The following is a 57,671-nucleotide window of genomic DNA, read 5'->3' as shown; positions in this document are numbered from 1 at the left end:
CGATTCCGGATCCGGAGAAGAGTTCTCCGGTGATCTGTCCCTGCAGGGAGATGTAGTTATGGAGCATAGAACGGAGCAGTTTCACTTCTATGCAACGCCGGAAGAGGCAAAGCTGATCCGCGATAGAGAACAGAAAACAGGCATCTTAAATGAGAGCGCATATCTTCGCAAAATGGCATTGAATGGTTATCTCATTCAGATGGATCTAAGTGATGTCAAGGAGGCGGTCAGACTCCTTGGCATTACTTCTGCCAACATGAATCAGTATGCCAAAAAGGCAAATGAGACCGGCAGTATCTATAAAGAAGATATAGAAGATATGAAGCTTCGTCAGGATGAACTCTGGCAGGTGATGAAGGACATATTACAGCGATTATCCACGATATAGGAAAGAGGTGAAAACGTATGGCGGCTACCAGGTTAATTACCATGCATCAGAATAAAGGTAAAAGCGTGGCAAGATCTCTTAGCGACAGAACCGACTATGCCAAGAACGGTGAGAAGACAGAAAACGGTCAGTTTATCAGCTCCTATGCCTGCCAGGCAAAGACGGTGGATGAAGAATTCATGCTGTCAAAAAGAGAATATGAGCAACTTACCGGCAGACATCCAAAGGGAGATATCATTGCCTATCAGATCCGGCAGTCTTTTAAACCGGGAGAGATCACACCGGAAGAAGCAAATAAAGTCGGATATGAAACTGCCATGCGTTTTACCAAAGGAAAGCATGCCTTTATCGTAGCGACTCATACGGATCGGGCGCATATCCATAATCATATAATCTTTAATTCAACAAGCCTGGACTGTACCCATAAGTTTCGGGACTTCTTCTTTGTCGGAATAGCATTGCAGCGATTATCTGACATTATCTGTCTGGAACATGGACTATCTGTTATCGAAAGAAGAAAACCAAGTGAACGGGAGAAGCGAACAACTTATCCGAAGAAAAAAGCCTTTCGTGATGAGATCAGGGAAGTGATTCAGCAGATCTTTGCGGAATACAACGTAAAGGATTTTGATGAATTCCTCCGGCTATTGGAAGAGCAGGGCTACGAGATCAAGCGTGGAAAATATATTTCGATCAGAGGAAAAGAGCAGAAGCGATTCATCCGGCTTCGGTCTCTTGGCAGTGGATATACGGAAGAGGAGCTTAAGAGAATCCTTGCAGGAGAGATGGAACGTGCTTTGGATGATGAACCAAAGGAAGAGATAAGAACTTCGAAAACTTTCCGGAGAAAAGAAGATCATGCGTTTGATCTTCTTATTGATATCCAAAAGAAGCTGGCAGCAGGCAAAGGGAAATATTATATCCGCTTTGCGAAGAACTTTAATACCAAGCAGGTAGCAAAGGCTGTTTTATTTTTGAAGCAGCATAACATCCGAAGCTATGATGTCCTTACTGAAAGAGTAGAAAAGGCTGTAGCCAACTTTAATGCATTGTCTGCTTCCATCAAGGAGAAAGAGAAGCGTCTGGCTGAAATACAGGTTCTTAAAACGCATATCATAAACTATATGAAGACCAAAGATGTGTATGCCGATTATCGTAAATGTGGATACAGCAAAAAGTTCCTGGAAGAGCACCGACAGGAGATCATTCTTCATAAGGCGGCAAAGGAAGCCTTCGATGATCTTGGGGTAAAGAAGCTCCCGAAGGTAAAAGAACTGAATGCGGAGTATGCTGAAATCCTTACAGAAAAGAAAAAGCTCTATGGTGAATATCGTGAGGTCAAGAAAGAAATGCAGGAGATCCAAAGAGCAAAATATGATATCGACCAGTTCTTAAAAGACGATGAAGAGCAGAAGAAGGAACGAATCAGAAAACATAATATCAGTCGATAGGTCTATCAGGGAATCTACAGTTTTTATCAGCTGCAGGTTCCCTTCTTTTTTTATTTCTGAAGATATATCCAAAGATGAAGTTAGCGATTCGGAAGAATTGCGTAGCCAGCCGAAAGGCTGTTCAAGGGGATTGGGGATGTGCCTCCAACGAGCGGATAATAGCTTTTTGTACAAAAAAGCACTGCTCGCGAATTTGCGAAGATGCGCCCTAACACCATCGAAGATGGTGACGTGCGGGTGGGAAATCAGCTGATAAAAACGAAAAAATAGCTTAGGAGTCCATATAATGGGACAGCATTTTTGATAGGATTACATTGGTTAATAATTAAGAAAACTATATATAAAAGAAGCTGTGACATTGTCACATTTAATAAGTAAGTTGTTTGTAGTTCAGATTAATAATCTTGAGTTTTTCAAGAAAATCTTGAGTGAATTCGTACAGAGTGCTAAAATAAAATGATGTACGCGTTCTAAAATATTCCGTCATGAAAGGTTAATATGCGATTATGGCAATGAACTACGACAAATTATGGAAACTGCTTATTGATAAAAAAATGAACAGAACGGATCTACATGAGCAAGCGCAAGTGTCTACAAATGCCATAGCTACTATGGGAAAAGGTGGAGATGTATCGACAAAGGTTCTCGATAAGATCTGCAAGACACTGAATTGTCAGATTCATGACATTGTTGATTACGTTCCGGATAAAGACGACGTATAGGAAAACTAATTGCAAGGAGCATTTTTGTGTGGTGCAAGAATTGTAATATAGAAACAAATGAAGAAAACTGTCCTATCTGCGGTGAGAAAACGGTTGAAGATTATCCAAACGAAGTATATTGGTGCGATGATTGTAGAGTTCCAGTTATGCAGGTAGTGAATCAGGCAGACAAAGGAATCTGTCCTAGATGTGGCAAGCCGATGAAATATCTTGCCGCTGATATTCGACCTGTCTTCCCGGAAGAGAGGCTACTAATTGAAATATTACTGGGTAAGAAACCTCATCAATGGATAGATGAATCTGTATGGGCTTCCAACAACAGATATTATATAAATGGCAAGTCTGTAGCTTTGCCAAGTAAGCTGTTTAAAGAAGCAAATGCAGATGAGTATATTGATCAGCTTGAAAAAAATAAGGAAGATAATTCTTATGAGGCGTTTGATCGCTATATAGAGGCTTTTGTTGAGGCAAACAGGACCAGACTGGACTATCTGATTGATGAGTCACACACCTTTGTCAAGAAAACAGCGGCAAAGTTTCCAGAGGAGAATATAGTCCTATCGTTCTCGGGTGGAAAGGACTCCACCGTAACTGCAGATTTGGCGATAAAGGCATTGAGTGATCCATCACTGGTGCACATTTTTGGAAATACAACACTTGAGTTTCCGCTCACTATAGAGTATGCCAAGCGCTATAGAAAGAATCATCCACAGTCTATTTTTAAGACTGCTGAGAATCGTGAGCAGGTGTTCAAGGATGTGTGTGTGGATATAGGGCCGCCAGCCAGAATGATGAGATGGTGCTGCTCTATGTTTAAGACAGGCCCGATTACCAGAGTAATAAATTCCTTATATAGAGATCAGCGAATCCTGACATTCTATGGAATCAGGAAATCGGAGTCTGTAAGTAGAAGTAAGTATAACAGAGTCGAGGATGATGCTGAGTCAGTAAAGATTCAGCAGCAGACAGTAGCATCTCCAATATTCTTTTGGAAGGATATGGACATTTGGCTGTATATCTTGGCTGAAAAGATTGATTTCAACGATGCTTACCGCTTAGGCTATGACAGAGTTGGATGCTGGTGCTGCCCTAACAACAACCAGAGGGCACAGTTTCTCTCAAGGATATATATGCCTGAGCAGTCAAAGGCTTGGAGGGACTTTCTCATAGACTTTGCACGAAAGATAGGAAAGCCGGATGCAGAAGAGTATGTGGACTCTGGTGCATGGAAGGCAAGACAAGGTGGTAATGGTCTTGCTGCAGCAGGTGATGTGAAAATTCGCTTCACCAACTGCACAACTGAAGATCATGCAAAGATTTATCGCCTGGTACGTCCGATGGATGATGAGTTCTTAAATATGCTCACACCATTTGGAAGGGTGGCTCCTGAGCTTGGTCAGAAGCTACTGCATGAGGTGCTGGTACTCGATATAAGGACGAATGTTCCTATTCTGTCAGTACAGCCTTTTGAACAGGGCGGATATGAGTTTGCTGTTAAAGTCAGAACTATGAATGTTAAGGATCATGATGATTTACAGCATATGGTTGGATACCAAGTTAGGAAATTTAATGCGTGTAGAAAATGCTTGAAATGTGAATCTCTTTGCAAAGCAGGGGCGATTTCGATTTCAGCAGACAGATATTATATTGATCCGGAAAAATGCGTCCATTGCAAAATGTGCGTGACCGCAAAATATCTTAGAGGCGGCTGTATGATGGACAAATACTTACGGACAAAAGATTAGGAGGAACAGAGGGATGGCTACGAAGTTTCGAGCCCATGAAACATTCTTTATTAGAAAGGGATGGCTCAGCAAAGGCATGCGATATGTATCGCATAAGCCAGATGTCTTTACTGACAAAGATGATAATCCGATGGATGTTCTTGGAATCGGTGCCAATATGGTCAAATCCATTAGATATTGGCTTCAGGCAGTAGGTCTGACGAAAGAACCAAAGACTGGTAAGAAGTATCAGTCCCTGACTCCTTTCGGAGAAATTGTATATGAGAAGGATCCGTATACAGAAGAGTTAGGAACACTTTATCTTCTCCACTATAAGCTCGTTACTGATGAAGAGATGGCTCCATCTTGGTATTACTTCTTCAATAAATTTGCAATGAAAGAATTCAGCAAGGATGATTTCGTTGCTCAGATACAGAATGAATTGAAGATGGATGGTACAGCGGTAGCTATCAGATCATTGACCGATGACTTTACCTGCGTTGTTAATACATATGTGCCAAGGTATAAGTCCGATCCAAATAAGATTTCTCCAGAGAATAATATTAATTGTCCATTTGGAGAGCTTGGGCTTATTGATATTCTAAGCAAAGAACGAGGAAATTATACATATAAGAAATCCATACCAATGGCAAGGAGTTTTAATCCTTGGGTGATTATGGCTGTAATCGCAGATCAGGCCAAAGGCAGGGAAGAGATTAGCTTAAATGAGCTTCTTTCTGCGGAGAAGAATATTGGTAAGGTGTTTAACTTAGATTCAATCTGTATGCTTTCTTTGCTTCATGAAGTGGAGAAGCTTGGAGAGATTAAGATTATCCGTACAGCAGGATTGGATGTTGTCCGGGTATTACATAAACGTAGCTTTATTGACTGCGTTAACAAATATTATGCCGATATAGAGGGAACAAATTCATGAGCAAAATGATTTCTGTTGCGTCAGGATTCCAGTATTCAGTAAACATTGGATACGACCTAAACAATGATGACAAATTAAAGAATTTCATACCGACAAAATCGGCATTGACGTTGTTAAAGGACATACTTAGCAGTACAGCTCCTGATGCAACGGAAAGAGCGCGAGTTCTTGTAGGAGCATATGGAAAAGGTAAGTCTCACATTATACTTACTATTCTTTCGATGCTCATGCAGAGAGATCAATCTCTATTTACACATTTGATGCCGAAAATTAATGAGGATCCAGAGCTGAAGCAGCTGGTTGATAATTACTATTCAGATAAGAAAAATAGGATCCTACCGGTTATTATTAATGGAACAAGTGGAAGCTTACCACAGGCTTTTCTGCTTGCATTGCAGAGAACGCTTGATGAGAATGGCTTGGATATCATGCCAGAGACCAATTACAGGGCTGCTATCAATGCCATACAGAAGTGGAAAGCTGATTATCCGAAGACCTACGACAAATTCAAGAAAGAAATAAGTCTTCCGGTAGATGCATTTATTTCTGAACTAAACGATTACAATGCTGCAATCTACAGCGAGTTTGAAGAGGTTTATCCTAAACTGACATCAGGAAGTATCTTCAATCCGTTCGTGGGATTTGATGTTGTAGAGTTGTATGAGAGCGTTGTAAAGAGTCTCAAGCAGCGTGGATATCTGGGAATATATGTTGTCTATGATGAGTTCAGCAAGTTCCTGGAGTCTAACATTACAGCGGCATCTGTAAGTGATACAAAGATGCTGCAGGATTTCGCTGAGAAATGTAATCGAAGTGGTGAGAATGAGTTGCATCTGTTGCTTATCTCACACAAGGAGATATCCAACTATATTGACCAGTTACCAAAGGCAAAGGTTGATGGTTGGCGTGGCGTTTCTGAAAGATTTCGTCACATTCATATGAACAATAACTTTGCTCAGACATATGAGATTATATCTACTGTTATCATTAAGGACATAGATAAATGGAAAGATTTCCAGAATGATAATAAGGTTCAATTTGACCAGTTGAAGTCAAGATATGCTGAGCATGCAATATTCAGCGACACAGATCAGAAGGAATTGATGACAACAATATATGAATGCTATCCGTTACATCCGGTTTCAACATTCATTCTTCCAAGACTTTCTGAACGTGTAGCACAGAATGAACGTACATTATTTACCTTCCTGTCTGCCGATGGAACATCGACTCTACCGGCATTCTTAAGAGGATTAAAGGATAAGGACTTCAGAGTAATTACTCCTGATCTTATTTTTGATTACTTTGATCCGGTTCTGCAGAAGGAGCCTTTTGCGGGAGAACTTCATAAGAACTATGTTTTGACAAAGACTATTCTTGATAAGATTGAAGATCAGATTCTTGAAAGCAAGATAGTAAAGACAATTTCTTTGATCTATCTGCTTGGCCAGTTTGATAAGCTAAAGCCTATTAAGGAAGAGATTGTCGGAATCTACAGCATGGAATACAAGCCTGCTGAGATTGAAGCTGCAATCGATCATCTTATCAAGGATGAGTATGTGATTTATCTGAAGCGTAGTAATGACTATCTGAAATTAAAGCAGACATCCGGCGTGGATGTAGAGCAGAAAATATCAGATACGATTGCAGCTTTGTCACCTTCATTCTCACTGAAGAGAGCATTGAATGCCTCAAATATTGATAACTACCTTTATCCATCAAGATATAATGATGAGAGGGAGATGATTCGCTACTTTGAGTTTGAGTTCATAGAAGAGCAGGAACTTGAAGGTCATGTTGACTGGGCGAAAAAAGCTGAGGATATCAATGCAGATGGTGTTGTATACGCTATTGTCTGTGAGGATCCAGGGTCTATCAAGGGCATAAAGAATAAAATCTTACAGACCAGCCAGGGATGCGATAGATTTATTTTTATTATGCCAAAGAAAGCTACTGCAATTAGAGACATCCTGCAGGAGTTTGAAGCTGTAAGTGCACTGAGAGATAAGGCGAAGGAGGATACAGTTCTTTTTGAGGAGTATGAAGTAATATATGAGGATTTAAGAGATGTAATCAGTGAATTTATCAGTGGTTACACTCATCCTGAAGATTACAAGTCTGCATATATTTACAACGGCGAAGAGAAGAGCGTATTACGTAAGGCTGCCTTGACAGGGCTTGCATCGGATATTTGCTTTAATATTTTCTCTGAGACACCTGTTATTAACAATGAGGCAATCAATAAGGATGAGATTACCTCAATAGCAAATAATAGCAGAAACAAGATTCTTTCTGGACTTCTCAGGAATGTGTTGGAGCCAAATCTTGGGCTTACCGGAACCGGTCAGGAAGTGTCTATTATGAGAAGCACACTTGTAAGAAAAGAGGTTCTTCTCGATGATCAGGAGGGTACCAGAATCAATCTGGCTCCATCGGATAAGCTGATGAAGGGTGTGCTTGATGCAATTGTTTCCTTCGTCATGGATGCCAAAAAGAAGGGTACAGCATCTTTTGATCAACTGTACAATGTGCTTACGTCTCCGGAATATCATATAGGTATTAGGAGTGGAGTCATTCCAATCTATATTGCAGCTGTTTTTCACGAATTTAGTGAGGACATTATTCTACAGAATGATTTAGGACAGTTGCCATTATCTGCTGATACCTTACAGATGATTAACGCATGTCCTGAGGATTACACACTGGTATTCCTTGAATGGAATCCTGAAAAGCAGGAATTTGTAAGCAAGCTTTCTGAGATATTCAGTAATTATGTAATTGAGGCAGAAAAGAATCTTAGTGCTTATGATTTTGCAGCGTCTGCAATGAAGCGCTGGTATCTGTCGCTGCCAAGATATGCTAAGGAATCCAAAGGAATTGGAGATAAGGAATCAAGCAAGAGATACCTTAAGATGGTTAAACTGCTTAAGCAGAATCTTAACGGTCATGAACTGTTGTTTGAGAAACTTCCTGAAGCCTTTGGATATAGAGATTTCAATGAAGGCCTTGCAGAGAATATTGAGAATGCTAAAAACTATTATGATGGCAAAATAGCTGAGCTCAAGGTTGAGCTGATAAAGCAGACCAAAGAGATCTTCTCAATCGCTGCAAATAGGGCTAAGTTGAAGAGGACATCCTTATCATCTGTAATTAAGGATTGGTGCGAAACACTGGATCCGCATGTATTTGAACAGCTTTTTGAAAATGGAACTAACAAGTGCCTGGGACTTTTCAAGGAAGTTACAAATGATGAAGAGACATTTGTTGCCAGATTAGCAAAGGCTGCAACGGATCTAAGAGTTGAAGACTGGGATGATGATACTGTAGAACGTTTCAAAGAGAATCTTGCAATGTACAAAAAGACTGCTGAAGAATTCCAAAGCAGTGAGTCTGAAAGTGAAGACAGTGCAGCAAGTACTTATGAAATCAGATTCCGCAGTAATGACGGTTCATCAGAAGTAAAACGATTTGACAGAGTTGAAACAAGTAAGAGAGGAAAGCTTTTGTATAATTCTATTCTGTCTGAGATAGATTCCATGGGATATTCTATTTCAGAGCAGGAGAAGAGGCAGATCCTCATGGATATATTAAAGAAGATGTGCTAAGGGGAGGTGTTACAAGTGGCATATTTTGACAATGCTGCAACTACATACCCAAAGCCGGATTGCGTCTATGACTTCATGGATAGCTTTTATCGTTCCAGCGGAGCAAACGCTGGACGTGGAAACTATAAGCTTGCGCAGAGCGCAGGAGCCTTAATTGGAGATACACGAAAGAAGATCCAAGAGCTCCTGCACTGCCAGGCAAAGCAGGTTGTCTTTGAACCAACGGCAACAATAGCTTTGAATATTATTATTCAGGGCATTATTGAAAAAGGAGCTGTTAATATTTATATCAGCCCCTTTGAGCATAATGCAGTTACCAGAACACTTCATCATTTTGAAGAGCAGGGGAAAATCAAGGTCACACAGTTGACTGTTTCAAAGGATATGGTGTATGACCTGGAAAAAATCAGATATCAGTTTGATACTGTTAAACCTGATTTTGTTATAGTTAGTCATGCAAGCAATGTGTTTGGACTTATCGCGCCAGTAGAGGATATTTTTGCGCTGGCTAAGAAGTACGAAGCCATAACCCTTGTGGATATGGCACAGACTGCTGGGTTGGTAGATTTGAACGTAGGCCTTACTACTATAGATTTTGCTGTATTTGCAGGACATAAAACATTGTATGGCCCAACTGGAATATCTGGATTTGTGATGAATCCATCGGTGAAATTTCCCGCAGTAATATTTGGCGGTACTGGATATGAATCTGCAAATCAGGACATGCCAGAAGATCTACCTCAGAAATATGAGATGGGGACTCTGAACATTGCTGGTATAGCAGGATTAAATGCAGCCCTTGGATGGTCAGCACAGGTTACTATCGATGCCATAAGAGAAAAAGAGGCTGAAAATAGAAAGAAGCTGATAGACCTTTTAGGCAGATACTCCTATATTAAAATCATTGGGAATTATGACTCATGTAATTATGTAGGAATAGTTTCTTGCACCATAGAGGGAATAAGCAGCGACAGTGCAGGACCTGTGTTTGACAGGTGTGGAATCGCTGTCAGAACAGGGCTACAGTGTGCACCGCTGGCACATCAGTTCATGGGAACATTCCCAGCGGGGACTATCAGATTCAGTGTTAATTATTTTACAACAGATAAAGATTTTGCAGAGTTAGAAGAAGCTTTGGATTATATAGATTCAGAGCTGTAGGAGGATTGTTGTGAGCTTAAAGGACAAGATAATAAAAAGCGAATACCGGTCCTTGATTGATAATGTGGTGCAGGATTTTTATATTCCGCTGCTTCATGAGTCAACATCATATAAGCGTGCTGTGGGATTCTTTTCGTCTTCAGCCCTTGTCGAGATATCAAAGGGAATAGCTGATATGGCTAAAGGTGGCGGAAAGATTGAAATAGTTGCCTCACCGTATTTGTCTGATGACGATATTCAGGCTATCAAGGAAGGATATGAGAACAGGCAGAAGATAATAGAGGGAGCACTCATACGTCAGTTGTCTGATGAGCATGAGGATTACTATTCTATGGAACGCTTGAATCTTCTGGCACATCTTATATCAGACGGAATCCTTGATATTCGCATTGCCTATACTGATAAGGACAATGAAATTGGAATGTACCATGAGAAGATGGGAATTCTTGAAGATAAAGACGGAAATCGTGTTGCCTTTTCTGGATCCATGAATGAGTCTATGACAGCGATGTCCATCAATTATGAGACTATAGATGTGTTCTGTGATTGGAACGAGGCTGAAGCTGATAGAGTTAAGTTAAAGGAAAATGCCTTTTATTCCATGTGGAATAATGTTGAGCCAAGCTTAAAGGTTTTGGAATTTCCAAATATTTCCGATGTACTTATAGAGAAATACAGGAGAAAGGATCCCAATTTTGATATTGATCATGAGCAGTTCAAAAGAAGAATCCTTGCTTATGGAAGTATGTTGCAAGGGATGAGCGATTCTTCTGGAGCTCAGGTAGGAGCAAGAATACCGGCAGATGTTGAGTTGCATGAATATCAGAAGGAAGCTATTGCTGCCTGGGTAGGTGAAAACTATCGAGGAATTTTTGATATGGCAACGGGTACAGGAAAAACCTATACCGGTCTTGGTGCCATTTCAAAACTTTCAGAAGATCTTAATGATGAGCTTGCTGTAATTATTGTTGCTCCATATAAGCATCTGGTAGAGCAGTGGGTTGAGGATATTGTCAAATTCAACATGAAGCCTATTATCGCTTATGGTGATCCAGCCCACAAGGATTGGAGAAAGAAATTCTCTAAGGCAATAACAGATCAGAAAATCAGAAAAGATAAAAGATTCCTCTGTGTGGTGACAACGAATGTTACGTTTGCAAGTCCTGACTTTCAGGAGAGAATAGATAAAATCAAGAGTCCGATTTTGCTGGTGGTTGACGAGGCTCATAATTTTGGAGCAAGAAGCTATGCCAAGCATTTGGATGACAGGTTTGCTTACAGGCTGGCATTATCAGCAACACTCGAAAGACATAGAGATGACGAGGGCACAGCACTTTTATATAGCTTCTTTGGAAAGAAATGTATTGAATATCCTCTGGAAAGAGCTATTGATGAAGATAAACTGACTCCTTATAAATACTATCCGGTTCTTGTTTACCTGAGTGAGCTTGAGCTGGAATCCTATGAACAGCTTTCTTATGAGATGTCCAAGTGCATGATAAAGGACAAGCATGGAAAGTATAAATTAAACAAGCGAGGAGAAATCCTTGCACTAAAGAGATCCAGGGTTGTTGCAGGAGCGATGCAAAAACTGGAGGCTCTGAAGCGAGAAATCACTCCTTACAAAGATGATAATAATATTCTGGTGTACTGTGGAGCTACGAGGGTGATAGACGATAGCGATACATCATCAGATGACGAAAGTGATATCAGGCAGATAGAAGCAGTTACCAAGATTCTTGGAAATGAACTAAATATGAGCGTAGCGCGTTTTACCTCAGAAGAAAATATGGAAGAGCGTGCGTTGATTAAAGAGCATTTCCAGGACGGTGGCAAGCTGCAGGCTATTGTAGCGATAAAGTGTCTGGATGAAGGTGTTAATATACCAGGCATACGAACTGCCTTTATACTGGCAAGTACAACGAATCCTAAGGAATACATACAGCGTAGAGGTAGAGTGCTCCGTAAAGCGGATAATAAGCCATTTGCGGAAATATATGATTTTGTTACTCTTCCTAGACCGCTTGACTCAGTGTCAGGGTTGACGATTGAGCAAGCGAATAGGGATAAGACATTGGTGAAAAATGAGCTTGCCCGGATTAAGGAATTTGGTAGGCTGGCATTAAATTCGATGCTGGCAAACAACCTGATCTGGGACATCCAGGAGGCTTATCATCTTAACGATACAGATCTTGAAAAGGAGGGTGAAGATTTTGAGTGATAACGGCGAAATCCAGGTTGATAGCAAGGCCATAGAGCGCCTAAAGCGATCAATCATCATTAAGGAAAACATGAATCTGAAAACGAGAACAATGAATGATTCTCAGATGGTGGCATGGATTAAGAAGAAAATTGAGGAGGAAGTGCAATGTTACTTAAATCAATAAAACTTGAGAACTTCCGCCAGTTTCGCAATGAGTCCATTGATTTTGCCCAGGGAGAAGGCGGCAAAAATGTAACCATCATCATTGGTGAAAACGGAACAGGTAAAACTACGTTTGCTCAGGCATTTTTTTGGTGCCTGTATGGAGAAACAGAGTTCTCTGACAAGATTATTCTGAATAAAATGGTAGCCACAGAAATGACTCCTGGCTCTGAAGAGAAGGTTCGTGTAACCTTGGCTCTTAGACATGGTGAAGTTGACTATACCCTCATAAGAGAGCAGGCATATCACAAGGACTATTCAAACAATGTAAAAGGTGATAATACCGTATTCGATATTGCAATTAAGGATGCCAGCGGTAATACTTCTTACGTTAAAAAGTCCCAGTGCGAGGCTGAGGTTAAGAGTATTCTGCCTAAGGAACTTTCCAGATACTTCTTCTTCGACGGAGAGCGTATTGAGAAGATGAGTAAGGATATTTCTACAGGTAAAAAGGCAACTGACTTTGCTGAGGCAGTAAAAGGTCTTCTGGGGCTCAATGCGATGATAAGTGCTATTGGTCACTTTAATCCGAGAAGCAGTCTTAGCGTTATTGGCAGCTATGAGAAGAGCTTCGACTCAAAGAGCAACACTAAGATTCAGGAATACACTGCAAAAATAGATAAGTGCAATGCAAGATTGGCAGAGATTGATGCAGCCTTAGAGGAACTTGATGTACAGAAAGCGGCAGCGGAAACCAGAAAATCTGAAAAAGTTATAGAGCTGAAGCAGTATTCCGAGGGTGAAAAGCTGCAGAAAGAAAAGGAAGATTTACAGAAGCAGATTGATAATACTACTCGTATGAGAGCCACAGTCTATAAGACGATGTGCAAGGATTTCAATGCTTCAATGAGTCCATTCTTTTCACTTTCTTTGATTAAGAGAGCATTGGAAGTTCTGTCAAGACACGATTATTCTGGTAAGGACATTCCGTTTATCCGTGATAAGACGATTGAGTACCTGTTAAGACAGAAGATCTGCCTTTGTGGTACCCATCTGGATGAAGGATCCGTGCCTTATGAGAAAGTGAAGTCATTGCTGGATGTTATTCCTCCAAAGTCGCTCAGTACATATGTGACAGATTTCAAGAAGGAATCAAAACGTAGAGCGGGAGCACTTCAGGATTTGGTTGAACAGATGCAGGAGAATCTTGCGACTGCCAGCCAGCAGAGTGATGATATTATGGATAAGACTGATGAACTCCACAAGATTGAGGCAAAGCTTAGTGGTGAAGATGTCAGTGAAAAGGTTCGTGCCATAAATAATGAGATTCAGATTTGCGTTAAAACTATCAATAAGTGTAATAACGATAGAGACAAGCTGAATATAGAACGTGGCGGTCTTGAGAAGGAGCGCGAGCGTGCGGATACAGAGAGACAGAATCTGACTTTGCTTGATGAAAAGAACAGAAAGACTCAGATGTATCTGACTTATGCCAGAAAGATTTATGAGGAGCTGGAAAATGTGTATCGTACAAGCGAAGAAGAGATCCGTAACCGCTTGCAGGATACGATTAATGATATTTTCAAGCAGATTTATGAAGGTGGCTTATCATTAACAATAGATTCAAAATATCATATTACCGTTCAGGCCAATGATTATGAGGGTGATGTAGAGACTTCAACAGCACAGAGCATTTCAGTTATCTTTGCTTTCATTACTGGTATTATCAAAATGGCTAGAGATAATCGTAATGCAAGTGATGATGATGCAAAGTTGCTGTCATCTGAACCATATCCATTGGTAATGGATGCACCGTTGTCTGCGTTTGATAAGAGAAGAATTAAGACAGTTTGTGAGGCTCTTCCAGAGACTGCTGAACAGGTTATTATCTTTATCAAAGATACGGATGGTGAATTAGCCGAAGATTACATGGGTAATAGGATCGGCAGAAGGCATCAGTTTGACAAGAAAAATGAGTTTGAGACTAATTTGGTATAAGGAGGGGCGCTATGTTTGATAAACAATATAGGTTTAAAGGTAGGCATGCTCTTCGAGTGGATCAGCTCACAGGAGTGTTCGACGAATTAAGCAAAGCAAAACTAATAGACCGTAATGTCGATGTCTATGCGAATGCACCGCTTATTGGATTTTTATATGGAAGAACTGCTGACATTGATGATCTTAAAAATCCAGAGACTGGCCAGATATATAATCAGAATGTCATGGGTGATCGTGTAATGTACTCTAGTGAGGAATTAACGTACAATTTCTGGCTAATTATGCTTCTTGATGCTAATTATGAGCCTGATGAAGAAAAGCGAATTGATAAGGCTTTTAGGCATTTTGGTCAAGATCCTGCTGATGAAGAACGTTTTGATAGTTACGTAAGAGGCGGAATAGATGTTCTTTATGAAAAGCTGATAGAAGGGGATAGTACTCCTGAGGCATTCGCAAATAGACTTTATGAGTTTATCGATGAGTTTAATGATCGATTCAATAGCGAAATCAGCAGTGATGATATCCTGGAGTTATGTGTTAATAAGTCATAAGTAAGAGTGAAATGAGTTAATGAGTAATAACGATATAGACAGGGTCTTTATAGAATTAAAGGCTCTATCACAGAAAAAAGGTTATTTGCTCTTTGATGATTTAGAGAAAGGGTCTGATGGCTTATCGCTTAATGAAGTGGATTGGCTGACAAACCGCCTGTTAACATCTGGAGTGGAAATCTTTGATGATGTGCCGGATACAATTAAAAAAGGACCTGGCTTAAAAAAGGCTAAGATACACGGGAATCCTTCTGGAACGCTTTTGTTTTTGAAATACAAGACATTAAAAGCTACTGGAAGAATGGTCTTGCCTAAAGGTTTTATTGTGTATAAGGGTTCAGAGTACAATGAGGTTGTCACTTCCTCTTGCACAATTTCAATAGGTAACAAGCGCCGTGATCTAATGCAATCTGGCAAAATGAAAAATGGGATTTTGACTGAAGATGTCCAGTTTGGGAGCCCTTCGACCGCTGCAAAAGTATTGATAGGAAATTCGGTAAATGGAAATATTGTATGGGTAGATTCTAGTGGATATACCTTGAAACAACTCCTTGCCGAAAAATGGGAAGAGAACTAATGGAGAGTAAGAATGGTATTGAAAGTGCTCTTGCAAATTTAATACAGCTATCATCTGAAAAGGGATTCTTGGTATTTGATGATATTTATGATGAGGCTGATAAATGGGCTCTATCTATCCGAGATGTAGACTATCTTTCAAGCTCCATTGCTACCCGTGGAATCCTTGTATATGATGAGGCACCGGTTACTAATACAGCCGGTTCAGCCGAGGATGATTACGATGATTATGCGCAAAGAGACTATGAGGCTGTATTCAATAGAGTTATTGAGCTTGATCCGGATTTAGAGGATTTTATCAACGCTGTTCGGGCTGTCGTTCCACCTCAGGCGCGTGAGATGGATCAGCTGAAATATCAGGTTCATGAGGGGAATTTATACGCTCGCGACCGAGTGATACAGATGCATTTAAGATTTGCGGTGCGTATTGCTTTGCAGAGAGCCGAAGCATACGATTGTGAAATTGCTGACACATTGCAGGAGGCATGCATCGGGTTGATAACAGCAGTTGACAGATATGATCCTGATTCGAGTGGCGCTTTTGGGTCATATGCGTCATTGTGGATTATGCAAAATATAGAACGTTCGCAGGCAACTCAAAGACCAACAGTATATTATCCTGTCCATAAAAAGGAAGGTTATTTTACAATGTATCCGATCCTGAAAGAAGAGAGTTACTTGGATTCAGATATATGGACTAATCCTGAAGTGAGAAGAGTGATTCAAGAACGGCTTGGTTGCGATACTGCTCAAGCTGAGGATATAATTAGGCAGTCAATGCCAATTGAATCACTTGATTACATCTATGAAGTGCTTCTCAAAAACATCGATGAAAATGAAATACAGGACGATGCTTTTGAGAACATAGCAGAAATCGAAGCACAACAGGATATCTTTCGAAATATCAATGCGGATGTATTCTATTGGAAAAATGATGCTTGTGAGGTGATTGAACGTCGTGCATTGAGAGAAATTCTTGAAAGGCTAATGGGAGAATTAAAAAATCGTGAGCAGGAGGTTCTTAAAGCAAGATACGGTTTTGAAGATGGTGTTGAAAAAACGCTAGAAGAGGTAGGACAGATGTTTGGCGTTACTCGCGAGAGGATACGTCAGATAGAATCAAAAGCTTTAAGAAAGCTTTCGAACCCAGCAAGGATACGCAAATTGAAGGATTTTCTGTAGCTTTACTATAATATAAAAATTCTAGTATTATATTTGGCTAAATATTACTACAATTGTATTTTCAAAATGTTCGTTATCGAAAAAATGTAAATTTAATTTGAAAGGGTTTATTTATGGAAACATATTTCTGACATGTAAGAGGCAATTCTGTAAATTATGGATCGTTTTTTCATCGAAATGATAAGATAACATAAGAAACAAACAAAAATTGTAAACAATCGTAAGTCCCTGTCCAAACATTTGGATAGGGACTTTATTAAAATATAATCAAAAGAAGGGAAAACGTTTAAATTTGTTGAATTGTCGAACATTAATAACTATTTAGTGGTAGTATTGTAACTATTTGTTGAAAGTGCTATATTGGAGGTCGGGAGTAAAGCAATACGCTTCTATTAGAAAGGAGTGGCGTATGAGACACAAATCTACGGAGCTCATGAGCAATATTAAGGCATTTGTAGAGGGATACTACAGGAATTACCGCCACTCACCATCTACAACAGAGATTGCAGATGCGGTCGGTATTGCACGAGGGACTGCATATAAGTACCTGGTTGCTATGAATGAGAATGGCATGATCAGGTATGATGGCCAGCAGATTTCTACAGAGCAGACCGAGAAAGTTCAGACAGAATTTACCAGCGTGGCATTACTGGGAAATGTTTCCTGCGGTGTACCTTCGCTTGAGGAAGAGTGCGCAGAAGAATATGTGTCATTGCCGGTATCGATGTTTGGCAATGGAACTTTTTTCTTATTAAGAGCAAATGGAAATTCTATGATTGAGGCTGGAATTGCTCCGGGGGATTTGGTACTTATCAGAAAACAGTCGGAAGCCAGAAATGGGGAGATTGTTGTGGCTCTGGTGGGAAATGAGAACACGCTAAAGCGTTTCTATGTGGATAAAGAGAATAATCGTATCAGGCTTCATCCTGAGAATAAGACCATGAAGGATATCATTGTTCCGGAATGTGAGATTCAGGGGGTTGCTGTTAAGGTTATTAAGAATCTGATCTAATATGTGTGCTAAGCAGGTATGAAGATCAGCGAATAGTCATTGCAGTTGATGATGGCAGTGTTGACTACACATGCGAAAAGTCATTGTCTAGAATTTTACTCATCATATCGGTTTCTTTCCCTTTTCCGAATGAGAGATGTCAAGCTTGTGCGATAAGGAGGCGTGATGTTGATGAGTTTGATGGGAGAAAAAACTGGGGAGTGCGTGGTCTGTTGCAACAGATGTGGTGGATTTCTTATGGAGTCAGCAATTACAACTTCATATATGGTCTGCCCGGAATGTGGCAACAGAGTTGTAGTTTGTGTAAAGAATGGCAGGGTATCCGTGTTTGATGATACCAGATCGGAAGAAGAACTTGCGGAGAAAAGACATGCGCGTTTAACCGGATATGCCGCCAAATTTAAAAAACTGATAAAGTAAATAGCTTTTAAAACTGAATAGGAATGAGGTTATCAGGGAGATTGCTGAATTGGTCGCTGTAATCGAAAGGCGTTAAAGGATTTACAAATGAGTGACGTCTGATAGCCAAGAGTTTGCGAAGAGAGTCGTATTTACCACGGACAGGTGCAGCCACGAGAGCATAGGACGCCTGTTCAGATTAAAAGGGCCTGCAAAACAGAAGCTTACCGAAGGATATGTTCATGCATATCAGTAGGTTTAATAGCATTTGTTTTGCGGAGCTCTTTTTCTTTTGCATTTTTATGAGTAAGACGATTGTAATCGTCTACGAATTATTGCTCATTCAGCATCCCTAATCGGTTTGCTTCTGTTTTGGAAGGCACCGGAAAGGGTGCGGAAGATGAAGAAGGGAAACAGAAACAATGGAGTTATCGATGTAACGACAGTCGGGGGAAGAATTAAAAAACTCAGGACAGATTTAGGAATGAGTCAGGAGGAACTTGGCTTTGCTCTTCACATGGAAGGCAAGAGTGTGATCTATGGATATGAGTCCAACAGAAGGGGAATCAGTGGAGATATCCTTGTGGATCTTGCCAGAATTCTGCATTCTACACCGGAATATATTATGAATGGAGAATCACCGGCAGAGGAAGATCCCTACATATCTGCTGTCGTTGCAATAATGAGAGAAATGAAAAGTGATGCTGACAGAAAGGTTGCATTGGAGCATGTTAAGCTTGTAAAACTTTTAGCGGATAATGATAGATGAATATATATGTGGCGTCTGGTCTTTGTGCCAGGCGCTTTTTTTTATCTGTCAGTCGCCAGAACGCACACCGTAAGTGGACGCATCGCAGACGACTCCGCATAGACAAAGCATTAACATTATATCTGTAAGGAAGTTACATAAGCGGCGCCGCTTTCGTGACATGACTGCAAATTTGAAAAGGAGGCAGGAAATGCATACGAAAGCAAAGGTAACTACAAGCTATGGTAAGTGTTCACCTATAGAGAGAGCAAACTTGATCTATATGAATTATGCCACGTTTGAAGTGATCATCGAGTGTTTTAAAGAGGATCTGATCAATGACATTCAGTCGGAGCAGCGGTATATAAAACGATCCGGTCATGGGGAGCTTGGAGTAAGAGTGCAGGGCTCAGGGATGTATTCGGATCCGACGGAATCTCAGGCAAGCAGTTTTATTATGCTGGACAAACTGATTTCAGATGAAACTCTTTCAGAAGATGAGCTGGGTGATCTACTGGATTGTGAGGAACTGCTCTACCGATACAGAACACTTTATCTTATGAAAAAAGATTATCATCGGTTCAACATGCAGTTGCAAAAGCTGGAACCTTCAGACAGGGAAATCATGATTCCGTTTTTGAACAGGGAAAAGGATTATATACAGCTTTCAGATGAGCAGGGAATAACGATTGCATCAATGAGAACACGTGTTTACAGGATACGTAAAGATATGATTGAGGAACTGGCTCACAATCTTGTATCGGTATTCGGGAAGGAGGAGCCATGAAAGTTACAGAGGTTCCTCAGATAAAGCTGACAGATAAAGAAAAAGAGTTTGTGATAACGGTTGCTGCATTTGGGTGGTTACAGGATTTAGGAAAAGAGGGATATCTAACCAATGAAGAATTACATGATCTTGCAGACAAATATGGTATCCCGGTTGTGATTTCAGAGAGGTGATATATAATGAAATTGTATTATAAGAGTCGAATTGCCCCTGGAAAGTGGGGTGCATGAGATGAAAAGGCGAGCAGCAATATATGCACGTGTATCGACAGAACATGAAGCACAGATCTCAGCGCTTGAAAACCAGGTGCAATACTACGACGAATTATTACAGAGACATCCGGAGCTGACTCTTGTGGATCGCTATATTGATGAGGGTATCACGGGTACTTCGATTCAAAAGCGTAGTTCATTTTTGAGAATGCTGAAGGATGCAAAGAACGGAAGATTTGATCTGATCATAACAAGAGAGGTCTCTAGGTTTGCGCGAAATACAGTTGATACATTACAACAGACCAGAGTCCTTAAGTCTTACGGAGTGGAGGTGTGGTTCACAGAAGACAATATCTGGACAATGAATGATGAAGATGGTGAATTAAGACTATCTATTATGGCAACTCTTGCACAGAATGAAAGTAAGAAAATTTCCCAACGTGTTAAGGCTGGTCAGATGATATCCTTTATGAATGGCGTTCCTTATGGAAACGGGAATATCTTAGGATATGACAGAGTGGATGGACAACTGGTTGTGAATCCGGATCAGGCTGCAACGGTTAAGAGGATTTTTGAACTTTATTTGAGTGGATATGGAGTCCGGAAGATTCAGGATCAGCTGGAAGCTGAAGGCCGGGTATCATCAACTGGTCTTACAAGGTGGCATGCTTCTAATATCAATCGTATTCTTCACAATTCATTTTATTGTGGCAGAATCGAATACCGGAAGCAGTATGTCCCGGATTATCTGACACAGAAGAAGATCAATAATCATGGTGATATTGACCGGGTATATACCCAAGGTACACATGAGGCGATTATTTCTGTAGAAGATTTTGAAAAAGCCCAGGAACTCAGAAAAACCAGAGTAACTACTACGAGCAAGGGAAAGCCTGTAGGGTCGAGAAATTCAGCATGTGTTTGGGGACGTAAAGTGATGTGTCATTGTGGACACAAGATGCATCGTTGTCTAAACCATATTAATAAGAATGGAACACACAATGTCTCCTATCAATGTAACAAGCAGATTCATACCGGTACGCCAAGAACCAGACTGAAAAAGGGATTATCTATTGAAGGAATATGTGATAATAATTCTTTTGCAGAATGGAAGCTGGATGTGCAGAAGGAGTTCATCTTTAAGGATATGGTCAAAGATAAGAAAGCAATCTGTGCTAAGGCGTTGGAAATGCTCGGGAATCTGGAGAAGAAGGAGAAGCCGGAACCATTTACGGTTACAAAGTTGGACAGAAATGAAAAGGAGCTTGAAAAGCTTAATAAGAAAATGTCGGCTCTTGTAGATCTGTATATGGAGGGAGATGTCACCAGAGATATTTATCATGAGAAGAAGGATAAGTTAGAAGATCAGATCAGAAAACTGGAGAAACAGAATATCGAATTAAAAAAACAAATGGTAAACCAGGATGTTCAGGACATTAATACCATTAAGCGAACTAAGATCGAGGAACTTTTGAAAATGCGTGCAGTGAACGAAAATTCAAAAGTTCCGGATTCTATAGTAGATGTCTTTGTTGAGAAGATCATTTATTATCGAGGACAGTATACATGGTACGTAAACTTTGATTCCTTAAAAAAGGAAGAAAATGGCCTAAACATCGAGGATTCGCCTGAAATGAAAGCGTATCGTGATGTTAAAAAAAAAGCAACTGTTGTTTGTCTCAACACAGGCAGCTATCGCCGAGTCACGTCAGTAAAAGATGCAAGCTGTTTTTTGGGAACTTTTGAAATCTCCAAAGATTTCATGAGACAAAGTATGAGGATTTATCATCCGGAAAATACTTTCCATTACCCAGAAAAGCTTGAAATAAAGCTATTCCTAGTATAGGGTGTCTGCAAAGACACCCTATCTTTTTTTACTTAAGAATAATTTCAACCAAGCTGTAATGAGAGCTAGACACAAGAAATTGTTGATTGCATTCGACAAAAATTTTGTCAGAAGTTCGGGAAATCCGAACAGTGAAAATTAACCATTTTGGAAAAAGTTCGGAATATCCGAACTTAGAAGGAGGTTCAAAAATGTCGGAATTTACAGCTAAAAAGCTTAAAGAAGCGCGTGTTAGGGCAGGTTTTACTCAGGATGAAGCTGCAAAGCTCATGAACTTGAAGAAGACGACCATGAGCGAAATGGAAGCTGGGAAGAGAAGTATATCTGCTGATGAGCTTGCACAGTTCTCTCGTATCTATGAAGTTGATGTAAGGGAATTATTGTTCCTGGAGTTTACAGAAGCCGGAGAAGAGCAGAGGCTTGCAGCTAAGTACAGTTCTTTCTTTAAATTACTTGAGAAATTATCTGATCGTGATATTGAAGATGTTTATTGGGTAATAAAGCGTAAGGTTGAAGGATTGCTTTAAAAACTAAATAAGACTCAGGATGCCCGCATTGCAGATTACACCTGCTTTGCGGGTATTTCTTATATATTGACATATACGCAATGACTACATATAATGAAGATAAGAATACACGCATTGACTACATTGGTGTAGGAGGTAGTGCCATGGATAAGGAAATATATAGCATTGAAGGTATAGATATTGAAGTGGAAAAAACTGATAAAACAGACGCTGATGCTGTACGCCGGAAGATGGCATATGCGTTTAAGATGATTAGAGCACAGTCTGGAATGAATAGAAAGGATTTTTCTGCCTGGCTTGGTATTCCATATAGAACTATGCAGGAATGGGAACTTGGCCGTAGGGCAATGCCGGAATATGTACTTCGTTTGATTGCTTATAAGGTTCAGATGGAGAAGGAAAGGGGGAACCTATAATGACAGTATTGTATGGTATTGGAACAGTTTTAAGAGTTATCCTTAGAATAGCATTATTACCTGTACAAGCAGTTCTTACATTGCTGATGCTTGCAATTGGTTTTATCGGTGGCCTGGCAAATCTTGTATGCTGGTTGCTGGGTGTTTTCTTTGTGATTGGTGGTATTTGTTCATTTATTAATGGATCTGCTTCTCTTGGATGGCAAGGACTTATTGTAGGTATCCTTGTTGCAGTGGTTCCTCAGGCATTAACTCTATGGGGAGCAGAAGGGATTGGTTGCTTAAAGGAATTATTAGCAAGAATATAAAGCTATAGTGTGTTAAGTGTTCTATTGAAATTCTTTCCGGACTTGGTAAGATGTATGCCAGTGGCGGAGAATTCACCGAAAATATTGATAAGATGGGCGGGGAAGGAACTGCTGAATTTCTCACTGTGCGATACAGATCTACTACGGATGATGCGGTTATGCACTGAACATTCCTGTATTCTGGAAAGTTATGGATTAATGAATATGCCCACGGAATTGCCACATGGTTGTTTGTATCGGCTATGTGGCTTTTTTATATCATAAAATAGTTGACAAATACAACTAATGATTTTATCATTTAAATCTATAGGAGGGCATTCGATGGATAAGGTAAAACTATTTCGAGAAAGTACCAGAGAATTAGAACGTAATCTTGATAAGCTAAACAGTTCTGATTGCTGTCAATGTAACGTCAATACATCTCAATGCTTTCTGGTTGTAGAGATAGGCAGACAACCTGGAATATGTGTAAAGGAACTTGCTGAACTTCTTAAGATGGATAAAAGTGCTGTAAGCAGATCTGTAGAAGAGCTTGTTCAAAAAGGATATGTTTTGCGAGAACCTTCAACAAGGGATCGCAGGTGCGTAGTGCTTAATCTGACTGATGAAGGAATGGCAAGATTCAATACAATAGAAAAAGATATGAATTTGAAGTTTGAGAGAGTTTTTTCTATGATTCCAAAGGAAAAACAGAGTCAGGTTTTAGAGGCATTAAATATCTATAATGATGCGATAAAAAAATCGGAGGTGGAATGCTGTGATTAGAGAAATGAGAGATGAAGACTGGGGGACAGTAGCAGAGATTTACAAGCAGGGATTAGAAGAGGGAACATCAACTTTTAATACAGAGTGTCCTAGTTTTACTGAGTGGAATGAAGGCCACATAAAGAATTGCAGGTTTGTTTTTGAGGAAGAAGGAAAGGTTGTAGGCTGGATAGCGTTAAGTCCCTCTTCAAGTAGGTGCGCATATAAAGGCTGCGTTGAAATGAGTGTATATGTTGATAGAAACTATAGAGGTCATGGGATAGGAACAGCTTTGGTAAATACGATTATCCGAGAGGCTGAGCAATGTGGATATTGGAGCATATATTCTGCAATATTTTCAATTAATAAAGCAAGTATAGCCTTACACAAAAAATGTGGTTTCAGGGAAATTGGCTATAGGGAAAGAATAGCTAAAGATCGATTTGGAAAATGGCAGAACACAACTCTTATGGAGTACAGAGCTTCATAATTAGTTTATAGGAGAAGCTACTTATGACTATTGAAGAAAAAGCAAACAGGATTATTGAAGATATACGTAATGAAAAAGGCGTAAATCCTATCAAGATGTTTAAGATAATGGCAAAAAAAGATTACATAAGCATACATGGGCCAGAACATCATATATTAGACGGGGCATGTCTCTTGATGTCTTATTATAATGCTGGTGGCAAAATAGATATAGACTCCGCTTTAAAGAAACTTCTTAATGAAGGACTCCGGATGCCGGGAGCAATGTGTGGACTCTGGGGAATATGCGGAGCGATAACTTCTATAGGTGCAGCTCTTTCTATTATTGATGGTACAGGGCCTCTTTCTGAAGATGGCACCTGGGGAGATCACATGGCATTTACATCAAGCGCCATAGGAGAACTTGGCCGGATAAATGGCCCAAGATGTTGTAAAAGAGATGCTATGATTGCGTTCAAACACGGAATAGAGTACGTAAGACAGCACTACGGCGTACAGATTGAATATGAGAAGCAACACTGTGAGTTCTCACCTCAGAATCAGCAGTGCATCAAAGAAAGATGCCCGTTCTTTGGATAATGGAAAGCTTTTGGTTTCGGATGATTTAGAAATTATGGAACTTTGAATTTCAGGATAATGAAATAAGCAAATCGGGATTAGTGGAGTAGAACATGGATAAAAAAAAGGCTTTGTCTGGCGCCATAACATTTATAACCCTGATGGGAATCGTAAGTCTGTTTTCGGACATGACTCATGAAGGCGCAAGAAGCATATTGGGCGAATATCTGAACCTCGCAGGGGCATCCGCTGCAACCATCGGATTTGTGTCCGGTATAGGAGAATTGTGCGGGTATTCACTAAGGCTCATATCCGGATTTATAGCAGATAAAACGAAGAAATACTGGACATTTGTTATCACAGGCTATGTAATACAGGCTCTGGCGATTCCTGCACTGGCACTCGTACCTGAACATGGCTGGATTTGGGCCTGCGGTCTTGTGATCCTGGAGCGTATCGGAAAAGCGATAAAAAAGCCTGCCAAAAACACATTGGTAAGCTTTGCGGCAAGCGAGATCGGAACCGGAAAAGGCTTTGCCTATCAGGAGTTTCTGGATCAGCTTGGCGCGTTTCTCGGACCTGTACTGCTTTTTGTAACAGCTCTTGTAAAAGGTACAGACGACCTTTTTACAACGTATAGGATCTCTTTTGCGATACTGCTTGTTCCTGCAATGATCACCATAGCTCTTGTTTTGGCAGCAAAGATAAGATACCCTGATCCGGAGATCTTTGAAAAGCAGGAAGATAAACCGGCAAGCTTTGAATTCAGGAAGTCATTTGTTCTGTTCATGGCGGCCATCTGCTTTTTTGCTTTTGGCTTTGCAGACTTCACCCTGATCACACTTCATTCGGCTAATACCGGAGCATTTAATGAATCCATGCTCAGTCTGCTATATGCTGGGGCAATGGCTGTGGATGCCTTTGCTGCACTATTCTTTGGCTGGCTTTATGATAAGGTCGGGCTGAAGGCTCTGATTATTTCCACACTATGCAGCACATTCTTCTCATGTTTTGTTTTTATGACTGGAAATGCCTGGTTGATCGGAGCTGGGATAATTCTGTGGGGGATTGGAATGGGGGCGCAGGAAAGTATTATGAAAGCAGCTGTCAGCGGAATCGTCCCGCGTTCCATGCGAAGCACCGGTTTCGGAATATTTGAGACAGGATTTGGTATTGCGTGGTTTCTGGGCAGTTGGCTTCTCGGTGCCCTGTATGATTTGAATCCTGTGTATCTTGTCACTGTGTCTGTGGTATCACAGTTTCTGGCGATTGCATTTTATGCTTTATGCCTCCGGTGCAATAAGACAGAGTGCTAACAATTCAAGTTTTTCGAGATGAATGATAGAACATAAAATTGGAAGTTATGATATGTGTGCTTGACAAAAAATACTCCTATATCGTAGTATAAAACTACGATATAGGAGTATTAAATTATGAAGACAAATGGTGGATTTCTTGTTACAAAAATAAAACAGCTGGGTGATCGTATATTTGAAAGGATACTGGCAGAAAAAAACATTGATGCATTTAACGGAGCTCAGGGAAGGATTCTGTATGTCTTATGGCAGGAAGATGGCGTTCCTATTAAAATTATTTCCGAGAAAAGCGGACTTGCAATTACTTCACTTACGACCATGCTTGAGCGGATGGAAAAAAACGGACTGATAAGCCGCAAAACTGATGAAGCTGATAAGAGAAAAACTCTTCTGTTCCTCACAGATAAAGCCAAAGAACTTAAAGAAGCTTATGACTCCGTATCCAATGAGATGGGGAATATCTATTATCGTGATTTTACGGATAAAGAGATTCTTCAGTTTGAAGAGTATCTTAACCGCATCAGGGTAAACCTTGAGGAATGGAGTGACAAATGAGTATTTGTATTAAAGATCAGATTCAGAACATGAATCTTGTTATAGGGTGTACTGTTGGATGTCCGTACTGCTATGCCAGAAACAATACGAGGCGTTATCACATCATAGATGATTTTGAAAAGCCACAGTTTTTTCAAGGAAAGCTTCGTATGATGGAAAAGAAAAAGCCGCAGAATTTTCTGCTGACCGGTATGAGCGATCTCTCGGGCTGGCATGAGGAATGGAGAGAGGAAGTCTTTAAAAAGATAGCAGAGAATCCTCAGCACCAGTTTCTTTTTCTTACCAAACGACCGGATCTTCTGTCTTTTGAAACAGATCTTGATAATGCATGGTTTGGCGTTACAGTTACTAGAAAGTCTGAGTTATGGCGTATTGATGCACTGCGGAGCAACGTGAAGGCAAAAAAATATCATGTTACCTTTGAGCCTTTGTTCGATAATCCGGGTAAGGTTGATCTTACAGGCATTGACTGGATTGTGGTGGGAACCATGACAGGTGCAAAAAGCAGGACTGTTAAAACAGATCCCGGGTGGGTTTATTCATTGACAGAACAGGCTCATGAACTGAACATTCCTGTATTCTGGAAAGAAGATCTTGTTCCGATTATGGGAGAAGAAATGATACAGGAAATGCCGGATGCTTTTAACAAAGTGTTGGAGGAACAGAGGATATGGAACAACCAGAAATCAAAGTAAATCATATAGAAACCAAAAGTGTAATGACAAAATCGAATACTCCTATTGGAGGATATTCGGTGAATCCCTATGTGGGGTGTCCCCATGCCTGTAAATACTGCTACGCATCTTTTATGAAACGCTTTACAGGGCATACGGAGGAATGGGGAACCTTCATGGATGTGAAAGACTGGCCTGAAATAAAGAATCCAAAGAAGTATGCCGGCCAGAAGGTGATCATTGGAACAGTTACGGATGGTTATAATCCGCTAGAGGAAACATATAAAAATACAAGAAGACTTCTGGAAGAACTAAAGGACAGTGGTGCGGACATACTTATCTGCACAAAGTCAGACCTTGTACTAAGAGATCTGGATCTGCTAAAAGAGATCAATGAAAATAGCAGACTTACAGTATCATGGTCAATCAATACTCTTGATGAAGAGTTTAAAGATGATATGGATGCGGCAGTAAGCATAGAAAGAAGGCTTGCTGCAATGAAAGAGGTATATGAGGCAGGAATTCGTACAATTTGCTTCATTTCACCCGTGTTCCCGGGGATTACGGATATAGAAGCAATCATAGACAGGACAAAAGATCAGTGTGACCTTGTATGGCTTGAGAATCTGAATCTTCGCGGAGGTTTTAAGGCAGATATCATGAAATACATTTCCGATAAACATCCGGATCTGGTGCCACTGTATGACGAAATCTATAACAAAAAGAACCGCAGCTATTTTGAAGCGCTGGAAAAGAAAGCAGAAGAGCTGGCTAAAAAGTATGATTGCAGGTTTGTTGATAATGAAACTCCGTATGAGAGAGTAGAGAAAGGACATCCAACAATCGTAGATTACTTTTACCACGAAGAAGTAAGAGGAACTGCCAATAGTGGAAAGAGAAATGTAATACATAATCCTTGATGGAAGAATAAACCGGAAGTTAATCGCACAAATTCCTGTTGTTGAGTTCTTGACCGACATTGTCTCGTTTTGACTCGTTTTGTCTCGTCTCGACCGACATTAGCACTTTTCTTATAGTTTTAACGGTGCTATTATTATCATAGACAAGTGAGAGGTAAACAAAAGCCACTCACTTGTTTTTCTTTTGCAGAAGAATAGGAAGCAGATCCAAGCGTCCACATGACCAAACCCTCACGGTCGTGTGTGGCGCTTTTTTTGTTATCCGAAACCGGAAAGCGCGCGCCGGTGTTTCTATTAAAACTGTCAAAGAAAAGGAGAAAATTGAATATGGATTATGAACGTTTCAAAGAAGGTTTCCAGGATGCGTTAAAGGCTGAACTTGCTGTTAGAGGAGCTGATGTTGAACTTACTGCTCGCAGAGTAGATAAGATGAATGAAAGCTATGATGCTATCACAGTAAGACCTGTGGACAGTTCTATTGGAGTGAACATCAGCGTTGAAAAGGCGTTTGCTGCTTATGAGAATGGTACACCAATCCCTGAGATTGCAGAACATTTTGCTGATGCAGTGGAGAAAGGATTCCGTGAATCGCCTCAGGTGGATCTGGAGTCGCTCTCTGATTATGAGCAGATGAAGAGCAAGCTTTCTATGGAAGTGGTTTCTGCAGAGAAGAATGCGGAACTTCTTGAGAGCGTACCTCATGAAAGAATGGAGGATATGGCTGTTGTTTATCGCTTTGTGCTTGATCAGACAGATTCCGGCAATGGAACAATCCTTGTTACCAATCAGTTGCTTGATCAGTATGGCATTACCAAAGAGCAGCTTCGCGCTGATGCCATGGAGAATGCACCAGAGATCAGACCATCTGAGATCAGAGGTATGTCTGAAGTAATGAGTGAGCTTGCACCTGGCATGATTCCTGAGGTTGCACCGGAAGATGAGCAGATGTTTGTTGCTACAGTTCCGGATAAGATCCATGGAGCTGGTGTTATCGCATATCCGAATTTTATGGAGGATGCAGCTGAAAAGATGGGCGGCGATTTCTTTGTTCTCCCAAGCAGTATTCATGAGGTCTTGCTTGTAAAGGACAATGGCCAGATGACAGCCAAAGAGCTGGAAAACATGGTCAAAGAGGTCAATGCTACTCAGGTTGAACCTGCAGATCAGCTTACCGATCATGTTTATCATTACGACAGTCAGAATCATATTTTTGAGTTGGCTGATAAGTATGAGGAACGTCAGCGTGAGGCTGAACATGAGGCTGTTGATAAAGATTCTGTCCTTGGAGATCTAAAAGAAAAGAAACAGGAGATTGCAAAGAAAGATCCGGCTAAGGATGCAGCAACAAAGGCTGCAACCAAGAAGCATGAGACTTCTTTATAAGCTCCATCAATAAGTAAGAGAGAGGCTTCCCTAGTTTTAGGGAGGCCTTTTTCAGTGGTGAAAGGAGATATCTAAGATGAGTAAGAAATATATGAGAGTTCAGAAGAACTTTGACAAAAATGGCATTTCAAGGGTGCCACACAGTGTTGCACCTAAGCTTGGTCCAGTAACACCTTGCAATTGCAGTCATCCTTGTCCTTATGGTGATGGCAGAACGTTTTGCTTTCCCTGCTATCAGAAGCTTGTTGCTGACAGCAGAAGTAACAGTGTTGCTACAGGTAATGCCTAAGGAGGTGTAGTATGGACTTTGGCTATTTTCATGAGGAAGAGTCTGAGCAGTTTGCCTTCTATAGGATTCCTCAGGTTCTCTTTAAGGATGAAAAGTTTGCAAAGCTTTCTACGGATGCCAAGGTTCTGTATGGACTATTTCTGAATCGGGTATCCCTTTCCAAAAAGAATCATTGGATTGATGACGAGGGCAGAGTGTATGTCTATTACACCCTTGTCAGTATCCAGGAGGATTTGCATTGTGCGAGTCAGAAGGCTTTAAAGCTTTTAAAGGAGCTTGAGAGTTACGGACTTATTGAAAGAGTTAAACAGGGACTTTGTAAACCTGACAGGATCTATGTGAAGAACTTTATCCTGCTTCAGGAATCACCAGTCCGGAGTGGTGAAAATCACCATGCCGGTGTAGTGAAAATCACCAGCCCGGAATGTCGAGAATCACCACCTAATAATATTGAGTTAAATAATACTGAGTGTAGTAATACTAATCTTATCTTATCTAAGAGCAGAGAAGATGAGAGGGAGCTATACAGACAATATTTATACCAGTCACTGGATATAGAGATACTCAAAGAGCGCTATCCCTATGGAGTAGAAGAGATTGATGAGATTTTTGACATAATCCTGGATGTGCTGTGCAGCAATCAGGAGTTTATCACTATATCTGGGGATAAAAAGCCTATTAACGTAGTGAAAAGCAGATTTATGAAGCTGGATAGCAGCCATATCCAGTTTGTAATGGACAGTATGAAGGACAAGACTACAAAGGTTCGCAATGTAAAGAAATACATAGTGGCAGCACTTTATAATGCGCCAATTACGATTAACAACTATTATCAGTCGCTGGTCCAGCATGACATGGCGACAGGAAAAATCTAGGAGGCGTGATGTTGGTGAGTTTTGCGGAGGAAAAAACTGGGGAATGTGTGGTTTGTTGCCACAGATGTGGGGCATTTCTTATGGAGTCAGCTAGTACAACTTCGTATATGGTTTGCCCGGAATGCGGTGCCCGCCTTGTTGTGTGCGTGAAGAAAGGCAAGGTATCCGTATTTGATGATACTAGATCTGAGGAGGAACTTGCTAAGAAGAGACATGCTCGATTAACCAGATATGCCGCCAAGATTAACGAAATCGTTAAATAGCTGTGGCAGTTATATCATAACAATTAAATATGGATGAGGTTATCAGGGAGTTCGCTGAATTGGTCGCACTTATGATGCGTTAAAAGACTTACAAATGAGTGACGCCTGGTTGCCAAGAGTTTGTGAAGAGAGTCGTATTTACTACGGATAGATGCAGTCAGGGAGCATAAGACATCTATTTAGATTAAAAAGGGCCTGCAAAACAGAAGCTAACTTGAAGTATGTTTTACATACCAAGAGATTTAGTAGTTGTTTTGCAGTGCTCTTTTTATTTTTGCGCTCTTTTTCCGGTTCGCTTCTGTTTTGGAAGGCACCGGAAAGGGTGCAGATTATGAAAAAGGTAAACAGAAACAATGGAGCAATTGATGTAACAACAGTTGGTGGAAGAATTAAAAAACTTAGAACAGATGCAGGTTATACCCAGGAGGAGCTTGCTGAAAAGCTTCATCTTGAGGGAAAGTCTGCCATTTCCAATTATGAGAACAACAGCAGAGGTGTTTCAGCTGAGATGCTTATGCAGCTGAGTCGCCTGTTTCATGTATCTGCTGATTATATATTGAACGGTGATATGCCGGATAATCTTGATCCTATTGTGAATGAAGCAATAGAGATTCTAAACAATCTGAAGACGGATAAGGCAAAGAAGTCTGCACTTGAGATGCTGAGACAGATTCAGATTCTTGAGGGCTAAGGTACAAGAGTTTCTAGAGATTGTGCAAACACTGTCGGCACAATTTAATCTGTATCGAACAAAAATGCGGAATCCGCAAAAATGTCGATTAGAGTATTGAATAAGCTATTCCTATGATGTATAATTCTATTGAACAAAAATGCGGATTCCGCATTTTTGTTCAATAAGCAATGAGGTGGAACGATATGGAAATACGCAGAGATATATATTTGAATAAGCTTATTTCAAAAAAGCATAACGGACTAATTAAGGTTGTAACAGGTATGCGAAGATGTGGAAAATCATACCTTTTATTTAATCTTTTTAAAGAGTATCTGGTAAATGAGGGAGTTAATGAAAACCATATTATTGAGATTGCATTTGACTCTTTTGAAAATAGAAAGTATCGAGATCCTGAAGTTTTATTTCCATATCTAATGGAAAAAATCGCTGATAAAGAAATGTATTATGTTTTATTAGATGAAGTTCAGATGCTCGATGATTTTGAATCAGTTCTTAATAGTCTCGGAAGAAAGAAAAATGTGGATGTATATGTAACGGGAAGTAATGCCAAGTTTCTGTCAAAAGATATTATTACTGAATTTCGTGGACGTGGGGATGAAGTTCATATGTATCCGTTAACATATAGTGAATTTATGAGTGTATATGACGGTGACAAACAGGAAGGCTGGAGGGATTATGTTCTGTTCGGTGGAATACCGCTTGTGCTAGGCTTTGAAACGGCTGATCAAAAATCTGATTTTTTAAAATCTCTATTTGAGGAAACCTACATTTCTGATATTACTGGAAGGAATAATATACGAAATAAGGCAGAGTTAGAAGAACTTCTGAATATTTTATCTTCAGCAATTGGATCGCTTACGAATCCAAGCAAGTTATCTGCGACATTTAAAAGTGTTAAAAACAAGACTATAAGCAAAGATACAATAATCAAATATATAGATTACCTTAAAGATTCATTTCTTATTAATAGTGCAATTCGATATGATATCAAGGGGAAAAAATACATTAATACTCCATCGAAGTATTATTTTACCGATCTGGGACTTAGAAATGCGAGACTTAATTTTAGACAGGTTGAGGAGACTCATGCAATGGAAAACGTTATATTTAATGAATTAAAAGTTCGTGGATATAATGTGGACGTTGGTGTTGTTGTGATGAATGAAGTTGATAAAAATGGTAAGAAGATTCGAAAACAGTTAGAAGTGGATTTTGTCTGCAACAAAGGTTCAAAGAGATTTTATATTCAATCAGCCTATGCGCTGCCTGATAAGGAAAAAATGGAACAGGAACAGCGTTCATTAGTGAATATAGGTGATGGATTTAAAAAAATTATTATTACAAAGGATGCTGTGGCACCGCTTTATAATGATGAAGGCATATTGGTAATGAGTGTTTATGATTTTCTTCTAAATCCAGATAGCATGGAAATCTAACTGAATATTATAACTTAGCGTCAGCTCAGGATTAGATTAATCCTGATGCTGGCGTTTTTCTTTGTAAGAGTTCACATTATGTGTACTTTATGTCCACATTAGCGCTAACGATTCATAGGCGCATTCCAATTAGAATTAAACATGTAAAGAAGTTACGAAGCAGCGCGCAGCTTAGTGACATAAACACAACTGAATATAGGAGGTGTATATGGCCACTAAGGTTAATTTTTATGAAAACTACGGTGACAAGTCAGCGAGGGAGAGGGCCGAGCTGATCTATTCCAATTACTCTTCCTTCCAGGGAATCATCGAGGATTGCAAGATGAGATTGATCTACGAGATCAAGGCTGAGAAGGAGAGAAAGCGTAGCAATCACAAAGATGAGCTTGGAGTCCGTATTCAGAATTTGGGTAACTATAGTAATCCTACAGCGGATGAGGCGGTTCTTGATGTAATGCTTGAGGGAGCTATCAATGGACTGAATTCAGCAGAGGATGCTTTATCAGATTCGGCGCTGGTACAGGAATTCAAGCGAAGAGAGTATGTCATTGTGATGATGGCTGATGAATACGCTTCTTTCAGAAGACACCTGCATGCACTTAGCGTGAAGGAGCAAGAGATTATTATTCCGCTTCTTAAGCAGGAGAAGGACTACTACACTTTGGCTGAAGAAGCTGGTGTAACGGTTCCTGTAGTCAGGAGAAAGGCAAGCCGTATTCATTGTGAATTGATTTCCTACATGGAAAATTATTTCATCGAGAAGCTTTAGGAGGGATGGTCATGAAGGAATTAAAAGAGATTACATTTCCTCCGGAAGCTGAGGAAATGGCTATTAAGTATGTTGCTTTTGACATTATGAAGCAGCTTAATAAAGAAGGAAAGATAACAGACGAAGAATTGCGGTATATCGCGAAAAAACGCAATATACCCGTTGAGTAAGCAAGATAATAATTATATAATTAAGCTGTGCCTAGATCTCATCTAGTACAGCTTGATTGAGGAATGTGAGGTGCGATATGGCGAGAAAAGTTGCCGTCTACGCCCGTGTTTCTACAGAGCATGAGGCGCAGATATCTGCATTGGAAAATCAGGTGCAGTACTATGATGATATTTTGAGCAGGCATGCGGACTGGACGTTGGTAGATAGATATATTGATGAAGGTATTATCGGTACATCTATTCATAAGCGTGAGTCTTTTATGCGAATGCTCAAGGATGCAAAAGAAAAGAAGTTTGATCTAATTGTTACCAGAGAGGTATCTAGGTTTGCAAGAAACACAGTGGATACACTGCAGCAGACCAGAACCCTCAAAACTTATGGTGTGGAGGTGTGGTTCACAGAAGATAATATCTGGACAATGAATGATGAGGATGGAGAGCTAAGACTTTCTATTATGGCTACACTGGCCCAGAATGAAAGTAAGAAGATTTCTCAGAGAGTAAAAGCCGGTCAGATGATTTCTTTTAAGAATGGAGTCCTATATGGCAATGGTAATATTCTTGGATATGACAGAGTTGGTGATAAGCTTATTGTGAATAAGGAACAGGCCGACACTGTGAAAAGAATCTTTGAACTTTACCTGGCTGGCAATGGTGTTCGTAAGATTCAGGACATCATAGAGCAGGAAGGGCGCAAAACAGCCACAGGCCTTACCAGATGGCAGTCTGGCAATATCAACAGAGTTCTTAGAAATCCTTTTTATTGCGGCAGAATCGTATACCGTAAGCAATACGTTCCGGATTATCTGGTTCAGAAGAAAATCAATAATCATGGGGCAGTTGATAAGGTATATGTAGAAGGTTCGCATGAGAAACTGGTTTCGCCGGAAGATTTTGACAGAGTACAGGAGTTAAGAGAAAAACACAAGTCCGTGAAGACAGACAAGAACGGCAAAGCAATTGGGCAGTCGCCTTGTAAGCATCTGTGGGGCAATAAGCTTGTTTGTACCTGTGGTCATGCTATGAACCGAAGAATTGCTCATAAGGCTAATGATGGAACTCTTAGTTATATCTATCGTGCTATGGACAGTTACGGACAGGAACTCCTGCAGGAAGACTGAAAAAAGGTCTTGATATCGAAGGTATTTGTGATAACTCATCATTTATGGGATGGAAATTAGAGGTTCAGGCCGATTTTGTTTTCAAAAAGCTTCTTGGAAATAAAGAAGCAATCTATAAGGAAGCTATGGCTATGGCACAGGATGTTGCTGAAGTAAAGGCTCCTGAGAGAAACGATAAAGAACGGCTTGAAGCAAACAATCGTCAGATTGAGAAGCTGAACAAACAGCTTGCCAATCTGGTTGATATGTGTTCTGAAGGAGATATTTCCAGAGAAGTCTTCCGAAGCAAGAAAAAGAAATTAGAAGATCAGATTTCAAACTTAGAGAAATTAAATGATGAATGCAGACAACGGGTTTTAGAATTGGAAGATAATGGCGCAAAGGACAGACGTATTGAAAGTCTTTCTGAGTTTATCAAGATGACTGCCTTTGATGCCAGGGCTAAGATACCTGATACTGTGATTGATAATTTCGTTGATCAGATTGTTTTTGATCACGGAGCATTTATCTGGTATTTGAATCCGGTATTCGGTAATGAGGTATATAAGCAAGACGCTTCCGATTGGAAAAAAAACAGCATCTGCAATCTTTAAGTGAAAAATGTAAGTTACAGGCCTGTCTCAGCGCAGGCAGCTATCGCAAATAAGTAATTAGCGATAATTTGAATGCGTTGCATAATATGAACATTTGCCCAGTCCCTTTTGGGGGCTGGGCTTTTTTATTGTGTGGCTTATGTATTAGGACACTGCTGGCGCAGGTTTTTGCCTTTTTTGGTCTAAGAATGGCAAGCTGAGTAGTGTTGATGTGAAAAATGGCATTGGCACTGTAAAGTATGATGCTGGATTACAGTGCTGGAGTGAAAATAGGAGCCGGCACTGTAAAGCATGATGCTGGATTACAGCGCTGGAGCGAAAAAAGGTGCCGGCACTGTAAAGTGTGATGTTGAATTACAGTGCTGGAGCGAAAATAGGTGCTAGCACTGTAATTAATAGAGTGTTGGAAGAAACTAAAGCTTATGGCTGCAGAGCGGTACTATGGATAGCACCGCAGATTTCGGTTCCCAGAAAAGCCTGAATTTAACCTATAAGCTTATAACCTTATTTTTTTAAAATATTTTCTTTTAAAATGTGAGATGTGATAAGCTTATAATGTAATTTAAATTAACAAATCAGAATTTTTAGAGGCAAATTATATTTCAGTTTTACATTTTATGAAATTTTAAAAAAGTATATTGACTCTCACATTATGTGAGGGATTATCGTTGTAGTGAGCTCAAGAGAAAAACATCCATGGAGGTAGAAGCAAATGCTTAAAATAGGCGAATTTTCAAAACTATCCAGAGTAAGCATCAGGATGTTACGTCACTATGATGATATCGGACTTTTGAAACCGGCAGAAATAGATGATTTCACCGGGTACCGCTATTATCGCGAGGAACAGCTTTTTACCATCGGAAGGATCACATCACTCAAGGATATGGGCTTTGCCCTTGCGGATATTATCAAGATCCTTGACAGCTATGATGATAAAGAAAAGATGGATGCCTTTCTGTCAGAGAGGCAGAAGGAGCTTTCAAAGCTTTCCAAAGAAACGGAGTACAAACTGATGCTTCTGGAAACAGCCAGAAAGAGGCTGAGGAAGGAGCAGAATATGAGTTTTGATGTAATTGTAAAAACAATACCGGAGAGATATGCTGCAACTGTTCAGATGGTGGTTCCTCACTATGAGGATGAAGGAATGCTCTGGAATACGATGATGAGTGAGTGCAAGAATCTTGTGCCGGCCGACCCGTGTCTTGCGGCGGCTGAGTTTCTTGATCCCGAGTACAAGGAAGAAAATGTTGAGATCATTGCGTGGATGACCGTGAGTGGTTCTTATAACGATACGGAACATGTGAAGTTTAAAAATCTTCCTGAAGTAAAAGTTGCAAGTTGTATTATTAAAGGCAGCTACGATCAGATGGGTGAGGCATATGCAACTGTGGCATCATGGATCAAAGCTAATGGATATAAAATGAATGGACCTATGTTTAATATCTATCATGTGAGTCCTGCACAGACACAGAATCCTGATGAGTATGTAACGGAAGCTTGTTTCCCTATTGAGTAAATACTATCTACGCCAAGGAACTTAAGCGTTACTTGGCATATTATTGAAAGGAGCGGTCATGGAATATGTTCATGTAACAAAAGATAACCTCGAAGAGGAGCATATTTGCTGCGCGATATCAAATAATAAGGATGTTCAGGTTTCTTCTAAGAAGGCATGGCTTTCGGAGAGGTTTGATGAAGGACTTGTTTTCCTAAAGAGCGTAGAGCGCGGAAAGTGCTTTATCGAATATATCCCGGCGGAAAACGCATGGATTCCGATAGAGGCAGATGGATATATGTACATTGACTGTCTCTGGGTGTCCGGGGCTTTCAAAGGACATGGATATTCTACTGATCTACTTACTGCCTGCATCGAGGATAGTAAGGAAAAGGGGAAAAAAGGGCTTTGTATTCTTTGCGCTTCAAAGAAGAAACCGTTTCTGGCTGATCCGAAGTTTCTGAAGTACAAAGGATTTGTCGTGAGCGATGAAGCGGATAATGGGATTAAGATTTGGTATATGCCATTCGATAAAAATGCAAAAGCTCCGGTGTTTAAGGAATGTGCAAAACTTCCGCATATAGAAGAGCAGGGATATGTTCTGTACTATACGAATCAGTGCCCGTTCAATGCAAAATATGTCCCGGTTTTGGAGCAGACGGCAAAAGAAAATGGTATTGCATTCAAGGCAATACATATTGAAAGCAAAGAAGAAGCACAGAATGCACCGACACCGATCACGAATTATGCGTTGTTTCATGATGGGGAGTATGTTACAAACGAGCAAATGAACGATAAGAAATTCTTAAAACTTACAGGAAAGTGATATTCGTATTAACCGGAATACAATGTAGACCGACAAATCGGCAGTTTGTCGAGCTCTTAATTGAATAATGAACATTACAAATGGCAGTTATCGAAAGATAACTGCCATTTTTTACTTTCAAAAAAATAAATATATTTAAAGTTTTGAAAATGCGGCGTAAAAATTTACGTTGTACTTGCGTCGGGTTTAATAGTTTTCGCCTGTAAAAATGTATTTCTACACTAATTGAAAAGACTGCGCGGATATAAATCGAAATATATGCCGATATATGTTAAAATATAATAGAAAAGGAGGCGGATATTATGACTAATGCTGACGCATGGAATTATGCAATAGGTATGATTAAAGTAGACGGTCTAGAGCCAACTAAAGATTTTAAAGAATATATAGAAAAAGAAAAACGTGGTGAAGTAACAATGGAGGATGCAAAGCGTTTTTTAGATAAGAAATATAAGATGAAGGAGTCCACAAATGCGTGATCCTTATCTTTATGAGGACGTTCCTGTACTAAAAAATATTCTTGGTATAAAATCTCAAGAATTGCTGGATGAAGCTGAGGCTGATTATGTTGTATATCGATTAAAAGATGTAGCAATTAATCCATTGCCGGGAGATTATCACACGGAACATTTTCTTAAGATGCATCAGGTTATCTTTCAAGATATATTTGATTGGGCGGGTTCGCCTCGAACTATTTCGATTTATAAAGAGGAAGATGTTTTAGGTGGACAATCTGTAGAGTATTCTGATCCGTTTGATATTGTTTCTGATATTCATCATGTATTGAAAGACATGAGAGAAAAAGAATGGGATGCATTTAATCATGAAGAATTAGCAAATCAATTCTGCGATTCTTTAGCGGCATTGTGGAAAATTCATCCATTTAGAGAAGGAAATACTCGAACTACAATAACTTTTTGCTGTCAATTTATTGAAGCACAAGGAATAATGATTAATCGAAAGCTTTTTGAAGAAAATGCTGGCTATGTTAGAACTGCTCTTGTTGCATACAATGCATTCTTTTCTGATGGAAGTGATTTTAGCAAAAAAGAGTATTTATATAAAATTGTTTATGATGCTCTTTCTGAGCAATAATGTGAACGTTGCAAAAAGTGTCGTAGGATAGCACACCACTACAGGCAGCTATCGCTAACAAGTAATCTGAGATTACTACACTGCGTTGCATAAAATGAAATAATTGGGCTCAGCCCCTTGGGTTTTTGCTGGGGCTGGGCCTTTTTGGTTATTGTGGGCTTTTTGTTGGAGGGGGTATTTGGGTCAAATTCTAGTTAAACTTTATAAAATGCATCCTAAATTTTAAAATATAAAAATATCGCAACAGGACTGCTTAAATATCAGGAATATCTATTTGGTATTCCGTGACGACTAAGGATTCTGTATAATTAAAGGTAGTGAAATTAACAAATCGAATTTGTGGTGGTGATGGAATTCCAATAAAACAGCATTGTATGAATTGAATTGTCGCTTGCTTGAAGCATGTTAAATCGAGGGATTGGAGAGAAAACCATGTTAGAAATATTAAAAGCGAGGTTTCAGGATAATAAGAATCTTCATATGGAACTGAGTTGGCTTGACGTGGAGAAACGTTTGCTTGAGCATCCGGAATCCATGGACGTTTTGAGAAGGATGGAGGAGAGCGGCGGAGAACCGGATACCATCGGCTATGACGAAAAGACGGGAAAGCTAATTTTCTGCGACTGCGCAAAGGAGTCTCCTTTTGGTCGCAGAAGCCTGTGCTATGACGAAAAGGCATTACAGGGGCGTGCTAAAAACCCGCCGTCAGGCAGCGCCGAATGGAAAGCAAAAGAAATCGGCGTTTTGATCATGACGGAGGAACTCTATCGCCGACTGCAAAGTCTCGGGGAATTTGATTTGAAAACGTCAAGTTGGATCACTACGCCGGATGATATTCGCGACAAGGGCGGTGCATTGTTCTGCGAACGACGTTACGGAACGGTTTTCACATTCCATAACGGGGCGGATTCGTACTATTCCGTGCGCGGGTTCAGAGGTTATACGCTTATATAAATCATATTTGTCGACCTAATTGAATATTGAACGTTACATAGCAGTTATCTCAATCGAGGTAGCTGCTTTTTTTGCGCTCATTTTGAGCAGTAACTATTCACTATTCAAAGGAGGTAGACAATGGACTACGAGAAATTCAAACAGGACATGGAGCAGGATGTGCTAAAGAATCTTGCAAATAGGGGAATCGAAGCAGTTATAGCGAAAAGCTGGGATTATGAAAAGAATACGGATATGGATCCGAATTCCATAGCTTCTACTTCAAGGATATCTGCATGGTGGAAGTGCGATAAAGGGCATGGGTGTCCATACTGCTCTGGACAACTTCCGTCAAGAACGAGGATAGTACCATAAAATCATCTTTTTCTGTGACATGATTTCTGACAGGTTGTTTTGCAAATTTGAAGGACTGTGATAAGATGATTCTTGTCGATTTAAATAACAGAAATATGTCAGGCAGGTGAAGCATGAATTACAGACTAATGACAGAACAGGACTTAGAGTATGTAGTCCAGAAGAACATTGAATATTATAACAGCGTCGAAGATTGTTGTTGGACATTTGAAAAGGCATATAAAAGAATCCATCAGGTATTAACCATGGAAGATTCTATGTGTTTGGTTCAGATGGATGATGATAACAACATTACAGGCTATCTTATGGGATACTTTAAGGAATTCGATGATATAAGAGGCTACTTTCTTGAAGAGGTTGTCATATTTAAAGGATTCCAGGGAATGGGATATGGTACAGACTTCATGAAGACACTGGAGCAGGAGGTTCGTAAGAATGATGCGTCAATCATTGAACTAAACAGCGTAAATGATGAGAAGCATAAGCATTTCTATTCAAAGCTATCCTATTATGAAACCAAAAATTTCGTAATGATGGGGAAATTCCTTGAAGAAGCATAACAAAATGAAGCTTCAGAAAAAGATTTGATGGAAAGCAGCTCCAAAAGTAAAACTTAATTATAGCTACAAAGCATATAAAAAGCAGTGGACTTATGTCTGCTGCTTTTTATGGAAGGTTCTACGATAAGGACAGTCTGATGTAATTTCTATTGCTTGTTATAAAGATAAGGAAGATGTGGTCTGGGTTTTGAAGCAAAGAATAGCGGGACTAATATAGATTTGGTATTTCATGAAGACTAAGGATTCTGTATAATTAAAGGCAGTGAAATCGATATTTGTGGGGGGAAGAATGAGAATCGGAGTTATTCAGGCAAGTTCACAAGCGACTAAAAATAAAATGCTTTATAATGCAGTAACAAAATATGCACCAAAAGATTCTGAAGTAATCAATTTTGGTTGCACGTTGGAAGAAAAAGAAAATTATTCTTATATAGAAATTTCTATTCTTGTAGGTATGTTATTAGCGAATAGGATGGTGGACTTTATAGTTACGGGTTGTTCTTCTGGACAGGGAATGATGTTGGCTTGCAACAGTATGCCAGGCGTCATTTGCGGGTATGCACCGACACCGAAGGATGCTTATTTATTTGCGCAGATAAATAATGGGAACGCGATATCTTTACCCCTAGGTGAAGAATATACTTGGTCTGGTATTGATAATCTAGAACGAACAGTTGAAGCTCTATTCTCAGAGCCTTTTGGGCAAGGATATCCTAAAAGTGAAGCTGATAGAAAAATAAAGGATTCTGAACAACTTAAGGAAATAAGAAAGTCTGGCCAAATTTCGATGCAGGAGCTTCTAAACAAATTAGATGCATCTCTGGTAAATAAGTTGAAGAATAAGATGGATTTTTAGGTAAATTCAATTTTTTCGACCTAATTGAATATTGAACGTTACATAGCAGTTATCTCAATCGAGATAGCTGCTATTTTTGTGCTCATTTTGAGCAGTAACTATTCACTATTCAAAGGAGGTAGACAATGGACTACGAGAAATTCAAACAGGACATGGAGCAGGATGTACTAAAGAATCTTGCAAACAGGGGAATCGAAGCGGAGACCGATGTTCGGCACATTGATAAGTTGAACGATGGATACGATGCTTTGACAGTGAAGGCACCGGGAAGCGTGATTGGTGTAAATATCAATCTCAGCAGTGCCTTTGAAGCGTATGAGGATGGAAGAGATTATATCGATATCGTGGAGCGAGCTTCTGATCAGGCTGCGAAGGGAATCACAGAGTCAAAGAGCTTTGATATCGATAAGGTCAATGACTATGACCAGATGAAGCAGACGCTTTCCATGGAAGTGGTATCAGCAGAGAGAAATGCTGACATGCTTGAGAAGGTTCCTCACAAGAACATCGAAGACATGGCGGTGATTTCTATGTATTGCCTTCATCAATCCATGAAATTCTCTTGGTAAGAGATGATGGAAGTATGAATCGTGCTGAATTGGAAGATCAAGGAACCAGACAAAAAGATCAATCCGAAGGCATGGCAGAAAGAACTTGATGGTTTGCGTGAGAAGTATCAGAAAACCGAAAGACCGTTATCAGAGGCAACGCTGAATCTTGCGAAAATGGAAGTTTTGAGCCATAACAAGCGGGATCTTGAAAGGATACTTCAGAACGAGCGGAGTCGGAGAGAACACTTTGATATTGCAGAGCTTAGAGAAATCACAAGCTACGATGAATTGGAACTGGACACCTTGGGAGATAGAAAGACAGCATTATTTCTCATTGATGTGGTGAGGGTTTAGGAGATTTTAGGCACCTCATATTAAAGCTAATGTGATAAAATTATATAAAAGGCAATGTGGTGCCTATTTTTTTTGGCTAGAGAAGGAGAAACTCGATGAAAAAGTTATATGTTATTGGCAATGGGTTTGATTTAAATTTTGGTTTGTCGACAAAGACGCGTGATTTTGTTACGGAATTAGAAAAAATAAAGTTTGATTGTTTTAGTTCTGCAAGGGATATTTATTCTAGTTATGGGGTAGATTGGTCGTCCTTTGAAGAAGATTTAGCTAATCTTGATATAGAAGAAATAGATGAGGAAGTGACAGAAGCACCTGATTACATGGCTGATCTTGACTCTACCAGAGATGGTGTAGTTTTAAAAGTTGAAGAGTATACCGAGAATCTGTTAGATGCTCGTGAAAAAGCATTAAGAAATATGATTGCTAATGCTGAAAAGCAAATAAGTAAGATTGGGACAATTAGTTACGCAGATTTTTTTGATTCAAATGGAGTGATATTAAGTTTTAATTATACATCGACGGTTGAGAGTTTGTTTGACTATGATAAGGAAGTATTTCATATTCATGGTTCTTATAACAGTGATGATGTATTGGTATTTGGCTTTAAGTCTGACAGTGCAGATTTTGAACGATATAGCCGAAAACTAGACTCTGCAAAGAATGCTAGGATGCAGCAAGAAATTTTAGAATTGAAGAATAATCAATCACTTTCAGAAGAAGAAAAAAATCATAGTATCGAAGAACTTAAGTATTGTTATGAACAAGAGTGGAACGATCCATTTTTAGATAAAGAATATGAGGCGATAGCTAATTTTTATCAAAAGAATAAGAAGAACTTTCAATATGATAAGCTAGATACTTTTCTGAATGATGTTGGGAAGATTGATCAAGTAGTTGTATTGGGACATGGTCTTGGTGATGTGGATAGAGAGTATTTTGAATTAATAGAGAAAACACTTTCTCCAAGTCACTGGATTGTATCGGCATATGACGATGAAGATGTTCTTTGGATGAAGAAAATATGTGAAAGTTATTCTTTTAAAGATAAATGTGAAGTGCGGAAGATGACAGATATCCTAACGAATGCCATTCCTGCAACAATATCATAGTAGTCCCTATTTTGGGACAGTACTTAGTATAGAATAAGAGGCATAAAATCAGTACGTGAGATTGGAAGGTAATTTTATATGAAAACAATTAAGGAATTTATGGATTTTGTGCAGCACAAATCATGGATCTTTGCTAAGACTTATGCGGATAGGGCACCTCATGAGTATATTGTAAAAGATAAACTTTCCGAGGATGATAAGGTGTTTTTTGAAGAGGCAGTTCTTTATATTAGAGAGAACGGCTTTCCAGCATTCTTTGGTGGATATGAGCATATTTATCTTTATGCTGATGGTCATTATTATTGGACTATGGGAGATCCTGTAGAGGAAACTATTATATTGAATCGATGCAAATACAAGGATTATGAAATGACTTATAAGAAAGGACAGAAAAGCGAATGAAAGTCGAATTTTTTCAAGGGACAGATGGTAAATTGGATTCAAATTCCATAAAAGCAGGCGTATATAGAATTAGTATTTACTCTGATGTGGATAGAGAAAAAGTAATCCCGCTTTATATTGGAGAATCCTATTGCATGATTAAGCGAGGCGGGGAGCATCTTTATAATGTCCAAAAAAGTCCATCCTATTTAGGACTTACAGAAGAAACTTATGCAGATGATAGTTTAGTCCTTTCTTTCGAAGTTTATGAAGTAATAGAAGAATGTTGGAGTAATACAAAAGAACGAGATTTAGTACTTGAAAAACATGAACTGGATGCTTTGGCAAAAGTTCATCCTGTTTCTCAATACGAGACTAATGATCATGTGATGAGAAATGCTGTTGAGATAGTAAGTACAGCTATTAAAGAAAAACTTAAATAGTTATAATGATAGTATATTAATAGGTAATTGCGAAACTCCGGAATAGATTACGCGCAACCTAAGTAAAGGTGGCTGAAATGGCATTTTTGGATGTGATTTTTGTTTTAGGCGCACTTTAATAAGGCAATGTCTTTATGAAGTTGGTAAGTCCTACGCAATAAGAGATTTTAGGCTTCGGACGAATTCATGGTGCTTTATTTTATCGGCAAGTATAACGGCGATCAGTTGTGTTATACCTGCAAGGATTAAGTCAGCATGCAGAGTCTTTTCATTTTGAGTTCTGCGTCCTGCAAGGCAAAGGTTATCTTTGAAATGGTTTATATCTCTTTCGACCACAGTCCTGATTTTATAGGTGTTATTCCATTCATCTGTATCGCGTAGAGTGCTAGGGTATGCACGCAGGTTCTTCTCAGGGTATATGTGAACCATGCGTCCACAGGAAGATGTGGTACAAGGATTATCACAGTTGCAGGAACGATGGTTTTTACCGGTATTAGGATCTTTAATCCATTTAATTTTAGGACAGACAAATTTATATCTGGTAACGCCACTTCTGAGCTTTGAGGAACCCTCATATTTCATTTGTAATGAGGAATCATGTGGACAACAAGGTATGCCTGAATCGTTTATTGTATAGTCTTTGTTTCCGAGGCTTGCTCTTGAGTTGAGAGGAATATATGCCTTTGAAAAATGCATATCCTTTCCGAAGGTATCGCCTGTAAGCAACTCTTTGTAGATAGCTGCTGTATCAAAAGCTGCATCGCCAAGAAAAGTTTTGGGATTTATAAGCGGATGAAGCGAGAAGAAATCCTTCAGAGTTGGAAGTAAAAGCTTTGAATCATGAACACATTTATCTTCGTCAGGAGAATCGGATTTCTTTTCTACGATTATATCTGGATGGGATGCCATAAAATCTTTGTTATAAAAGGATATATGGCGGACAATACCTAAGCCATTGGTAACAATGCCAAACTTGAAAACATAGCAGAAATGTCAATTTATGTACAACTGCTTTATTTCGGGATTAGCTGATGCGTGAGAAGGCATGGCGCCATAGGCAGCCTTATAGGGGTCATAAGACTTGTTGAAACCCATTGCTTTTGCATAGGCTTTAAGTTGTTTGATAATCCGATTTGCATACTTTGGATTGTTTTCAGTAACAAAAGCTTCAATACCGGAGGAATCAAAGATTGTCATATCAGCTTTTGCAGAATCAATAGCTTGGCAGATGGTTTCTGACAATTCTATTTTACCATACTTGGTGAGGAGTTATTCATTTTTATGGCAATAAAAATGCCGTACTTATGCGGCTTTTGGCGTTTCGCAAACGCCTATATGATTATTTTAGATGGTGAGGATAAGCATAATTTTAGGGAGCTTGATCAGACGCAAATTGAGTCGTTTTTTACTTTGAATGAAATGGTAACTGCTAGTACATATTGATACTAATTTTGATAATGCTATTGTTTTTATAGGATGTTTGGATGGAAAAGTATCTAAGAATAGTAGTAAATACAAAAATGTAGCAGAAGATGCTGCAAGGATTGTATCAGCAATTCAAATTATTATGGCTATGAATCAATAACAGATAGATTACAAATACCAAAAATATGGAAGGAGCTGGTTTATATATGACAATTGAAGAAATGAGAGAGCTTCTTACGAAGGATGAAAAAATTACAGTCGAATATAAGGCTTGCCAGAATGGAATACATGATGATGTGTATGAGACTGTGTGTTCATTTTCTAACAGGTATGGTGGCTATATTATCATGGGTGTTGAGGATGGTGGAAAGCCAATAGGTATTAATAAGAACCTTACTAAGGATATGAAGAAGAACTTTGTTAATCAGCTTAATAACCCAGATAAAATGTCACCCACCTTGTATCTGTCTATAGAAGAGATTGAATACGAGGGAATGACTTTGCTATGGGTTTTTGTGCCACCAACGTCAACTGTGGAAAAATGTGCAAACAGAATTTACGATCGTAATGAAGATGGCGATATGGATATTACGGATTCTCCTATTCAGTTGCAGAATTTGTATAACAGAAAAAGTAACACTTATGCTGAGAGAAAAATATTTCCTTATGTTACAACAGCAGATTTAAGATTGGATTTGCTAGAAAAGGTAAGAAATCTGGCAAAGAGTAAAAAGCCAGATCATCCTTGGCTTGAGTTATCAGATGAAGATTTACTTAAAAGTGCTGGATTATGGGAAAAGGATTTTTCTTCAGGTATGGAAGGATACAATCTTGCCGCAGTGTTGCTTTTAGGTAAAGATGAAGTGATTAATTCTTGTTGCCCTGGGTATGTTACTGATGCTCTTTACAGGGTAGAGAATATGGATCGTTATGATGACAGACTGTTAGTTACAACTAATCTTATAGAAGCTTATGATCTTTTAATGGAATTTGTAGCAAAGCATACCTCAGATAAATTTCACTTAATAAATAACGTTAATACTAGCGTTAGAGATTTGATAGCTAGAGAGGTAATTGGCAATATTCTTGTACACAGAGATTATTCCAGCGCTTATCCGGCAAAGGTAATTATTGAAAAGGATTGGCTAAAAACGGAAAATTGGTGTATTCCAAGAAGACACGGAAATATTATGCAGGACGAGTTTCAGCCATATCCGAAGAACCCTATTATTCAAAGATTTTTTGCTAATATAGGTAGAACGGATACGATTGGTTCCGGCGTGATTAATTTATATAAATATACTCCGATTTTTTCCGATGGCGGAAAACCTGAGCTGTTTGAAGACGATGTTTTTAAGATTACTATTCCTTTGAATAAGGAAGCGGCTAAAGAGGCTAGCAATCAAAAGAAGTTATCAGATAGAGAACAGGCTATTTATAATTTAATCTGTGAGAATAAACATTTGACTGTAGAGCAGGTTATGGCTGAGTTTGATATTTCAAGGGCAACAGTATTTAGAGACTATGCTAAGATAAAGAAAATCACAGGTGCTGTTTATGATAAAAATGAATCTGTGTGGAAATTATAATACTGAGTCTCATATCAGTCTCATCAAAATGAGACTGTGAATTAATTGAAAAATGCTGAAATGGTGGGATTTATATAAGAAAGTCTCATTGCAGTCTCACCATAGTCTCGCTGAGTCTCATGTGTAAATGAGACTTTATGAGACTTAGTTATAAAATCTATATATGAGACCTAAAACAAAACAGCAAAAAATATAAGTGCCTGTCCATATGATTGAGGTGCCCCCTCAAAGTTAGACTTTTTTACGAGACGACTTTGGTCGTCTCGTTTTCTTTGTTTGCGCGCCATGGGCGCGCTCTAACGGGTGAAAGTCTCGAACACGCCCAGATAGTGGGAAGTGTATAGCTGAACAGCAAGGGTTTCCATCGTGAGGTGGAATCTGAAGGAAGCTGTAAGCAAATCTCTGGTCCGACGGACAGAAATCACATATAAGGCTAGGCTACGAGAGATAAGTTGGCAAAGAACAACGAGGTCTAATAACTATCACATTTGTAGTAGCAGAGTAAATGTGGCGGATATATGGAGAGAAAGAGCGTGCACCTTAAGCGTGGAGGTCTCACAGAGGTTTCATTAGCCTAGTAACAACGAACTGTGAGAAGTCAGCCGAACCCATAGTAGTGAAGAAGTTTCTGTAATGGAAATGGAGCGAAGGGGTGAACAATCAATAAGTTTGAGTATGTCTCGTGTTGCAGAGATGACAACATCTGCCGTAACCAATCGGGAAAAGGGTGGTCAAATTAAGCGAGGCGGAAAGGAAAGAACGCATGGACACAAGTAGTCTAATGGAGCAGATACTATCTAGTGCTAATCTCAATAGTGCATATCTGCAAGTCGTACGAAACAAAGGTGCAGAGGGAGTGGACGGAATGAAGTACACAGAACTCAAAGAACATCTTGAAAAGAACGGCGATATCATCAAGGAACAGTTGAGAAAAAGAAAGTATAAACCTCAGCCGGTTCGAAGAGTTGAGATACCAAAGCCTGATGGTGGTGTCAGAAACCTAGGAGTACCAACAGTAACAGACAGATTCATACAACAAGCCATAGCACAGGTATTAACACCAATCTATGAGGAACAATTCCATGACCACAGTTATGGATTCAGACCTAATAGATGTGCACAGCAAGCAATCCTAACAGCGCTCGATATGATGAATGATGGTAATGACTGGATTGTAGATATTGACTTGGAAAAGTTCTTCGACACAGTTAATCACGATAAACTTATGACTAATATAGATTTGGTAGCTAGAGTAAAATTTCACTCGGAAAATTGAATAAATAAAAAAGAACATCCTTCTTTGTGATAAAGTTATTTTTGCGAAAAAACAAAACAAGGGAGGATGTTCTTTTATGGAAGAAATTATAAGCTATTTTTACGAGGTTTTCATCCCTAAAATCATTGATGTTAGGATAAATTTTTATAAAGATGAGCATCATTGTGTTGGAGACCTTGCTTTAGCAACTAAAAATGAGACTGATAAACTAGGAAGGAAGGTTCTTGAAAGCTTTATCTCAGAGCTGGATATGCTAATTAAAGAACTGCCAGAGAGGAAACGACAGTGGTATGTTGAGCACTCAGCAGATAAGAAAAGCTTAACAACCACACTAGGAGAAATCGTTTTTACAAAGACTTTGTATACATCAAAAACGGAAGTAACTGATGATGGAAAAGAACTTCAATGCTACTTGTTAGATAAATTTCTGGAGTTAGAGGAAAATCAATCAATGACTGAAGATGTAGTTTCAAAAATCTACGAAGAGGCGGTTGATACATCATATCAAAAAGCAGGTGTTGAATGCGCACCTGAAGGGATTACAAAGCAGACGGTAAAGAATCTTCTTCATAAGACACAGTTTCCAAAAAGCTTTCAGATTCCAGAAATGAAAAAGACAGTCGATTATCTTTACATTGATGCTGACGAAGATCATTATCATTTGCAGTTTCATGAGGCTCGAGGTGACATAGAAGTAAATGAGAATGGCAGAAAGAATAATGATGCTATGACAAAAATGATATACGTGTATGAAGGTATAGAGCCAGAAGCTCCAAAGAGTAAACGTGATAAGTTGATTAACACACACTATTTTTTGAGAGACTATAACCAGTCTAGTAAAGATATGTGGAAAGAGGTTTTTGAATATATAGATGCGACATATGATGTTGAGAAGATAAAGAAGATTTATATTAATTCAGATGGTGGACAATGGATAAAGACAGGATATAGAGGGTTAGCTGATACCACATTTGTTTTAGATGAATTTCACTTATCTAACAATAAGTGAACATATTAACAATATTCTTTCTTCTGGAGAGCTTGATGAGACTTCTGTCGGTTTTTCCGACAAAAGTTTTGGAGGTAGAAAACCGAAGATTTATAATTTGGATATGATACTATCTGTTGGATATAGAGTTAATTCAAAGAGAGGTATTGCTTTTAGACGATGGGCGAATAACGTTCTAAAGCAGTATGTCCTGAAAGGTTATGCAATAAATGAAAAGCGTCTTGCTGCTTTAAACAAAACGGTTGTGATTCAATCAAAGATTATTGCAAACACTTTGGATATTGAAGAAGCAGAAGTTCTTCGAGCAGTAAACCTATATACCGATGCTTTAGTTCTTCTTGATCAGTATGATCACCAGTCGCTGAGCAAACCAGAAGGAAATAAGCCTGTTTATCGAATTACATATGAAGATTGTAGAAATATGATTAATCATATGGAAGACAGTTTTAGTTCAGATGTATTTGGCGTAGAAAAAGAAGCTGGAAAAGTAGCAGGAATTCTTGCAGCAGTATATCAAGATGTTTTTGGTGGTGAAGTGTATCCATCACTAGAAGAAAAGGCTGCAAATCTTTTGTACTTTATGATAAAGGATCATCCATTTGCTGACGGTTGTAAGAGAATAGCAGCATCGCTTTTTCTAGAGTTCTTAGACAAAAATGATGCTTTAATACGAGATGGTCAAAAAGTCATTAGCGATGGAGCTCTCGTTGCTATTACACTTATGATTGCAGAATCAAATCCAGAAGAAAAAGATATCATGACTACATTGGTGATGAATCTATTGAAGATGTAGAAAAATCGCAGTTTTACGAGGTTGGAACATGGAGTATGTTAGAGACAGAAAAAGTAATGTTGCACTTAGTTTGCATGATTGCAGGATAATAAGTATGGAAATAAGCAAAGACAATTTGTCTTTGAAGTTAGATCGAATATATCAATATGCTGACGATGAAGAAAAATGGTATCAAGGAATGATTGAATTTACAAAAGTTGACATGGAGGAGTGCGATATTATGTTGTTTAATGCTCCTTTTGGATACGATGGAGAGAAAGCTTTTTCTGGAAAATCTATGTCTTTTGAAGAATTTAATGTAGAATATCCGAATGCTGAGTTCGAAATTGTTACAGAAGGATATAGTGGATATGATACGGTATTTCAGGGGTGGATATGGCAGGGAGAAAATAATCCTTTATTAGGAATTATGAGAATATGGAATACGGGTGATATGATATATCGTATTTAACAAATTCCAGTTTTGGAGGAGAACATGCGCATAGATTTCAATGAGGATGCAAAAGGAAATCTAAGTTTGGAAACGAAGTATTTGACATGGATACCACTGATTGGAAGAAGATCAATATTTTCATAAAATGTGAGAAGGCACCAAAAAGAGGCTCATAAAATGTGAGAAGTATCGAAAAAGCAAAATATTGTAAGTTTTGAAAGTGAATTCGATTGAAACGATTCTTTAAGATGCGTTAGAAATCTTTCGGCGATAGGTGTAAACGCCTGATATCTATTCCATGCTATATATATTCTATTTTCGAGCTTCGGAGACAGTGGTCTGAATACAAGGCCGCTGTCTTTTGACGTATTTACAAGATGTTCATAGGTGAGAAGATATCCTAAGCCTTTATCGACTTTTTCAGAGAGCTGCTCTGTATCACCGCTTGTGATGTGATATTGAAGGTTCGGATAGTGTTGTTTAAAATCTTTTATAGATCTTGCCAGGTATCGAAGCTGGCAGGATTCAGCAAGACCAAGATAGAGTTCTCCACCAGCTATATCATCCAGAGAAACAAATTCCTGCTCGATTTTATCAGCCATGCTGACAAGATCTTCGGCACGATTGCGTAGCAGAATTCCTTCATCAGTAAGCTGGATACTAAAAGCATGTCTTGTGAAAAGCTTTTTCCCAAGTTCTTCCTCCAGCGATTTAAGCTGTTTTGACAGGGTAGGCTGAGTTACATGCAGAAGTTCAGCAGCTCTACTCATCTCTTTAAAATACCACTTGCTTACGGCAAAGAAAAACGGAATTACAAAAGATGAAATTTTAGCCATTGTTACTCATGCCGCATTTTATGCCGGCTGGCCAATGGCGTGGGCTGTATTTAATATGGCTAAGGAAATCTGGAATGATGATGCTCCAGCCTGTGATGATAAAGAAAAATTTCAGAAGGAAGTATTTCTTCCAATTGGAGAAAAGAATCCTTATGGAAAGTACTTTACAGGGCAAAGCTATCTTGCACAGGTATCCTTAGAACAGGTGCCTGCATTTAATGTGACATTTGAGCCTGGTTGTCGTAACTTCTGGCATATTCATCATGCAAAATCCGGTGGAGGGCAGAGTGTATGTCTATTACACACTTGTAAGTATTCAGGAGGATTTGCATTGTGCGAGTCAGAAGGCTTTAAAGCTTTTAAAGGAACTTGAGAGTAACTCGGTTGGTGGGAGAAATGGTGATAAAGGTTTATTTAGTATAGAGGGGCTTAGGACCCTCTTTTATATATAAGTGGATAGAAGTATACATTGACATCTATGGATACTATGCTAAAATTATTTTTAATAAAACATATTTTAGCAAAAGTAGTTTTAGTAAAGAGAATTATTAGCGGGAGAAATAACTATGTTTATAGGAAGAGAACATGAAATGAGTGTGCTGGAGGAAACATATAATCAGCCAGGTTTCCAAATGACTGTTATTTATGGTCGCAGACGTATAGGTAAATCTACTCTTATCACAGAATTTATTAAGGGTAAGAGAGCGTCCTATTATATAGCAGCAAAATCTAGCTTAGAAGATAATGTTAAAAAGTGGAGTGCACAATTCATTTCTGATATCGTACCAGAGATGGAAGGTGTGGAGTTTTCGGATTTGGAAGGCTTCTTTAAGTTTGTAGGTAATAGTTGTAAGGATGAAAGAACTGTAATCGCTTTGGATGAAATACCATATATTGCTGAAGTGGACGAGTCTTTTCTATCAAGATTTCAAGGTGCAATTGATTCAATTCTTAGTAAGAAAAATATATATATTATTATTAGTGGCTCTGCAATTAGTTTTATGGAAAAAAAGATCTTGAGTGAAAAGAGCCCACTGTTTGGCAGACGTGATAATCAAATTTTTTTAAAACCATTTGATTATCTGGATTCTGCTAAATTCGTGCCTAACTACAATAATGAGGAAAAGGCTGTTGTATTTGGTGTAACCGGAGGAGTCGCAAAATACTTAACACTTTTTGATGACTCTGTTTCGTTAGATGAAAATTTAATTAATAATTTTTTTAAACCATCCGGTTACCTCTATGAAGAACCATACAATTTGCTTATGCAAGAGTTTCGAACTGTTAACACATACAATACAGTGATTGAGGCGTGCTCAGGTGGAGCAAATAAAGTAAATAAAATTGCTGACAAAGTACATGAGTCGACCGCTGCGGTTTCATATACTATAAAGAATCTTACTACAGTTGGAGTTTTGGCAAAAGTTTCCGCCATAACAGATGAAAAGAACAAAAAGAAGGTTAACTATGAAATCGTTGATGGCATGTATCGGTTTTGGTATAAATTCATACCTAAGGGGCGTGCGGCCATCGAGATGAACCGCGGAGAAGTTTACTATAATATGTACGTGAAGAACAATTTGCATGATTTCATGGGTGAGATTTTTGAAGATATGTGTAGATATTACGTTCTTTCACACGGGCTAGATGGAAAGCTGAAATGCATGACTACAAATGTAGGAAAATGGTGGGGGATGGGACATGATCGTATTCCAACGGATATTGATGTTGTTGGAATTGATGAAATTGGAAAGAAGGCAATTCTTGGAGAGTGCAAGTTCAAAAATGAACAGATAGATAAGCCAGTTTATGAAGACCTGATGAACAGAAAGGGGCTCATTGATAGAAAATACGAGGAAGTTCAGTATATGTATTTTTCTTTGTCAGGCTTTTCTAAGTGGGTTGTTGAGAACGCTGATGCTGAGAAGGTATCATTGCTAACATTAGATGATTTGTATAGCTGATTTGAACTTGGATGCATTGTACAGGAGGGAGGTTACGTGGTTCCAAATGAAACATTTTATATTTAAAAATCAGAAATCGAACAATAATACAGTTGCGCAGGAAAACGGTAATCTAAACATGCTACTTTCTGAACCAACTGCTACGACTAGGCCCAACGCGGATCTTCGAAACAGAAGAATAGATTTTTATTTTGAAGATGACAAAGTTCTTATAGAAGGATTAGCTGATATTGGCTACACGTTTTGGCTATCAAAGACTGATATTACGGATATTTCGACAAACGCTAAGATATGCCAACATATTTTGCATGATTTTGTCGATGTGTTTTATTCTACAAACAAATATTATGATGGATTAACTAAATTATTTAAGAAATCTATTTTACGAATTGGAGATTTTACAGATTCAAAATGGGCTACTCCCTTTGGCACGTATATCGGCGATGATGATAAAACGGGATTATTTATTGCCAAATCTTTAGTTACCTTTAAAAGTGAAATAGATAAACTGTGTGAAGCGAGAGAAGATGGTGGTAATTATCTTAGCGTTATGCAGGCCTTTTTGGAACGTTTATCCCAGAGAACGGATGATCCGATATTGGATTATACTACTGCGGCACCATGGATTAAGATCATGGAGGACGAAGACTACCTTCTGTGTTCAAAGAACGAACAGATTCGAGAGTTATATTTGCAGTTACTAAAACAGTACAGAGATCTACATAGCAGATATATGACAGAGGTACGGTAAGTGGTTTCTTGGGGACGGAGTTAGCGGTTCACTAGGTAGTGTCAAGTGACCTATGAAAGAATGAGCTGAAAGGAAAAGGCTTACTTATCATATGATGATATTGAAATGAACTTTAGGAGAAATTGCCAATGAAAGAAACACGAACTTTAGAATATAAATCAGAAGTGACAAATTCATTTTTGAAAACAGTGAGTGCTTTTTCTAATTTTGGAACTGGAAAAATATTGTTTGGAGTTGCTGATGATGGAGCAGTCATTGGTATAGATAATCCAGATCAGAAATGTCTCGATATTGAAAATAGAATTAATGATTCCATTTCTCCTAAGCCTGATTATTATCTTTCAATTAATAGGTTAAATAATGTTATAACATTAGATATAACTGAAGGAAGATATAAGCCATATTTATACAAGGGAAAAGCATATCGAAGAAGTGATACTGCTTCTGTGTAAACGGCAAGTAGAAACCATCACTTTTTGGCAGTTAACAACCAGCAGATTTTGGCAGTCAGAAACCGCCACTTTTACTATTACCCACGTAGAATCTCTCCGTGGGTAATTTGTTGCACTTATCGCAGGTCGACGTACATAATGTCAAAATCATGGTAACTATTGTCTATCTTGAAATAAGCAGGAGATGTTCCAATCTTCTGGAATCCATACTTTTGATATAAATGTATTGCTCCTGCATTATCACTTCGTACCTCAAGATTTATGATTTCTATGCCATGATCTTTAGCATACTCAATCAGTTTTTGCATAAGCATGCTTCCAATGCCTTTATTCCAATAAGATTTCCTTACTGTGATTCCCAAATCGGCACGATGTGACATACGCCTAGGAAGTCCACTTAAACTTCCATCCCCAACTATTTCACCATCTATTACTGCAAGAAGATGTACAGACTTATCGGCGGAATAAACACTTTCAAGATAATCAGCTTCCTGTTCAACGGTGATAGGAAAACCTGATGCTCCAAAGGTTAAGTTATCAGTTTCGCCACCTATTGTCTTTGTGTATTCTATGACTCTTTCTGCATCAGCGGCTCTTGCTTCTCTAATCTCAACTTTCATCATGACTTTCCTCCTGTATGATTTTTATGACTGTTATAATAACATCCTACGTAAAAAATCTCAAAACGGGTTATCACAATTAAAGTCTCCCCAAAAATCATCGCCAGAGCATATGCCTTCGCATTCAGGATTTTCATCTGGTCCTTCTTCCATCATGGCTTGCCATAATCTAAATGTATTGATATAGTCCAAAGGCCATCCATCATCGTCAAAAACACCATCACCATTCATATATGGGATGTGTCCCGAATACACCCAGTCTACCAGACAGTTCCATTCCTCATGAGCGAGCTGAACAGACAACAATAAATAATATCAAACTAATGATGAAGAACATGAAGTGTTCTTTAGAGGATGCTCTTAATGCTCTTGAAATTAAGGGAAAAGAGCGTGCTATTATAGCAAAGCAGCTCCAAAAGTAAAACTTAATTATAGTTACAAAGCATATTGAAAGCAGTGGACTTATGTCTGCTGCTTTTTTCGTGCAATTTTTTAAAACGATAAATACAGTAATTCTATTGTTTTTATGGTTGGTAGTGTCAAGTGACCTATGAAAGAATGAGCTAAAAAGAAAAAGGCTCAAGCGAACCTTGAAAATGTAGATATTGATACCGAAAAGCTCTCCGAGGGCTTAGGGCGCCGCCCTAAGAACCTGCAAGGGACCAGTCCCTTGACCCAATCAGCGGGCTCTGCCCGCACCCGTCCTCACCGGAAGCAGGCCAGCAAGCACACTTGCTGACCAGGGATGCAGGATAATCCGTGAACCTTATGTCAAGGAACTTTCGCGGCATATCCTCGCCGGTCTTGCCGGCTCCGGTATTCCACGGTTTCCTTGACAACGGTTCCGCTCCGATTTATGAGGCTGATTCATTTTGCATTTTTAGTATTGTCTGCTGGCCAAGGAAGATCATGAGCTGCCATTTCCCGGGCATATTTCCACCGTTTGAGATCATGTCATCTTCAACGAGTGGTCGCTTATAATTATGTATTTTGTGCGGGCGAAGAAAGTTGTAGTAGGCAACCCAGAGGGCAAGATCGTAGTTGGCACCATCATAGTTATCAAAGCCGTTTGTAGGCCTGTATGATGACTTATAGGTTCGGTTTAATCGTTCGATCATCTGTTTGTAAGGGCGGAACTCCTTGGATACTGCATCATCGTTAGTAAGCCCGACAACCTGTGTGATGTCGAACTTAAACTTCTCGCCATATTTAAGGAAAAATTGTTGGGCGGCAAGAGGATACGCACTGTATGCATCAGCAATAAAGCGGAAATTTTCCGGGAGTTTTTTAAGGTGCTGGAAAGCCATTCGCATGGCCATAATGCATGGCCCCACACCACGGTTGTCAGATATCTGATACCCGATAATGACCCGGGATGCAGCGTCCATAACAAACCAGATAAAGCCTTTTATTCCGCGAACTTTTATATAGGTCTCATCGGCAGTAAAGACCTTACTCTTTTCGTAAGGATATTTATCTACAAAAGGCTTCACGCAGAGGGCGGCAGTTTTACAGTAGTTAGCAACCATCTGATGGGAAATGGAGATTCCATGTATGTCTTTTAAGGCCTGGGAAGTTTTTCTGAGAGACAGGCCGAGGTTGACTTTGTATGTGAGGCAGAGTGACATGACCTGTGCGTTATGCTTTGTGAATTTAAGGGATGATGCGTTCTTTGGAAGGGTGGTTATGTCGAAACTGAAAAAGTCTATCACAAACTCGCGATAGATGTAGTGAAGCTTATATTTATTCTTGCCATAGTCCTCATTAAGGTCTTCCTTATCAAC

General features: G+C 39.2%; 66 protein-coding genes and 3 pseudogenes (1 of these 69 running past the window's edge). 64 read left to right on the top strand and 5 right to left on the bottom strand.

What is annotated here, in order from left to right; all coding sequences use genetic code 11:
* The 55 genes and pseudogenes from G634_RS0107945 to G634_RS18445 all read left to right on the top strand — a co-directional run.
* Window positions 1-56 carry the final stretch of a DUF4316 domain-containing protein gene (locus G634_RS0107945; protein WP_026504839.1) on the top strand. Its footprint begins 319 nt before the window's first position, so only the last 56 of its 375 coding nucleotides appear in the window; its start codon lies beyond the left edge, outside the window; the stop codon is at window positions 54-56.
* A gap of 2 nt (window positions 57-58) precedes the next feature.
* A complete protein-coding gene (locus tag G634_RS0107940; protein WP_026504838.1) occupies window positions 59-388 on the top strand; it encodes a plasmid mobilization protein in 330 nt (109 codons plus the stop codon).
* Window positions 389-405: 17 nt separating this feature from the next.
* Window positions 406-1,839 carry a relaxase/mobilization nuclease domain-containing protein gene (locus G634_RS0107935; RefSeq protein ID WP_026504837.1) on the top strand — a complete coding sequence of 478 codons (1,434 nt, stop codon included), beginning with the start codon at window positions 406-408 and terminating at the stop codon, window positions 1,837-1,839.
* 506 nt (window positions 1,840-2,345) lie between these two features.
* Complete coding sequence (locus tag G634_RS0107930; protein WP_026504836.1) at window positions 2,346-2,561, top strand: helix-turn-helix domain-containing protein; 216 nt, start codon at window positions 2,346-2,348, stop codon at window positions 2,559-2,561.
* A 26-nt stretch (window positions 2,562-2,587) separates the two neighbouring features.
* A complete protein-coding gene (locus G634_RS0107925) occupies window positions 2,588-4,306 on the top strand; it encodes a phosphoadenosine phosphosulfate reductase domain-containing protein (protein ID WP_026504835.1) in 1,719 nt (572 codons plus the stop codon).
* Window positions 4,307-4,319: 13 nt separating this feature from the next.
* Window positions 4,320-5,219, top strand: a complete 900-nt coding sequence (locus tag G634_RS0107920; RefSeq protein ID WP_026504834.1) for a DUF4007 family protein — start codon at window positions 4,320-4,322, stop codon at window positions 5,217-5,219.
* Window positions 5,216-8,824, top strand: a complete 3,609-nt coding sequence (locus G634_RS0107915; RefSeq protein WP_026504833.1) for a hypothetical protein — start codon at window positions 5,216-5,218, stop codon at window positions 8,822-8,824. The genes G634_RS0107920 and G634_RS0107915 overlap by 4 nt, the downstream gene beginning before the upstream one ends.
* Window positions 8,825-8,839: 15 nt before the next feature.
* Complete coding sequence (locus G634_RS0107910; protein ID WP_026504832.1) at window positions 8,840-9,985, top strand: aminotransferase class V-fold PLP-dependent enzyme; 1,146 nt, start codon at window positions 8,840-8,842, stop codon at window positions 9,983-9,985.
* Window positions 9,986-9,995: 10 nt separating this feature from the next.
* Entirely contained in the window at window positions 9,996-12,206 is a 2,211-nt protein-coding gene (locus G634_RS0107905) for a DEAD/DEAH box helicase family protein (RefSeq protein WP_026504831.1), read from the top strand.
* Window positions 12,199-12,372, top strand: a complete 174-nt coding sequence (locus G634_RS21365; protein ID WP_196805302.1) for a hypothetical protein — start codon at window positions 12,199-12,201, stop codon at window positions 12,370-12,372. The genes G634_RS0107905 and G634_RS21365 overlap by 8 nt, the downstream gene beginning before the upstream one ends.
* Window positions 12,354-14,348, top strand: a complete 1,995-nt coding sequence (locus tag G634_RS0107895) for an AAA family ATPase (protein WP_026504829.1) — start codon at window positions 12,354-12,356, stop codon at window positions 14,346-14,348. Before G634_RS21365 ends, G634_RS0107895 begins: the two co-directional genes overlap by 19 nt.
* Before the next feature lie 11 nt (window positions 14,349-14,359).
* Window positions 14,360-14,899: a hypothetical protein gene (locus tag G634_RS0107890; protein WP_026504828.1), complete on the top strand. Its 540-nt coding sequence runs from the start codon at window positions 14,360-14,362 to the stop codon at window positions 14,897-14,899.
* A 19-nt stretch (window positions 14,900-14,918) separates the two neighbouring features.
* The gene (locus tag G634_RS20260; RefSeq protein ID WP_026504827.1) at window positions 14,919-15,476 is read left to right on the top strand and encodes a DUF4357 domain-containing protein; all 558 of its coding nucleotides are present in this window, start codon (window positions 14,919-14,921) and stop codon (window positions 15,474-15,476) included.
* Window positions 15,476-16,657: a sigma-70 family RNA polymerase sigma factor gene (locus G634_RS0107880; RefSeq protein ID WP_026504826.1), complete on the top strand. Its 1,182-nt coding sequence runs from the start codon at window positions 15,476-15,478 to the stop codon at window positions 16,655-16,657. The genes G634_RS20260 and G634_RS0107880 overlap by 1 nt, the downstream gene beginning before the upstream one ends.
* A gap of 409 nt (window positions 16,658-17,066) precedes the next feature.
* Window positions 17,067-17,669: a transcriptional repressor LexA gene (gene lexA / locus G634_RS0107875; RefSeq protein ID WP_026504825.1), complete on the top strand. Its 603-nt coding sequence runs from the start codon at window positions 17,067-17,069 to the stop codon at window positions 17,667-17,669.
* A gap of 171 nt (window positions 17,670-17,840) precedes the next feature.
* Window positions 17,841-18,089, top strand: a complete 249-nt coding sequence (locus tag G634_RS0107870) for a hypothetical protein (protein ID WP_026504824.1) — start codon at window positions 17,841-17,843, stop codon at window positions 18,087-18,089.
* A 379-nt stretch (window positions 18,090-18,468) separates the two neighbouring features.
* Window positions 18,469-18,837 (top strand): helix-turn-helix domain-containing protein, encoded by a 369-nt coding sequence (locus G634_RS0107865; protein ID WP_035799325.1) that lies wholly within the window; start codon window positions 18,469-18,471, stop codon window positions 18,835-18,837.
* 190 nt (window positions 18,838-19,027) lie between these two features.
* Complete coding sequence (locus G634_RS0107860; protein ID WP_026504822.1) at window positions 19,028-19,603, top strand: hypothetical protein; 576 nt, start codon at window positions 19,028-19,030, stop codon at window positions 19,601-19,603.
* Entirely contained in the window at window positions 19,600-19,776 is a 177-nt protein-coding gene (locus tag G634_RS21165; protein WP_155830535.1) for a hypothetical protein, read from the top strand. Before G634_RS0107860 ends, G634_RS21165 begins: the two co-directional genes overlap by 4 nt.
* A gap of 58 nt (window positions 19,777-19,834) precedes the next feature.
* The gene (locus G634_RS18470; RefSeq protein ID WP_081676546.1) at window positions 19,835-21,661 is read left to right on the top strand and encodes a recombinase family protein; all 1,827 of its coding nucleotides are present in this window, start codon (window positions 19,835-19,837) and stop codon (window positions 21,659-21,661) included.
* 191 nt (window positions 21,662-21,852) lie between these two features.
* Entirely contained in the window at window positions 21,853-22,188 is a 336-nt protein-coding gene (locus tag G634_RS18465; protein ID WP_051233765.1) for a helix-turn-helix transcriptional regulator, read from the top strand.
* Window positions 22,189-22,331: 143 nt separating this feature from the next.
* Window positions 22,332-22,604: a helix-turn-helix domain-containing protein gene (locus tag G634_RS0107840; protein ID WP_242826790.1), complete on the top strand. Its 273-nt coding sequence runs from the start codon at window positions 22,332-22,334 to the stop codon at window positions 22,602-22,604.
* Window positions 22,604-22,912, top strand: coding sequence for a hypothetical protein (locus tag G634_RS0107835; RefSeq protein WP_004602792.1), 309 nt, complete (start codon window positions 22,604-22,606; stop codon window positions 22,910-22,912). Before G634_RS0107840 ends, G634_RS0107835 begins: the two co-directional genes overlap by 1 nt.
* Before the next feature lie 23 nt (window positions 22,913-22,935).
* Window positions 22,936-23,079 (top strand): TipAS antibiotic-recognition domain-containing protein, encoded by a 144-nt coding sequence (locus G634_RS20755; protein ID WP_155830536.1) that lies wholly within the window; start codon window positions 22,936-22,938, stop codon window positions 23,077-23,079.
* 154 nt (window positions 23,080-23,233) lie between these two features.
* Window positions 23,234-23,677, top strand: coding sequence for a MarR family winged helix-turn-helix transcriptional regulator (locus G634_RS0107830; RefSeq protein ID WP_026504820.1), 444 nt, complete (start codon window positions 23,234-23,236; stop codon window positions 23,675-23,677).
* Window positions 23,670-24,146 (top strand): GNAT family N-acetyltransferase, encoded by a 477-nt coding sequence (locus G634_RS0107825; protein WP_242826789.1) that lies wholly within the window; start codon window positions 23,670-23,672, stop codon window positions 24,144-24,146. The genes G634_RS0107830 and G634_RS0107825 overlap by 8 nt, the downstream gene beginning before the upstream one ends.
* Before the next feature lie 23 nt (window positions 24,147-24,169).
* A complete protein-coding gene (locus tag G634_RS0107820; RefSeq protein ID WP_026504818.1) occupies window positions 24,170-24,724 on the top strand; it encodes a DUF5714 domain-containing protein in 555 nt (184 codons plus the stop codon).
* Between the two features lie 92 nt (window positions 24,725-24,816).
* On the top strand, window positions 24,817-26,019 hold the full coding sequence (locus tag G634_RS0107815) for an MFS transporter (RefSeq protein ID WP_026504817.1): 1,203 nt from the start codon (window positions 24,817-24,819) through the stop codon (window positions 26,017-26,019).
* Window positions 26,020-26,136: 117 nt separating this feature from the next.
* A complete protein-coding gene (locus G634_RS0107810; RefSeq protein ID WP_013282512.1) occupies window positions 26,137-26,574 on the top strand; it encodes a radical SAM mobile pair system MarR family transcriptional regulator in 438 nt (145 codons plus the stop codon).
* Complete coding sequence (locus tag G634_RS0107805) at window positions 26,571-27,269, top strand: radical SAM mobile pair protein A (RefSeq protein ID WP_026504816.1); 699 nt, start codon at window positions 26,571-26,573, stop codon at window positions 27,267-27,269. Before G634_RS0107810 ends, G634_RS0107805 begins: the two co-directional genes overlap by 4 nt.
* Window positions 27,245-28,168: a radical SAM mobile pair protein B gene (locus tag G634_RS0107800; RefSeq protein WP_026504815.1), complete on the top strand. Its 924-nt coding sequence runs from the start codon at window positions 27,245-27,247 to the stop codon at window positions 28,166-28,168. The genes G634_RS0107805 and G634_RS0107800 overlap by 25 nt, the downstream gene beginning before the upstream one ends.
* 327 nt (window positions 28,169-28,495) lie before the next feature.
* Window positions 28,496-29,551, top strand: a complete 1,056-nt coding sequence (locus G634_RS0107795) for a DUF5688 family protein (protein WP_026504814.1) — start codon at window positions 28,496-28,498, stop codon at window positions 29,549-29,551.
* A gap of 76 nt (window positions 29,552-29,627) precedes the next feature.
* Entirely contained in the window at window positions 29,628-29,840 is a 213-nt protein-coding gene (locus G634_RS0107790; protein WP_026504813.1) for a hypothetical protein, read from the top strand.
* An 11-nt stretch (window positions 29,841-29,851) separates the two neighbouring features.
* Complete coding sequence (locus tag G634_RS0107785) at window positions 29,852-30,715, top strand: DUF6017 domain-containing protein (RefSeq protein WP_026504812.1); 864 nt, start codon at window positions 29,852-29,854, stop codon at window positions 30,713-30,715.
* Between the two features lie 14 nt (window positions 30,716-30,729).
* Window positions 30,730-30,978, top strand: a complete 249-nt coding sequence (locus G634_RS0107780; RefSeq protein WP_155830534.1) for a hypothetical protein — start codon at window positions 30,730-30,732, stop codon at window positions 30,976-30,978.
* A gap of 331 nt (window positions 30,979-31,309) precedes the next feature.
* A complete protein-coding gene (locus tag G634_RS18460) occupies window positions 31,310-31,669 on the top strand; it encodes a helix-turn-helix domain-containing protein (protein ID WP_051233764.1) in 360 nt (119 codons plus the stop codon).
* Window positions 31,670-31,854: 185 nt separating this feature from the next.
* Window positions 31,855-33,108, top strand: coding sequence for an ATP-binding protein (locus G634_RS0107770; RefSeq protein WP_026504810.1), 1,254 nt, complete (start codon window positions 31,855-31,857; stop codon window positions 33,106-33,108).
* Window positions 33,109-33,430: 322 nt separating this feature from the next.
* The gene (locus G634_RS0107765; protein WP_155830533.1) at window positions 33,431-33,877 is read left to right on the top strand and encodes a hypothetical protein; all 447 of its coding nucleotides are present in this window, start codon (window positions 33,431-33,433) and stop codon (window positions 33,875-33,877) included.
* Window positions 33,878-33,888: 11 nt separating this feature from the next.
* A complete protein-coding gene (locus tag G634_RS21160; protein WP_155830532.1) occupies window positions 33,889-34,047 on the top strand; it encodes a hypothetical protein in 159 nt (52 codons plus the stop codon).
* A gap of 77 nt (window positions 34,048-34,124) precedes the next feature.
* Window positions 34,125-35,168 (top strand): recombinase family protein, encoded by a 1,044-nt coding sequence (locus tag G634_RS21550; protein WP_242826788.1) that lies wholly within the window; start codon window positions 34,125-34,127, stop codon window positions 35,166-35,168.
* A 44-nt stretch (window positions 35,169-35,212) separates the two neighbouring features.
* On the top strand, window positions 35,213-35,761 hold the full coding sequence (locus G634_RS21545; RefSeq protein ID WP_242826787.1) for a hypothetical protein: 549 nt from the start codon (window positions 35,213-35,215) through the stop codon (window positions 35,759-35,761).
* Window positions 35,762-36,473: 712 nt separating this feature from the next.
* Window positions 36,474-37,277, top strand: coding sequence for a MerR family transcriptional regulator (locus G634_RS0107745; protein WP_026504808.1), 804 nt, complete (start codon window positions 36,474-36,476; stop codon window positions 37,275-37,277).
* A 58-nt stretch (window positions 37,278-37,335) separates the two neighbouring features.
* Entirely contained in the window at window positions 37,336-38,082 is a 747-nt protein-coding gene (locus G634_RS0107740; protein WP_026504807.1) for an N-acetyltransferase, read from the top strand.
* Window positions 38,083-38,384: 302 nt separating this feature from the next.
* The gene (locus G634_RS0107735; RefSeq protein ID WP_176757607.1) at window positions 38,385-38,561 is read left to right on the top strand and encodes a hypothetical protein; all 177 of its coding nucleotides are present in this window, start codon (window positions 38,385-38,387) and stop codon (window positions 38,559-38,561) included.
* Window positions 38,554-39,177: a Fic/DOC family protein gene (locus tag G634_RS0107730; protein WP_026504805.1), complete on the top strand. Its 624-nt coding sequence runs from the start codon at window positions 38,554-38,556 to the stop codon at window positions 39,175-39,177. The genes G634_RS0107735 and G634_RS0107730 overlap by 8 nt, the downstream gene beginning before the upstream one ends.
* 432 nt (window positions 39,178-39,609) lie before the next feature.
* Window positions 39,610-40,131, top strand: a complete 522-nt coding sequence (locus G634_RS0107725; RefSeq protein WP_035799324.1) for a DUF4256 domain-containing protein — start codon at window positions 39,610-39,612, stop codon at window positions 40,129-40,131.
* Between the two features lie 120 nt (window positions 40,132-40,251).
* Entirely contained in the window at window positions 40,252-40,485 is a 234-nt protein-coding gene (locus tag G634_RS0107720; protein WP_026504803.1) for a zinc-ribbon domain-containing protein, read from the top strand.
* A 113-nt stretch (window positions 40,486-40,598) separates the two neighbouring features.
* The gene (locus G634_RS0107715) at window positions 40,599-41,045 is read left to right on the top strand and encodes a GNAT family N-acetyltransferase (RefSeq protein ID WP_026504802.1); all 447 of its coding nucleotides are present in this window, start codon (window positions 40,599-40,601) and stop codon (window positions 41,043-41,045) included.
* Window positions 41,046-41,334: 289 nt separating this feature from the next.
* Window positions 41,335-41,901: an RpiB/LacA/LacB family sugar-phosphate isomerase gene (locus G634_RS18450; protein ID WP_051233763.1), complete on the top strand. Its 567-nt coding sequence runs from the start codon at window positions 41,335-41,337 to the stop codon at window positions 41,899-41,901.
* A gap of 125 nt (window positions 41,902-42,026) precedes the next feature.
* Window positions 42,027-42,470: a DUF5688 family protein gene (locus G634_RS0107705; RefSeq protein ID WP_026504801.1), complete on the top strand. Its 444-nt coding sequence runs from the start codon at window positions 42,027-42,029 to the stop codon at window positions 42,468-42,470.
* Window positions 42,437-42,559 carry a hypothetical protein gene (locus G634_RS22105; protein ID WP_442855635.1) on the top strand — a complete coding sequence of 41 codons (123 nt, stop codon included), beginning with the start codon at window positions 42,437-42,439 and terminating at the stop codon, window positions 42,557-42,559. The genes G634_RS0107705 and G634_RS22105 overlap by 34 nt, the downstream gene beginning before the upstream one ends.
* 133 nt (window positions 42,560-42,692) lie before the next feature.
* Window positions 42,693-42,788 (top strand): annotated as a pseudogene (locus G634_RS21965) (type IV secretion system protein VirD4); the annotation flags it as partial.
* A gap of 113 nt (window positions 42,789-42,901) precedes the next feature.
* A complete protein-coding gene (locus tag G634_RS0107695) occupies window positions 42,902-43,915 on the top strand; it encodes an AbiH family protein (RefSeq protein WP_026504799.1) in 1,014 nt (337 codons plus the stop codon).
* Between the two features lie 78 nt (window positions 43,916-43,993).
* On the top strand, window positions 43,994-44,317 hold the full coding sequence (locus tag G634_RS0107690) for a hypothetical protein (protein WP_026504798.1): 324 nt from the start codon (window positions 43,994-43,996) through the stop codon (window positions 44,315-44,317).
* On the top strand, window positions 44,314-44,739 hold the full coding sequence (locus G634_RS18445) for a hypothetical protein (protein ID WP_051233762.1): 426 nt from the start codon (window positions 44,314-44,316) through the stop codon (window positions 44,737-44,739). The genes G634_RS0107690 and G634_RS18445 overlap by 4 nt, the downstream gene beginning before the upstream one ends.
* 150 nt (window positions 44,740-44,889) lie before the next feature.
* Here G634_RS18445 and G634_RS18440 read toward each other — a convergent pair.
* A pseudogene (locus tag G634_RS18440) lies at window positions 44,890-45,987 on the bottom strand (ISNCY family transposase); the annotation flags it as partial.
* Window positions 45,988-46,370: 383 nt separating this feature from the next.
* Between G634_RS18440 and G634_RS0107670 the strand changes: the two are divergent.
* From G634_RS0107670 to G634_RS0107640, 5 genes and pseudogenes are all read left to right on the top strand, one after another.
* Window positions 46,371-47,753 carry an AlbA family DNA-binding domain-containing protein gene (locus G634_RS0107670; RefSeq protein WP_035799323.1) on the top strand — a complete coding sequence of 461 codons (1,383 nt, stop codon included), beginning with the start codon at window positions 46,371-46,373 and terminating at the stop codon, window positions 47,751-47,753.
* A gap of 763 nt (window positions 47,754-48,516) precedes the next feature.
* Window positions 48,517-48,984, top strand: a pseudogene (locus G634_RS18435) (reverse transcriptase domain-containing protein); the annotation flags it as partial.
* Between the two features lie 121 nt (window positions 48,985-49,105).
* Window positions 49,106-50,038 carry a UPF0236 family transposase-like protein gene (locus G634_RS18430; RefSeq protein ID WP_051233761.1) on the top strand — a complete coding sequence of 311 codons (933 nt, stop codon included), beginning with the start codon at window positions 49,106-49,108 and terminating at the stop codon, window positions 50,036-50,038.
* A gap of 103 nt (window positions 50,039-50,141) precedes the next feature.
* Window positions 50,142-50,831, top strand: coding sequence for a RhuM family protein (rhuM, locus tag G634_RS18425; RefSeq protein WP_242826791.1), 690 nt, complete (start codon window positions 50,142-50,144; stop codon window positions 50,829-50,831).
* Between the two features lie 28 nt (window positions 50,832-50,859).
* Window positions 50,860-51,282, top strand: coding sequence for a hypothetical protein (locus G634_RS0107640; RefSeq protein ID WP_026504796.1), 423 nt, complete (start codon window positions 50,860-50,862; stop codon window positions 51,280-51,282).
* Window positions 51,283-51,434: 152 nt separating this feature from the next.
* Here G634_RS0107640 and G634_RS18420 read toward each other — a convergent pair whose 3' ends face one another.
* The gene (locus tag G634_RS18420; protein WP_081676541.1) at window positions 51,435-52,100 is read right to left on the bottom strand and encodes a LysR family transcriptional regulator; all 666 of its coding nucleotides are present in this window, start codon (window positions 52,098-52,100) and stop codon (window positions 51,435-51,437) included.
* A 34-nt stretch (window positions 52,101-52,134) separates the two neighbouring features.
* Between G634_RS18420 and G634_RS18415 the strand changes: the two genes are divergently transcribed.
* The 4 genes from G634_RS18415 to G634_RS0107605 all read left to right on the top strand — a co-directional run bounded on the left by G634_RS18415 (window position 52,135) and on the right by G634_RS0107605 (window position 55,267).
* Entirely contained in the window at window positions 52,135-52,473 is a 339-nt protein-coding gene (locus tag G634_RS18415; protein ID WP_051233760.1) for a hypothetical protein, read from the top strand.
* Between the two features lie 193 nt (window positions 52,474-52,666).
* A complete protein-coding gene (locus G634_RS0107615) occupies window positions 52,667-54,064 on the top strand; it encodes an ATP-binding protein (RefSeq protein ID WP_026504795.1) in 1,398 nt (465 codons plus the stop codon).
* 46 nt (window positions 54,065-54,110) lie between these two features.
* Window positions 54,111-54,815: a hypothetical protein gene (locus G634_RS0107610; RefSeq protein ID WP_155830530.1), complete on the top strand. Its 705-nt coding sequence runs from the start codon at window positions 54,111-54,113 to the stop codon at window positions 54,813-54,815.
* A gap of 128 nt (window positions 54,816-54,943) precedes the next feature.
* Window positions 54,944-55,267: an AlbA family DNA-binding domain-containing protein gene (locus G634_RS0107605; RefSeq protein WP_026504793.1), complete on the top strand. Its 324-nt coding sequence runs from the start codon at window positions 54,944-54,946 to the stop codon at window positions 55,265-55,267.
* A gap of 116 nt (window positions 55,268-55,383) precedes the next feature.
* Here the strand turns inward: G634_RS0107605 and G634_RS0107600 are convergent, their stop codons facing one another.
* The 3 genes from G634_RS0107600 to G634_RS0107585 all read right to left on the bottom strand — a co-directional run.
* Entirely contained in the window at window positions 55,384-55,890 is a 507-nt protein-coding gene (locus G634_RS0107600; RefSeq protein ID WP_026504792.1) for a GNAT family N-acetyltransferase, read from the bottom strand.
* 57 nt (window positions 55,891-55,947) lie between these two features.
* A complete protein-coding gene (locus G634_RS21150) occupies window positions 55,948-56,118 on the bottom strand; it encodes a hypothetical protein (protein WP_155830529.1) in 171 nt (56 codons plus the stop codon).
* Between the two features lie 623 nt (window positions 56,119-56,741).
* Window positions 56,742-57,671: IS66 family transposase (locus G634_RS0107585; RefSeq protein ID WP_026504791.1), on the bottom strand; the 930-nt coding region annotated here is incomplete at its 5' end.

The organism is Butyrivibrio sp. NC3005 (assembly GCF_000424545.1).
Lineage (GTDB): Bacteria > Bacillota > Clostridia > Lachnospirales > Lachnospiraceae > Butyrivibrio.
Note: the sequence above shows the minus strand (reverse complement) of the source record. Positions and strands in the feature narration are given on the sequence as shown.

Excerpts from the sequence above, each read along its gene's own strand:
- G634_RS0107940 (WP_026504838.1), top strand. The coding sequence starts at position 59 with ATGGAGCATAGAACGGAGCAGTTTCACTTCTATGCAACGCCGGAAGAG.
- G634_RS0107935 (WP_026504837.1), top strand. The coding sequence starts at position 406 with ATGGCGGCTACCAGGTTAATTACCATGCATCAGAATAAAGGTAAAAGC.
- G634_RS0107930 (WP_026504836.1), top strand. The coding sequence starts at position 2,346 with ATGGCAATGAACTACGACAAATTATGGAAACTGCTTATTGATAAAAAA.
- G634_RS0107920 (WP_026504834.1), top strand. The coding sequence starts at position 4,320 with ATGGCTACGAAGTTTCGAGCCCATGAAACATTCTTTATTAGAAAGGGA.
- G634_RS0107915 (WP_026504833.1), top strand. The coding sequence starts at position 5,216 with ATGAGCAAAATGATTTCTGTTGCGTCAGGATTCCAGTATTCAGTAAAC.
- G634_RS0107895 (WP_026504829.1), top strand. The coding sequence starts at position 12,354 with ATGTTACTTAAATCAATAAAACTTGAGAACTTCCGCCAGTTTCGCAAT.
- G634_RS0107890 (WP_026504828.1), top strand. The coding sequence starts at position 14,360 with ATGTTTGATAAACAATATAGGTTTAAAGGTAGGCATGCTCTTCGAGTG.
- G634_RS20260 (WP_026504827.1), top strand. The coding sequence starts at position 14,919 with ATGAGTAATAACGATATAGACAGGGTCTTTATAGAATTAAAGGCTCTA.
- G634_RS0107880 (WP_026504826.1), top strand. The coding sequence starts at position 15,476 with ATGGAGAGTAAGAATGGTATTGAAAGTGCTCTTGCAAATTTAATACAG.
- lexA (WP_026504825.1), top strand. The coding sequence starts at position 17,067 with ATGAGACACAAATCTACGGAGCTCATGAGCAATATTAAGGCATTTGTA.
- G634_RS0107870 (WP_026504824.1), top strand. The coding sequence starts at position 17,841 with ATGAGTTTGATGGGAGAAAAAACTGGGGAGTGCGTGGTCTGTTGCAAC.
- G634_RS0107865 (WP_035799325.1), top strand. The coding sequence starts at position 18,469 with ATGAAGAAGGGAAACAGAAACAATGGAGTTATCGATGTAACGACAGTC.
- G634_RS0107860 (WP_026504822.1), top strand. The coding sequence starts at position 19,028 with ATGCATACGAAAGCAAAGGTAACTACAAGCTATGGTAAGTGTTCACCT.
- G634_RS21165 (WP_155830535.1), top strand. The coding sequence starts at position 19,600 with ATGAAAGTTACAGAGGTTCCTCAGATAAAGCTGACAGATAAAGAAAAA.
- G634_RS18470 (WP_081676546.1), top strand. The coding sequence starts at position 19,835 with ATGAAAAGGCGAGCAGCAATATATGCACGTGTATCGACAGAACATGAA.
- G634_RS18465 (WP_051233765.1), top strand. The coding sequence starts at position 21,853 with ATGTCGGAATTTACAGCTAAAAAGCTTAAAGAAGCGCGTGTTAGGGCA.
- G634_RS0107840 (WP_242826790.1), top strand. The coding sequence starts at position 22,332 with ATGGATAAGGAAATATATAGCATTGAAGGTATAGATATTGAAGTGGAA.
- G634_RS0107835 (WP_004602792.1), top strand. The coding sequence starts at position 22,604 with ATGACAGTATTGTATGGTATTGGAACAGTTTTAAGAGTTATCCTTAGA.
- G634_RS0107830 (WP_026504820.1), top strand. The coding sequence starts at position 23,234 with ATGGATAAGGTAAAACTATTTCGAGAAAGTACCAGAGAATTAGAACGT.
- G634_RS0107820 (WP_026504818.1), top strand. The coding sequence starts at position 24,170 with ATGACTATTGAAGAAAAAGCAAACAGGATTATTGAAGATATACGTAAT.
- G634_RS0107815 (WP_026504817.1), top strand. The coding sequence starts at position 24,817 with ATGGATAAAAAAAAGGCTTTGTCTGGCGCCATAACATTTATAACCCTG.
- G634_RS0107810 (WP_013282512.1), top strand. The coding sequence starts at position 26,137 with ATGAAGACAAATGGTGGATTTCTTGTTACAAAAATAAAACAGCTGGGT.
- G634_RS0107805 (WP_026504816.1), top strand. The coding sequence starts at position 26,571 with ATGAGTATTTGTATTAAAGATCAGATTCAGAACATGAATCTTGTTATA.
- G634_RS0107800 (WP_026504815.1), top strand. The coding sequence starts at position 27,245 with ATGGAACAACCAGAAATCAAAGTAAATCATATAGAAACCAAAAGTGTA.
- G634_RS0107795 (WP_026504814.1), top strand. The coding sequence starts at position 28,496 with ATGGATTATGAACGTTTCAAAGAAGGTTTCCAGGATGCGTTAAAGGCT.
- G634_RS0107790 (WP_026504813.1), top strand. The coding sequence starts at position 29,628 with ATGAGTAAGAAATATATGAGAGTTCAGAAGAACTTTGACAAAAATGGC.
- G634_RS0107785 (WP_026504812.1), top strand. The coding sequence starts at position 29,852 with ATGGACTTTGGCTATTTTCATGAGGAAGAGTCTGAGCAGTTTGCCTTC.
- G634_RS18460 (WP_051233764.1), top strand. The coding sequence starts at position 31,310 with ATGAAAAAGGTAAACAGAAACAATGGAGCAATTGATGTAACAACAGTT.
- G634_RS0107770 (WP_026504810.1), top strand. The coding sequence starts at position 31,855 with ATGGAAATACGCAGAGATATATATTTGAATAAGCTTATTTCAAAAAAG.
- G634_RS0107765 (WP_155830533.1), top strand. The coding sequence starts at position 33,431 with ATGAGATTGATCTACGAGATCAAGGCTGAGAAGGAGAGAAAGCGTAGC.
- G634_RS21160 (WP_155830532.1), top strand. The coding sequence starts at position 33,889 with ATGAAGGAATTAAAAGAGATTACATTTCCTCCGGAAGCTGAGGAAATG.
- G634_RS21550 (WP_242826788.1), top strand. The coding sequence starts at position 34,125 with ATGGCGAGAAAAGTTGCCGTCTACGCCCGTGTTTCTACAGAGCATGAG.
- G634_RS21545 (WP_242826787.1), top strand. The coding sequence starts at position 35,213 with ATGGGATGGAAATTAGAGGTTCAGGCCGATTTTGTTTTCAAAAAGCTT.
- G634_RS0107745 (WP_026504808.1), top strand. The coding sequence starts at position 36,474 with ATGCTTAAAATAGGCGAATTTTCAAAACTATCCAGAGTAAGCATCAGG.
- G634_RS0107740 (WP_026504807.1), top strand. The coding sequence starts at position 37,336 with ATGGAATATGTTCATGTAACAAAAGATAACCTCGAAGAGGAGCATATT.
- G634_RS0107735 (WP_176757607.1), top strand. The coding sequence starts at position 38,385 with ATGACTAATGCTGACGCATGGAATTATGCAATAGGTATGATTAAAGTA.
- G634_RS0107730 (WP_026504805.1), top strand. The coding sequence starts at position 38,554 with ATGCGTGATCCTTATCTTTATGAGGACGTTCCTGTACTAAAAAATATT.
- G634_RS0107725 (WP_035799324.1), top strand. The coding sequence starts at position 39,610 with ATGTTAGAAATATTAAAAGCGAGGTTTCAGGATAATAAGAATCTTCAT.
- G634_RS0107720 (WP_026504803.1), top strand. The coding sequence starts at position 40,252 with ATGGACTACGAGAAATTCAAACAGGACATGGAGCAGGATGTGCTAAAG.
- G634_RS0107715 (WP_026504802.1), top strand. The coding sequence starts at position 40,599 with ATGAATTACAGACTAATGACAGAACAGGACTTAGAGTATGTAGTCCAG.
- G634_RS18450 (WP_051233763.1), top strand. The coding sequence starts at position 41,335 with ATGAGAATCGGAGTTATTCAGGCAAGTTCACAAGCGACTAAAAATAAA.
- G634_RS0107705 (WP_026504801.1), top strand. The coding sequence starts at position 42,027 with ATGGACTACGAGAAATTCAAACAGGACATGGAGCAGGATGTACTAAAG.
- G634_RS0107695 (WP_026504799.1), top strand. The coding sequence starts at position 42,902 with ATGAAAAAGTTATATGTTATTGGCAATGGGTTTGATTTAAATTTTGGT.
- G634_RS0107690 (WP_026504798.1), top strand. The coding sequence starts at position 43,994 with ATGAAAACAATTAAGGAATTTATGGATTTTGTGCAGCACAAATCATGG.
- G634_RS18445 (WP_051233762.1), top strand. The coding sequence starts at position 44,314 with ATGAAAGTCGAATTTTTTCAAGGGACAGATGGTAAATTGGATTCAAAT.
- G634_RS0107670 (WP_035799323.1), top strand. The coding sequence starts at position 46,371 with ATGACAATTGAAGAAATGAGAGAGCTTCTTACGAAGGATGAAAAAATT.
- G634_RS18430 (WP_051233761.1), top strand. The coding sequence starts at position 49,106 with ATGGAAGAAATTATAAGCTATTTTTACGAGGTTTTCATCCCTAAAATC.
- rhuM (WP_242826791.1), top strand. The coding sequence starts at position 50,142 with ATGATACTATCTGTTGGATATAGAGTTAATTCAAAGAGAGGTATTGCT.
- G634_RS0107640 (WP_026504796.1), top strand. The coding sequence starts at position 50,860 with ATGGAGTATGTTAGAGACAGAAAAAGTAATGTTGCACTTAGTTTGCAT.
- G634_RS18420 (WP_081676541.1), bottom strand. The coding sequence starts at position 52,100 with ATGGCTAAAATTTCATCTTTTGTAATTCCGTTTTTCTTTGCCGTAAGC.
- G634_RS18415 (WP_051233760.1), top strand. The coding sequence starts at position 52,135 with ATGGCGTGGGCTGTATTTAATATGGCTAAGGAAATCTGGAATGATGAT.
- G634_RS0107615 (WP_026504795.1), top strand. The coding sequence starts at position 52,667 with ATGTTTATAGGAAGAGAACATGAAATGAGTGTGCTGGAGGAAACATAT.
- G634_RS0107610 (WP_155830530.1), top strand. The coding sequence starts at position 54,111 with ATGAAACATTTTATATTTAAAAATCAGAAATCGAACAATAATACAGTT.
- G634_RS0107605 (WP_026504793.1), top strand. The coding sequence starts at position 54,944 with ATGAAAGAAACACGAACTTTAGAATATAAATCAGAAGTGACAAATTCA.
- G634_RS0107600 (WP_026504792.1), bottom strand. The coding sequence starts at position 55,890 with ATGATGAAAGTTGAGATTAGAGAAGCAAGAGCCGCTGATGCAGAAAGA.
- G634_RS21150 (WP_155830529.1), bottom strand. The coding sequence starts at position 56,118 with ATGAATGGTGATGGTGTTTTTGACGATGATGGATGGCCTTTGGACTAT.